We start from the raw sequence: 55,612 nt of genomic DNA on the forward strand, positions 1-55,612 counted from the left end.
GTTCCAACGGTCCCAGCAGGAGTATCCGCACGCCACACCCGTGTTCTCAGTCCGTCCCCGGCCCCCCGGCGTGCACCCTAGCCGGGCCGGCTGCCGGCCGGACGACCGGGGCCGAGGGGCACGGGGCTGGCGGCGCCGAGGGTGGAAGCGCTGCACGCCTGGCGGGGCGTTCCCGATCTGGACGCCCGCCACCCGCACCGCACGCCGCGGCGCTGACCGTCAGGTGCGCGCGCTCAACTTCCACGACGCTCCGGCAGCGGCGCGCCAACTGCAGCTTGTAGTTGGTGTCGTGACATCGGGGCAGATCCGCCGAGGAGTGGCGGGCCTCGCCGATCTGATCGGGAGCCGGCTGCCCGCCACCGGCTGACTGGCCGTCACGGCGAATTTCGGACAAGGTGACCCCTCGTCCCGGTATTCATGGAATTTCCACCAAATTCTCACCTGGTCTCCGCGTAGGGTGACTCCCGCTCCCGTCGCCGGACACCCCGGCGGCGGGAGTCTTGTTGATCTCCAACTCGACTGGAGTAGGTGGAACATGATCGCTCGCCAACTGTGGAGGCGCGCAAAGCGCGCGACGGCCGTGGTCACCGGCCGGGGGATCGGGGCCGCCGCGGCGGCGTTCGCGCTGGTCGCGGCCGTCGTCCTGGGCGGTACGGTCTCCGGCATGTCCGTGGCGGAGGCCAAGCCCGCGTGGGGCTTCTCGGGCAAGTGGGCGTGCTCCGGGCAGCCGGTCGCGGCCGGGTACGTCATCACGGACCACGACAGCAAGGGTTGCGGCGGCTGGGGCTCCTGGTACCAGCAGCCGGCGAAGGACGGGATCTGGACCTGCTCGGGCTCCCCGGTGGTCGCCGGTTACGTGATCACCGACCACATGACCTCCGGCTGCGGGGGCATCGGCTCGTGGCGCCACAACCTCGTCCATGACGGCATATGGACCTGTTCCGGCTCGCCGGTCGTGCCCGGGTACGTCATCAGCAACCACTTCCGGGCCGGTTGCGGCGGCATCGGCAGCTGGCAGCACAGCCTCCCGCACGACGGGATCTGGACGTGCTCGGGCTCCCCGGTGGTGGCCGGCTACGTGATCACCGGCCACACCACCGTGGGCTGCGACGGCGCCGGTTCCTGGCGTCACAACACCGCCCGCGCGGGCGTGTGGACCTGCCCGGGCTCGCCGGTCCCGCCCGGCTTCCGCTCCACCAGCTACAACGCCGGCGCCTGCGACGGCCTCGGCGGCTGGCAGCTGGCCCGCGCCTGACGGCCCGCCGGTTCCGTCCCCGTCCCCGCGCCCGGGTCATGCCCGGCGTGCGGGGACGGTCGGCCGTTCGACCTCACATGCGTTCGACCTCAGATGCGTTCGGCGGACCAGTACGGGTCGCGGCCGGTGAGGGCCAGCAGCCGGTCCTGGGCGTCGGCGCCCGGGGCGGTCACGAGCGGGGGGTCGAACAGGCCAGTGTCGGCCAGGTTGCGGTAGCCCTCGAACTCGGAGAGTGCGTACCGGGCGGCGCCCGGCGGCATCCGGCTGCTTTCGCCGAGCGCCCGGGCGAGGTCCCAGCCGTGGACGACGGTCTCGGCGGTCAGCTCGCGGGCGTACCCGCCGACATCGCGCAGCCCGGACGGCAGGTGCACCAGGCGGTCGGGGGCGCCGGGCCGGTGGAGGGCACGCACCGCGGTGTCGGCGGCCATCGCCCACACACCGACGGGGTTGCGCCCCAGGACGTCACCCGCGAAGCGGCGGCCGATCGACTCGAAGGTGTAGCCGGCCACCGCCTGGCAGACCCAGAGGTGTTGCGCGGCCACGTGGTTCATCAGGGCGCGGACGTCCCAGTCGCGGCAGGGCGTGGGTGCCGTCCAGCGGTCCTCGGGGACGGCCCGCAGCAGGCGGGTCACCTCCGCCGCGGCGGCGATGTAGCGTTCACGGACCTCGGTGTGGAACCCGGGTGGGTGTGGACAATCCATCGGAGGGCCTCCCTCCTGCCCTGCTCACTCTCAGTAAACCGCTACTGGGAGTGACCTGCCAGGCTTGCGGTGGCCGGGCCCCTGCACGGGCCGGCCGGCCACCGGTCGATCGCCGTGGGTGACCGCGGGTGACCGTCTGGCGGTCCTGTCAGCGGGCCGGGTCCTCCAGGACGGCCCGCGCCGCGTTGTGCCCAGGGATGCCGCTGACCCCGCCGCCCCGGACGGCGCCCGCGCCGCACAGCAGGACGTTCGGGTGGGCCGTGGCCACGCCCCAGCGGGCGGCGGCGCTGCCGGCGTCCTCGGTGCGGAACGGGCCGGACTCGGCGGCGAACGGGAAGGACAGGTCGCGGTGGAAGATGTGGCCGCCCGGTAGGCCGATCTCCCGCTCCAGCTCCGGCGGTGTCCTGGCCTCGACGCAGGGCCGGCCGTCGGAGTCCGTGGCCAGGCAGTCGGCGATCGGCTCGGCCAGCACCGCGTCCAGCTGCGCCAGGCAGGCGGCCAGGGCGCGTTCCTTGGCCGCCGGGTCGCGGAACAACCGGGCGGGCATGTGCAGGCCGAACAGGGTCAGCGTCTGGAGCCCCTGTCGGACGGCCTCCGGGCCCAGGATCGACGGGTCGGTCAGGGTGTGGCAGTAGATCTCGGACGGCGGCGCCGAGGGCATCCGGTCGGCCAGTGCCTCGGTGTACGCGGTCTCCAACTGGCGGTAGCCCTCGGCGATGTGGAAGGTGCCCGCGAAGGCCTCGCGCGGGTCGGCGGCGGTGTCCCGCAGACGCGGCAGGCGGCGCAGCACCATGTTGACCTTCAGCTGGGCGCCCTCCGGCGCGGGCCCCGGGTCCTCGCCCAGCAGCCGGGCCAGGGCGGCCGGCGCGGCGTTCACCAGGACCCGGCGTGCAGCTGCCGTGGCCTCGCCGTCGCGGTGCCGGTACGACACTTCGGCGTCGCCGCGGCCGTCAGCGGCGACGGCGGTGACCTCGCAGCCGGTCCGGATCTCCGCGCCGGCCGCCAGCGCCGCCTCGGCCAGCGCGTTCGTCACCGCGCCCATCCCACCGACCGGGACGTCCCAGTCACCCGTCCCGTTGCCGATCACGTGGTAGAGGAAGCAGCGGTTCTGCCGCAGCGAGGGGTCGTGGGCGTGGGTGAAGGTGCCGATCAGCGCATCCGTCAGGACCACGCCGCGTACCAGGTCATCGGTGAAGTCGCGTTCGATCGTCTCGCCGAGCGGCCGCTCGAACAGGTTCGTCCAGGCGGCCTCGTCCCCGACCCGGCGGCGCAGCTCGGCGCGGGTGGGCAGCGGTTCGGTGAGCGTCGGGAACACCCGCTCGGCGACCTGCGCGGTCATCCGGTAGAAGTGCTGCCAGGCCTGCCACTCACGGTCGGCGCCGGTCAGTGCCCGGAACGACTCCCGGGTGCGGCCGGGGTCGGCGGCGTCCACCAGCAGGCCGGTGGGCTTCCCGTCCCGGACGGTAGGGGTGTACGAGGCGATCCGGCGCCGCCGCAGCTCCAGCCGCAGCCCGAGGTCCCGCACCACCTGTCGCGGCAGCAGGCTGACCAGGTAGGAGTAGCGCGACAGACGGGCGTTCACGCCGGGGAAGGCCTGGGTGGAGACCGCGGCTCCGCCGACGCGGGGCAGCCGTTCGAGGACCAGCACCCGCTGCCCGGCCCGGGCCAGGTAGGCGGCGGCGACCAGGCCGTTGTGCCCGCCGCCGACGATCACGGCGTCGTACCGGGAGTCCGCGTGCGTGTTCATGCGGCCACGCTACGGTGTTTCGCCGGGGTGGGGAACAGCCCCGCACGGGGCGGCCAGCCGCCGGACCCGTCCCGCCGGACCGGCTGTCGGTGCCGCTGGCTAGGGTCTGCTCCATGGCGACAGTGACCTTCGTCGATGAGACGACATCGGGGCTGCGGCGGGACGCCTGGCGGCTGCCCGTCGACGAGGAGCGGTTGACGCTGCGCGAGCTGATCCGCCGCCGAGTGCTCCAGGAGGTGGCCGAGCACAACGCCGGCCGCTCCGAGGTGTTCCACGGTCTGGTGCAGCCGACCGAGGCCGAGCGGACCCTGAACGGGTTCCGGCTGCGGGCGCCGGACCACGCGATCGACCCCGAGCGCCAGTTCCTGAGCGCGGTCGAGGCGTTCGGCCGCAACGGGTTCCTGGTACTCGTCGGCGACCGTCAGGTCGAGGAGCTGGAAGCCGAGTTGGACCTGCGCACCGACACCGAGGTGTGCTTCCTGAAACTTGTTCCGCTGGTAGGTGGCTGAGTGACAACGACTGATCTTCTCGACCCCGCCGTCGGGCGGCTGCTCGACGCGCTCGACACCGGGCACGTGGACGCGATCGGCAGGGCGCTGACGGAGGTCGACACCGCCGTCGGGGGCGACTGGTCCGCCGAGCGCGTGGCGTCCGCCCGCGAGCGGCTGCTGGAGCTGCACCGCAACACCCGGGCCGCCCTGGTGGCGGACCTGGTGCAGGCGATGCTGATGGCCTGGCGGCCCGCGGAGACCGACCAGGTGCGGGAGAAGCGCAGCGCGCTGATCAGGCTGGCCGCGACGGTCTCCCGGGGCTTTCCGCAGGGGCCGGCCCGCGAGCTCCGCGAGGACTGGCTGCACCTGCTGGGCCGCCAGTGGCACCTCGCCGAACTGCACGAGGCCGAGCGACTGATCAGTGACGAGCTCGCCGCGGGCCGACCGGTCGACGGCGCGGTGGTCGCCGCCGTCCGCCGGACGGCCCTGTCGATCCGGCCCCATCACAGCGTGGTCACCGACCTCGCGGCCGCGCTGACCGAGCCGCTGCTCAGCCCCGGCGAGGCCTGGGCCGACCGGGTCGTGGCCGACGTCGACGAGCTCGATCCGGCGGGGGAGACCGGCGGGCCGTGGGCGGCCCTGGTCGAGCACGCCCTCCGGATCAAGTCCCCGAAGCCGACCCCTCGTTGGGAACGGACCGGGCGGGCGCTGATCGACGCGATCGGCCCCGAGCGGGCCCGCGAGCGGATCACCGCATGGCTCTCGCTGGTCGGCCGCCCGCGCAACCTCGACCTGGTCGCGGACGCGAGCGGCGAGGGAGCCAATCAGCTCGACCCGCACAACCTGGACGCGCTGCGCGGGATCGCCCTGCTGCTGCCCCTGACCCCGGCCCATCCCGACAGCGCCCGGGTGCTGGGCCGGCTGGTCGAGTGCGCGCTGCGTAAGGTACCCGGCATCGGCCCCCAGGCGCCCAAGATCGCCAACGCCGCCGTGCACTGCCTCGCCCGTCTGGACGGCGAGGACGGTCTCGCCCAACTGGCCGTCCTCACCACCCGGGTGACGTACAAGGGCACCGTCAAGGAGCTGGACAAGGCGCTCCGGGACCGGGCCGCCGCACTCGGTCTCAGCCGCATCGAGATCGAGGAACTCGCCGTCCCCTCCTACGGGTTGACCGAGGTCGGCGGGCGCGTCGAGCGGTTCGGCGAGGCCCGGGTGGAGCTGGTGGTGGAGGGCTCCCGGGCCCGCCAGACCTGGTGCAACGAGGCCGGCCGGGCGGTGAAGACCCCGCCCGCCGCGGTGCGCCGTGAACACGCCGATCAGCTCAAGGAGTTCAAGGCCTCGGTCAAGGACCTGGAGAAGATGCTGAACGCCCAGTCCGAGCGGCTGGACCGGCAGTTCCTGGCGCGGCGCAGCTGGCGGTACGGTCCCTGGCGGCAGCGTCTGCTGGACCACCCGCTGGTCGGCACGCTGGCCCGCCGGCTGATCTGGACCGTGGACGGCACGGCCTGCGCCTGGCTGGACGGCGCCCTGCGCACCGCGACCGGCGACGAACTCGCGCCCGCCGTGGACGCCTCGGTCGAGCTGTGGCACCCGGTCGCCTGCCCGCCCGAGAGCGTGCTCGCCTGGCGCGCCGTGCTGGAACGCCATGGAGTCGTCCAGCCGTTCAAGCAGGCGCATCGGGAGGTGTACCTGCTCACCGCCGCCGAGGAGCACACCCGGGTGTACTCCAACCGCTTCGCCGCGCACGTCCTGCGCCAGCACCGGTTCCACGCCCTGGCCACCGCCCGGGGCTGGCACAGTCACCTGCAGCTCGCCGTGGACAACTCCTTCGCCGCCCCGAAGCGGCTGCTGCCCGAGTGGGGGCTGCGCGCCGAGTTCCGGGTGCACGGAATGGATGCGGACTGGGGGGCGAACTTCGCCCATCTGGGCACCGACCAGGTGCGCTTCTACCCGATCGACGCGCCGGAGAGCCTCACCCACGCGGGCAGCGGCCAGTACGGTCCGGTCAGGCGGCCCGGGCTCCAACTCGTCGAGCCGATGCCGCTCACCGAGGTGCCGCCGCTGGTGCTGAGCGAGGTGCTGCGCGACGTCGACCTGTTCGTGGGCGTGACCAGCGTCGGCAACGACCCGACCTGGTCGGACGGCGGGCCGGAGGGCCGGTACCGCGACTACTGGCAGTCGTACAGCTTCGGCGAGCTGTCGCAGAGCGCCCGTGAGCGCGGCGAGTTGCTGGCCCGGCTGCTGCCCCGGCTCGCGGTGGGGGACCGCTGCACGGTGGACGGCCGCTTCCTGGAGGTCCGCGGCGAGCTGCGAACGTACCGGATCCACCTGGGCTCGGGCAACATCCTGATGTCGCCGAACGACACCTATCTGTGCGTCGTGCCCGGCTCCGACGGTCCGGCCGACGGACAGCCGAAACTGCCCTTCGAGGGCGACCACATGCTGGCGGTCATCCTCAGCAAGGCGCTGCTGCTGGCCCGCGACAGCGCCATCACCGACCCGACCATCACCAGTCAGATCGCCCCGCGCTGACGGCCCGAGACGTCGGATGGAGCCCCTCCGTCCGGACGGTGAGGCGGACGGCAGGTCTTGGGGCGGGGGCTTCGGAAGCGGCAGTTGTGGGAATCCCGTCCGGGGGCCGGAGGCAACGGCGGTGCTGACGGCCCCGCCACCCTCAACCCGCTTCCATCCGGAGGAGATCAGCCGTGCACGCACGTCCACGTCGCGCCACGCTCAGATCCCTGATAGCCGGCCTCTGCGCCGGGGTCACCGCCCTCGCCCTCGCGGTGGGACCGGCGCAGGCAGCGCCGGTCGACACCCGCAGCTCCGCCCAGCCCGTCCAGCCGGCGGAGCACCAGAACCACGCCGCCGGGCCGACCGCGTCCTACGCGATCAGCACCCCGGTGAACATCTCGGCCTCGTGCACGGGGCAGAACGCCGAGACCATCCAGGCCGTCGACCCGGCCGTGAACGCCGTCTACGACACCTGGATCGGCTGCAAGGGCATCGGATTCGCGGGCTCGCTGGACGGCGGGTCTACCTTCGGCACGGCGGTCATGCTGCCGGGCAGCGTCGGACAGAAGGGCGGCCGCAGCTGGGACCCGGCGATCACCGTCGCGCCGGACGGCACGGTCTACGTGGCCTTCATGGTCTCCCGCTCCGGCCTGACCTACCCCGTCGTCGACGTCAGCACCGACCACGGCGCCAGCTTCAAGACCGTCAGCGAGGTCGTCCCCCCCGGACGCCAACAACTGGGGCGACCGGGACTTCATCACCGCGGGTCCGGACGGGACGCTGTACCTGACCTGGGACTACGGGCCGAGCGCGGCGGCGGTGACGTTCATCTGCGCCCCGAGCGGCAGTTGCGCCTTCGCCACCGGTGACGTCAACGCGGTGATGCAGAAGTCCACCGACGGCGGCCGGACCTGGAGCCCGATGTCGCACATCAGCCCCGGGTACCCGAACAGCGGCGCCGACAGCGCGCCCGTCGTGGTCGAGCCGAACGGTTCGATCGACGTGCTCTACCAGGGCTACGTCGTGACCAACGTCCCCACCGACAACCTGACCGTCGCCTACACGTACGCGACCCGCTCCACCGACGGCGGCGCGACCTGGTCGCAGCCGGTGCGGATCGGCGCCGACGCCGGGACGATGAACAACGGTGAGTGGTGGATCGACGGTGCCGAGGCGCTCGGCCCGGACGGGACGCTGTACGCGACCTGGGACACCCAGGGCGCCACCATCGACACCGGATGGCTGTCGTACTCGCAGGACCACGGGGCGACCTGGTCCACCCCGGTACAGGTGCCCGCGGACACCCTGAACGCCCCGCACGTCATGCAGGTCGTCGCCGGACCGCCCGGGATCGCGTACGTCGGCTGGCTGTCGAGCAGCGACCCGCGCGGCTACGCCCAGTACCTGCGGACCTTCTCGACGACGAAGGGGTGGCTGTCCGCCCCGGTCCAGGTCTCGCAGAACTTCGGGACCAGCACGGTGTGGCCCGGTGACACCTTCGGGTTCTCCGCGATGACGCCCACCCGGCTGGTGCTGGCCTGGGGCAGCGCCGTCGCGCCCACGGCCTCGAACGACAACATCTGGGCTGCGACGGTCGGGGTGACCCTGCCGTAAGGCCCGTCAGCCCCCTTGAACGCCCTGCGGCGTGGTTGCCCGCGTGCATCACTCGACGCGGGCAACCACGCCGTACCTCACGGGAGTTACCGGATCAGGGGGGCATGGCGAAGGCCCGGTCGGCGTCGGCGGACCGGGTTTGACGGCGGCTCGGAGTTGCACCACCCTTCCACTAATCGAATAGTGAAAGGGTACTTTGCTGATGTCTCTGGCCCTCTCCCCACTCCGTCCGTCCCGCCCGCTGCCGCGCGCGGTGCCCCTCCGGCGCCGGCCCGCCGTGCTGGCCTGGGGCCTGGCGGCGGGGTTCGCCGCGCTGTACGCCTGCGTCGCCGTCAACCGGCACCGGCGCGGCCTCACCAAGGCCTATGACCTGGGCATCTTCGAGCAGGCGGTGCGGGCGTACGCGCACGGGCAGGCGCCGATCGTGCCGCTCAAGGGGCCCGGCTACCACCTGCTGGGGGACCACTTCCACCCGCTGATCGCCGTGCTCGCCCCGGTCTACCGGGTCTTCCCGAGCGCGCTCACCCTCGTGGTCGCCCAGGCGCTGCTGATGGCGCTGGCCGTCGTCCCGCTCACCCGCTGGGCGCACGAGGTGGCCGGGCCGCGGGTGGCGCTGGTGATCGGCTGCGCCACCGGGGTCTCCTGGGGGATCGTCCGGGCGGCGGCCGACGACTTCCACGAGATCGCGTTCGCCGTCCCGTTGCTCGCCTTCGCCGCCACCGCGTTGGGACGGCGCCGACCGCTGGCCGCCGCGCTCTGGTCGCTGCCGCTGGTGCTGGTCAAGGAGGACCTGGGGCTGACGGTGGCCGCCGTCGGCCTGCTGATCGCCTGGCAGGCCCGGCGGCGCCGGGGCGGTGCGCTGTTCGGGCTCGCCCTCGCCGTCGTCGGCGTCCTCGCGGCCGCGCTCACCCTGCTGCTGGTGCTGCCGTCGTTCAACCCGGGCGGGACCTTCGACTACTGGCAGCAGCTGGACGGCGGCGGGAAGCCCTCGCTCTGGACGGTGTCCCTGCGGCTCGGGTGGCCGCCGCTCAAGTGGCTGCTGCTGTTCCTGCTCGCCGCCACCGGCGGCTTCCTCTGCCTGCGCTCGCCGCTGATCCTGCTCTGCGTGCCCACCCTGGCCTGGCGGCTGTTCTCGACCAACCCGCACCACTGGGGCGTGAGTTACCACTACAGCGCGGTGCTGATGCCGATGGTGTTCGCCGCCCTGGTCGACGCGCTGCGCCGCTGCGACGCCCGCCGCGTCCGGCGCGGGCTCGGTGTCACGGTGCTGGTGGCGGCGGTGACGCTGCCGCTCTATCCGCTGCACGAGGTGGTGATGCCCGAGGCCTGGAGCACCTCGCCCCGGCTCACCGAGACCCGGGCGGTGCTGCGCCTGATACCCGACGGCGCCACCGTGGCCGCCTCCAACCGACTGGCGGCCCAGCTCACCGGCCGGGCTGAGGTCACCCTGGTGTGCCAGGTGCCGGCCGTGCCGACGCCCGAGTGGGTGGTGGCCGACCTGGAGGACCCGAGCGTCCAGTCGCCGTGCGCCGCCGCCGACACCGCCCGGATGCTGGTGGCCTACCAGGACCTCGGCTACCGGCGGCTGGTCGACCAGGACGGCCTGCTCCTGCTGAAACGCCCCTGACCGCTCCCGGGTCCGGCTTGACCCGTGCGCCGCAGTGGGCCACCATTCCACTATTGAACTAGTGAAAGGCTGCAACGGGTGTGATCGAGTACCGCATCGAGCGGCGCAGCGGCGTCTCCACCTACCAGCAGATCGTGCAGCAGACCAAGCAGGCCCTGCGGCTCGGACTGCTCCAGCCCGGGGACAAGCTGCCGACCGCCCGGGAGGTGGTCGAGCTGACCGCGATCAACCCCAACACCGTGCTGAAGGCCTACCGCGAACTCGAACGCGAGGGGCTGGTCGAGCCCCGCCCGGGGCTCGGCACCTTCGTCCGGCGCTCGCTCGCCCGGCCGGAGGCGGCGGCCGACGGGCCGCTGCGGGCGGACCTGGTCGGGTGGGTGGACCGGGCCCGGGATGCCGGGCTGGAGCGCGAGGACATCGCCGCGCTGATGGCCTCCGTACTGGAGCAGCGCTTTGACACCGGGGTCTCCCCGGCAACACCGAACTGAGAAACTCTGGGGGAACCGGGTGGACGACGACCCGACGACCATGACGCCTGCGCTTGAGGCCGTCGGCCTCGGCAGGCGGTACCGGGGCGGCTGGGCCCTGCGCGGCTGCGACTTCACCGTCCCGGCGGGCCGGATCTGCGGCGTGGTGGGTTCCAACGGCGCGGGCAAGAGCACCCTGCTCTCCCTCGCTGCCAGCCAACTCGACTCCACCGAGGGCGAGGTGCGGGTTCTCGGGGAGCCCGCCGCGGCGCCCGGGCTGCGTGCCCGGGTCGCCTACGTGGCGCAGGACAAGCCGCTCTACCCGGGCCTGACCGTCGCCGACACCCTGCGGATGGGCCGTGAGCTCAACCCGGTCTGGGACGAGGAGACGGCCCAACGCATCGTCGATCAGGGCGAGTTGAAACCCGGCGCGCGGATCCGCTCGCTCTCCGGCGGCCAGCGCACCCGGGTCTCCCTGGCACTCGCAATCGGCAAGCTGCCCGACCTGCTGCTGCTCGACGAGCCGATGGCCGACCTCGACCCGCTCGCCCGGCACCAGCTGATGGGCACCCTGATGTCGGTCGCCGCCGAGCGCGGCACCACCATCGTGGTGTCCTCGCACATCCTCCCCGAGCTGGACGGCGTCATCGACCACCTGCTGTTCGTCGAGCGCGGGCGGATCCGACTGGCCGGCGACCTGGACGACATCCTGGACGGGCACCAGCTGCTCACCGGCCCCGCCGAGGCGGCCGGCCTCCCGGCCGAGCTGGTGGTCGAGCAGCGGGTCGGCGGGCGCCGGGCCACCGCACTGGTGCGCACCGGGGAACCGCTGGACGGCCCGTGGGAGAGCGAACGCCCCAGCCTGGAGGACTTGTTGCTCGGCTACCTCCGCGCGCCGGCCGACCTGGGTCGGGACGCCACCCGCGACGACGAGCGCCGCGACAAGGGCTGCGACAACAAGGGCCGCGGCAACAAGGACCGCAACGACGAGCACCGCAACGAGGGGGTCGCCGCATGAGCACGGACGTCCTGACCGACGACCGATCCGCCGCCCCCGCAGCCGGGAGCCGCCGCCCCACCGCCCCTGCGCTGCGCGGCCTGATCTGGCTGTCGTTTCGTCAGAACCGCTTGCTGCTCTGGACCTTGGCTGCACTGCTGGTCCTGACGGCGGCCAACCTGCTCTGGATCCACATCAGCAGCCAGCACACCGTCGGCGTGCTGCGGCGGACCGGCTGCTACAGCCCCGAGACCTGGTCCAGTGCCCAGTGCTGGGCCCTCCTCGCGCCGATCGACCGGCCGACCTTCTGGTACGTCCAGGTCCTCCAGCCCGTCGTCACCGCCGTCCCGCTGCTGATCGGCGTCTTCATCGGCGCGCCGCTGCTGGCCCAGGAGTACGAGCGCGGCACCATCCGGCTGATCCGCGCGCAGTCCGTCAGCCCGGTGCGCTGGTTGGCAGCCCGCCTCGCGGTGCCCGGTGCCGCCGTGCTGGCCCTCTCCGGTGTGCTGGCCGCGCTGATGAGCTGGGTGTGGTGGGTGGACATCGTGCACGGGCGGATCGCCTTCGACCCGCCGTTCCAGTTCTTCACCTACCCGGCCCTCGGGATCGCGCCGGTCGCCTGGTCGCTGTTCGCGCTGGCCCTGGGTGTGCTCATCGGCCAGTTGGTGCGCCGCACGCTGCCCGCGATGTTCCTCACCGCCGCGCTGGTCGCGGGCGTCCACGGCCTGATCCGCTGGGGCCGGCCCTCCTTCTACCCCGTGGTGGACGAGGTGACCGGGCTGAGGGACGCGGCGACCGGACTGGGCGCCGCGCAGCCCACCAACGCCTGGCTGATCGACCGCGGCGTCGTCATGGCCGACGGCAGCCGCGTCGACGGCGACGCGTGCGTCTTCACGCACCGGTGCGACGAGGCCACCGCCTCCTGGCTCAAGTACCACCCCGCCGATCACCTGGTGCCGATCCAACTCGTCGAGGCCGGCATCCTGTTGGGGCTCACCGCCCTGATCCTGGTGGCGGTGTTCCGGCGGATCCGGCGCTGACCGGTCAGGAGGACGTGCCGCCACCAGCGGCACCGGTGGGTCGCCGGCTGCACCATGGCTCCCTCGATCCGTGTCGAACTCGCACGTCAGCAGGCTCTCCTCGATGATGCCCCGCCGCACCCGCGCCAACCGGGCGCTGGAGGAGGAGTTGGGCCTGCTGCCGGAGGACGTCGGGCCGCCGGTGATCGGCTGGCTGGGCTGGAGCGAGCCGGCCTCCTGCTACACGCTGGTCGCCACCGTCCGGGCGCGGCTCGACGCCGTCGAGGTCGACCGGCGCCGCGAGGCCTGCCACAGCACTTTCGAGCACGATACGGCGGTGTGGGTGCCGTTCACCCGCCGGGCGCTGTCGGAGCTGGTCGAGGGCGGGGTCTGTCCGGACGGTTCGCGGCGCTGGTCCTACCTGGCGCCGCTGGTGGCGCGGGAGGCCTGGCGGGCGGCGCAGCAGGAGCGAGTGTGAAGGGCCTCAACGGTCGTTGAACGGCGATGTCAACGTGCCGCGAGCTGCCAGTCCGCCGGACCGGACGGCGGGAGGTGCCCGGGCAGGCCGGGCGTCCAGCGCTTCGTCCCGTCCGGCAGCACGGCCAGCGCCTCGACGCCCGGCCGCCGGGCGGCCCACGCCAGCGCGCGCTCGGGGCCCATGGCGAAGGCCGCGGTGGCCCAGGCGTCGGTACGGGCGATGCCGGTGCCCGGGGCGCCGACCAGGGTGAGCGAGGCGAGGCCGTCCGCCGGGCGGCCGGTGTGCGGGTCGAGGATGTGGGCGCCGCGTTCGGCATTGCCGGAGGTGGCCACCGCGAGGTCGCTGCCGCTCAGCACGGCGGCGAGCCGGCCCGGCTGCCGGGGGGCGGCGACGCCGATCCGCCACGGTCCGCCGGAGGTCTGCACGTCCCCGCCGCCGCTGACGCAGTACTGCCGGGCGCCGGAGGTGCGCAGCAGCGCGGCCGCCTCCTCGACCGCCCACCCCTTGACCCAGCCGCTGGGGTCGAGCCGCCCGCCGGGCCGTTCGGTGAAGTAGCCGTCCGTCTGGGCCGCCACCTCACGGCAGGCCGCGAGCACCGGACGGACCTCCGGATCGCAGTCGTCCAGGTCCAGTTCACCGCGCCCGAGCCGGCTGATGTCGCTCTGCGGCCGGTACGTCGAGAACACCGCGTCGATCCGGTGCAGCCGCTCGACGATCCGCCGCAGCACCTCGGGTGTGTCCGGGCCGGGGTCGCGGACGACGATCGAGAAGACGGTGCCCATCACGGGCTCGGCGTGGCGCAGCAACGGGCCTCAGCTCTTCGCCCGGTCGAGCGCGCTCTGCAGCGAGCGGACGTAGCCGTCGCTGGTGTAGGTCGCGCCGCTGACCACGTCGATCTGGGCGCTCTGTGCGGAGATCGTCTCCTGGTTGAGCACGGGCAGGGCGCTGCTGTTGATCTCCCGGTCCCGGCGTTCCTCGTTGGGGTACTTGACCACGTCGACGGCGGTGATCCTGCTGCCGGCGAGCGTGACCTGAACCTGCACCGGGCCGTACCGGGTGTTCACGGTGTCACCGCTGACCTTCCGGGTGGCACCACCGGAGGGGGCCGGCGCGGGGGCGGCCGAAGACGTACCGGTGGAACCGGAACCGGAACCGGAACCGGATGCGGAACCGGATGCGGAGGCGGACCCGGAGTCGGATCCGGACGAACCCGCCCCCGAGCTGATCACCGGTGCGGGCCCGGTCGCCTGGTGCGGTTTGAGGGAGAGCAGCAGCACCACCCCGGCGGCGGTGGCGGCACTGGTGACGATGGCTCGACGCATGAGCGGAACAACTCCTCAGGAACGAACGTGAGCGGATTCAGAAGGCGAAGGACTCGTGGTGGATGCGTCCCGACCGGACGCCCGCGGCCCGCAGGGCGCGTACGGCCTCCTCGGCGAGGGCCTCGGGCCCGCACAGGTAGACCTCGTGCTCGGCCAGGTCCGGCACGAGCCGGCCGAGCGCCGCCCCGAGGTCCCCGACCTGCTCCCGGGAGCCGAGCAGCTCGTGCACCGCCCCGCCGCGCCGCCGGGCGACGTCGGCGAGCTCGGCGCGGAACAGCACGTCCTGCGCGTGCCGCGCCCGCTGGACCAGTGTGACCTGGCCCGGCAGCGTCTCGAACAGCGCCCGCAGCGGGGTGATCCCGACACCCGCCCCGAGCAGCAGCACCTTGCGCTGCCGCTGCTGCCGCCCGGTGAACGCCCCGTACGGCCCCTCGGCCCGTACCCGGGTGCCCGGCCGCAGCCCGGCGACCGCCGCGCTGTGCCCGCCGAGGTCCTTGACCGTGAACCGCAGGAACTCCGGGTGCGGCGGCGCGGACAGCGAGTACGGGTTGGCGGCCCAGCGCAGTCCGGGCGCCTGGAACTGGAGGCGGAAGAACTGGCCCGGCTCGGCCCGGAGCTCGTCCAGCCGTCGGCCGGACAGGAACAGGGACACCACCCCGGGGCCCTCCGGTCGCACCTCGGCCACCCGCAGCCCGTGTCGCCGGTCGAGCAGCCACGGCCGCAGCAGGCGGTACCAGCCGACCAGCGCCGCCGTCCCGAAGTAGAGCGCGTACCAGGCGGCCTGGCCGGGCCCGCCGCCGAGGTCGGCGCCGGTGGTCAGCTGGTGCGCGAAGGCCAGCGCCACCGCGAGGTAGGTCGCCAGGTGCAGGTAGTACCAGGTCTCGTAGGAGAGGCGGCGGCGGGCGGCCCGGGCGGAGACGGCGCCGGTGCCGAACATCAGCAGGGTGCCGAAGGTCGCCTTGAGCATGTCGGGGTAGTGGAAGACGATCTCCACGCCCTCGCCGACCGGCCCGCGCCCGTCGGTGAGCGCGTAGCCCCAGATGACGGTCAGCAGGTGCACCGAGACCAGGGCCACCAGCCACCGTCCGCCGAAGGCGTGCCAGCGGGCCAGCCGGTCGGCGCCGACCCCGCGCTCCACCGGCGGCAGCCGGGCCATCAGCAGGAGCAGCACCGGCGCCGCGTACCCGGCGAGCAGTCCGGTGATCCGCCCGGCGCCGGTCAGCCAGCCGGCCGCGCCGACCACCTCCGGTGTGTTGATCCACCACAGCCCGAGCACGCCGAGCGCCCCGGCGGCGATCAGGCCGAGCGCCGCGCGCGGCGGCAGCGCGAGCGGCGGGTGCGGGGCCGCCCGGTGGCGCGGGCCGGCGGCACCCGGCCGGGACTTCGGTACGGTGGCAGTGGTCATCGGGGATCCTCCTCAACTCCCGGCGGCGGCGCGGCCCCGCCGGGGCGGTCCACGATCGCACCGCAAGCTCTGAACCACCTCTGAAAGACGCGGCCCCGAGGTCCACCGGCACGCCATCCCTGCAGGTCAAAGCGGATGTGAAGGTATTCGAACCACTCTCCGCGATCTCACGGGTTTCTCATGGCGACGGGCCAGAATGAACGTCTTCCCATAGCCGAGCCGAGGAGCCCCATGGACGACACCGCCACCGACCGCCCGGACTGGCGCGTCCTGGTAGTCGACGACGAACCGGACCTGGTGGAGGTGGTCTGCGGCGCCGTCCGCTACGAGGGCTGGCAGGCGTGCGGCGCGACCACCGGCCTGGAGGCCGTCGAGGTGGCGACCCGGTGGCGACCCCACGCCGTGGTGCTGGACATGATGCTGCCCGATCTCGACGGCCTGGAGGTGCTGCGCCGTGTGCACGCCGAGCAACCCGAGGTGCGGGTGCTCTTCCTCACGGCCCGGGACGCCGTCGAGGAGCGGATCGCGGGCATCGCGGCAGGCGGCGACGACTACGTGACCAAGCCGTTCAGCCTGGCCGAGGTGGTGGTCCGGCTGCGCGGGCTGCTGCGCCGCGCCGCCCCGCCCGCCGGGCCGCGCGAACTGCCCGCGCACGCGCTGGTGCTCGGCGACCTGGTGCTGGACGACCGGGCCCGCGAGGTGACCCGGGGCGGTGAGACCGTCGAGCTGAGCCCGACCGAGTACGCGCTGCTCGCCCACCTGATGCGCCATCCCCGGCAGGTGCTCAGCAAGGCGCAGATCCTGGACGCGGTCTGGTCGTACGACTTCGGCGGGCAGGCGCACATCGTGGAGCTGTACATCAGCTATCTGCGCAAGAAGCTGGACGCGGGCCGTAGCCCGATGATCCACACCGTGCGCGGCGCGGGCTATCTGATCAAGGCCGCGCAGTGAAGCTCGCCCGGAAGCTGCTGCCCCGCACCCTGCGCGCCCGCTTGATCGCCGGCCTGCTGGTGCTGCTGGTGGTCACGTGCGCCGCCGTCGGCCTCGCCACCGCGGCCGCCCTGCGCCACTTCCTGGTCGACCGCCTGGACCAGCAGCTCGCCGAGACCGGCGGCCGCTACGCCGCGAGCCTGGAGCACACCGGTACCGGCGCCCGCCCCGACACCCGGGCCCAGACCCCTGGCACCCTGGGAGTGCGGCTGCTGGACGGCCGTGTCACCGCCGCCGGTGTGGTCGACGGGGACGCCGACGACGCCGACAACCCCGACGACGAGGATGACCGGGTCGCCTTCTCGCCCGCCCAGCAGCACGCGCTGGCCGCTCTCCCGGTCGGCGGTCCGGCCGGCACCCTGGACCTCGGCCGGCCGCTGGGCCGCTACCGGGTCCGCGCGGTGGCCGGGCGGGACGGCGATGTGCTGGTCAGCGGGCTGCCGCTGCGCCCGGCCGAGGACACCGTGGAACGGCTGGAGACCCTGGAGCTGACCGTCTTCGCGATCGCGGTCGCCGCGGCCGGCGCCGCCGGGGCGGTCTGGGTCGGCTGGTCGCTGCGTCCGCTGCGGCGGGTGGTGGGCATGGCGGAGCGGGTGAGCGCCCTGCCGCTCGCCAGCGGCGCCGTGATGCTGGCCGAGCGGGTGCCGGACGCGGACCCGCGCACCGAGGTCGGCCGGGTCGGCGCGGCGCTCAACCGGATGCTCGGGCACGTCGGTGACGCCCTGGCCCGCCGCCACGCGGTGGAGGAGCGGCTGCGCGCCTTCGCCGCCGATGCCAGCCATGAGCTGCGCACCCCGGTGGCGACCGTGCGCGGCCACGCCGAGCTGGCGCTGCGCCATCCCGGGGAGGTGCCCGCGCCGGTACGGCACTCGTTGGAGCGGATCGACGCCGAGGCGCTGCGGATGGGTGCGATCGTCGAGGACCTGCTGCTGCTCGCCCGCCTGGACGCCGGGCGTCCGCTGGCCGAGGCGGAGGTGGACCTCACCCGGATCGCGCTCAACGCCGTCGCCGACGCCCGCGCGGCCGGTCCCGGGCACCGCTGGCGCCTCGCCCTGCCCGAGGAACCGGTGCTGGTGGCCGGGGACGAGCACCGGCTGAGCCAGGTGGTGGCCAATCTGCTGGCCAATGCCCGCACCCACACCCCGCCCGGTACCGGGGTCGAGCTGAGCCTCGAACTGGCGGCGGATCAGGTCGAGTTGTGCGTCACGGACGAGGGCCCGGGGATCGCCCCGGAGCTGCTGGACCGGGTCTTCGAGCGCTTCGTCCGGGGGGACCGCGCCCGCTCGCGCGCCACCGGCTCGACCGGGCTCGGCCTGGCCATCGTCCACGCCGTCGTCCAGGCGCACGGTGGCACGGTGACGGCGGCGAGCCGGCCCGGCCGTACGTCGTTCACCGTCCGGCTGCCGGGGGTGTGACCGTGCGGAAGCGCTGCCGGTAGTCCGTCGGCGTGGTGTCCAGCCGGCGGCGGAAGGCGCGCACCAGGGTGTCCGTGGTGCCGAACCCGCCGGCGGTGGCGACGGCGCGCCCGGGGCACACCCCCGCGCCCCGGGCCCGTCCCCGGCGGGCGTCCGGTCCGTCACCCGGACGTCCCCTCCGAGCCTGGCCGGGCCCCGAGCCACCCGCAAACGATTCGGTGCTCGCCGAACGGTCTTGCGGCCGGGGCGGTTCCGGGGTGACGATCGCGTTCGTGCTGCGAATCTTCTTCGGTAAGGACGACCTGGAGCGGCTGCGGGTGGCCGCGCGTCCGGACATGTCGATGGAGCTGTCCCTGAGCGTGCACGCCCTGGTCAGCGGGCACCGCGATCCGCGCTTCAAGCCCTGGCGGGACCGCCTGCGGGCGTCCTGGAACCCGCGCACCGCGCTGCTCTTCGACCTCTACACCCGCTCGGCCATCCCCGAGTTCCTCACCGTCCGCCGCGACCCGGGCGCCACCGAGAGCGCCACCGCCGAGGCGCCCGAGGAGCCGCTTCGCGAGCACCTGCGATCGGTGGGCGGGGAACGGCAGTTGAGCGCCTTCGCGTGCGGAGTGGCGGCGGGGGACCGGCGGGCCAGGAAGCTGCTCGGCAACGTCACCGCCGAGTACCAGACCCGGGCGATCGACCCCTACCGGCGACAGATCGAGACCATCGTCACCACCGAGCACGGCCGCCGCGGCGGGCTCATCGAACCGGACCAGGTGCTGCGTTCCCTGCACCCGGCGCTCTCCTGGCACCGCCCGGTGCTCACCCTCCCACTGGTCGGCGGCTGCCGGCACGACCTGCGGCTGGACGGGCGCGGACTGCTGCTCCAGCCCTGTGTGTTCGGCGTCCGCCGCCCCGTCATCGCCCGCTTCGAGGACCCGGGGCTGCAGCCCGTCCTCCTCTACCCCGCCAGGATCAACGGCCCCTTGCTCGCTGAACCCGAACCCACCCCCAGCCGCACCCTCACAGCCCTGCTCGGCCAGACCCGGGCCGCCGCCCTGGAGGTGATCGCCGACCACGGGCCCTGCTCCACCAAGGACTTGGCCGCGCTGCTCGGCATCTCCACGGCCTCCGCCAGCGAACACGCCACCGTCCTCGCCGACTCCGGCCTCACCGCCAAGGACCGCGCCGGCCGCACCGTCACCCACCGCCCCACCCCGCTCGGCCACGCCCTGCTGGCCGGCCACCTGCCCGCACCGCCCACGGGGGACGTCTCCCAGTGAGCTGTTCGGGGCCGCCCACCCTGCGCAAGCGCCCACCGCACCGACGCCTACGGCCGGGCTACCCCACCGAACTGACCGCCGTCCCGTCTCAGACGTTCGCCGGCGGCTCCGGCGCCACCCGCGGCTGCCGGGGCAGCGCCAGGGTGAGCGCCTCCCGCGAGGTGGGCGGCAGCGCCAGCGCCGAGGCCGTCTCCGCCGGCAGGGGGTGGAGGCCCAGCAGGGCGGTGGCGAGCCGGGTGGTGGCCCGGTGCCAGTCGGGGATGCGCTGGAGCATGGCGTGGCCGCTGCCGGTGACGGTGTAGCCGCAGACGCGGGCACCGGCGGCGCGGCTGCGGGCGGCGAAGGCGTGGGTGTCGGCGGGCGGGGTGACGGTGTCGCGGTCGCCGTGCAGCAGCAGGACGTCGCGGCCGGCGAGGTGGTCGCAGGGGTCCTCGGCGGGGCACCAGGGGGCGAGGGCGACCAGCCCGGTGACGGAGGGGTGGCCGCCGGCCCGCAGGGCGGCGCGGCCGCCCATGGAGTGGCCGATCAGGACGGTCGGCACCGGCCCGAGCAGCGCGGCCGCCTCGTCGAGGGCGGACAGGGCGTCCCGGGCGGCGTCGGCGCGCTCGCCGTTCCAGCCGCGGTGGCGGTAGCGAACGGTGCCGACGGCGATCCCGGCGCCCGCGGTCTCCCGGCTCAGCGAGCGCAGGAAGCCGTGCATCCGCAGCAACGGCAGGTTGAGGCGGCGGGGTCGGGCGAGGTTGTGCTCCTCACCGCCGTGCAGGACGAGGACGGCGGCCCGGACCTCCGCGGGGCGCGCCCGCCAGTGCAGCACCCGGTGCGCGGCGGTACCGCCGACCGTGCCGCTGTCCGTACCGCTTCCGATCACCGTCACACCGCCCCGCTCCGTGGCCCGTTCCTCCGGACCGCCACTGTACGCGTGCGGACTGCCGGAGCGTTCACCCGACGGAACCATCCCGGACAACCGGGCGCGGCACCGATTACCAGGCCGGCCGCAAGGACGCGCTGGCCAACCCGGTCCGGCCGACCACCCAGACCGGCCCGGCCCCCAGACTGGTCCGGGCCGTCCGCCGGCCCCGGGCACCGACCCCGGTCAGGGCGGGTGGCTCAGACCTCCAGCAGGCCCTGCTCGCGCACCAGCCAGCAGATCGCGGTCAGCCGGGTGACGGCGTAGTCGTAGCCCACCGGTTCCCGCCAGCCGATCTCGGCGAGCGCGTCCAGGAAGCCCAGCGCGTAGTCCGCCAGTTCCTCTCGGTCCAGGCGCAGGGGCGCCAGCTCCGGTCCCTGCGCGTACAGCAGCTCCCGCAGCATCGCCACGTGCTGGTCCACCGCCGCGACGAAGCCGGGCTCGAAGGCGAACTCGGCCAGCCGGCGCGTGAAGGCGGCCACGATGCCGGGCAGCGGGCAGCCGGTCGGCCCGTCGGGGGAGGGCCGGAACGATTCGTCGGGGGTCGCGAACATCCGTCCAAGGTAGGCGAACCCCCGATCGGGGAAGCGGGCCCGTGACGGTTCCGTGTTGAGACCTTGGCCACCTCCGGAACGTTCCGTGGCATGGCCGGTTCCCTGCGCTCACAACCGGGTGGTCTGTACCAGAATGGGCCGCATGGATCTCCGCATCTTCACCGAGCCCCAGCAGGGCGCGAGCTACGACACCCTCCTGAAGGTCGCCCGCACCGCCGAGGACCTCGGAGTCTTCAGCGCCTTCTTCCGCTCCGACCACTACCTGAAGATGGGCGACGTCGACGGCCTGCCCGGCCCCACCGACGCCTGGATCACCCTGGCCGGCCTCGCCCGCGACACCCGCAGCATCCGCCTCGGCACCCTGATGACCGCAGCCACCTTCCGGCTGCCGGGCGTCACCGCGATCCAGGTCGCCCAGGTGGACGCGATGAGCGGCGGCCGGGTCGAGTTCGGCCTCGGCGCCGGCTGGTACGAGGCCGAGCACGCCGCCTACGGCATCCCCTTTCCCAAGGAGAAGTTCGGGCGGTTGGAGGAGCAGCTGGAGATCATCACCGGGCTCTGGAAGACCAAGCTCGGCGACACCTTCGACTTCGCCGGCGAGTACTACACCCTCACCGACTCGCCCGCGCTGCCCAAGCCCGCCCAGGAGCGCATCCCGGTGCTGGTCGGCGGCCACGGCCCGAAGCGCACCCCGGCGCTGGCCGCCCGCTTCGCCGACGAGTTCAACCTGCCGTTCGCCTCGCCCGAGGACACCGCCGCCCAGTTCGGCCGGGTCCGGGACGCCGTCGAGCGGGCCGGGCGCTCGGCCGACGAGCTGGTCTACTCCAACGCCCTGGTCGCCTGCGTCGGCCGGGACGGCGCCGAGGTGGCCCGCCGGGCCGCCGCGATCGGCCGCGAGGTGGACGAGCTGAAGCACAACGGCCTGGCCGGCACTCCGGACGAGGTCGTGGAGAAGATCGGCCGGTACGCTGCGGTCGGCGGCCAGCGGGTCTACCTCCAGATGCTCGACCTGGACGACCTGGACCACCTGGAGCTGATCGCCTCCCGGGTCGCCCCGCAGCTGGGTTAGGGCTTGCCCTGACCCGCACCGGCCCTCCGTACCCGCCCTGACCACGGGCCTTTACTCGTTCTTGGGAATGCGCCATGCTCCTGGGGGAGGAACCAGGAAACGGTGGGGGGAGGGCCGGTGGCCGGAACACGAACGGCGCGGGCGGCGGTGCCGCGGGTACCGCCGCCCCGAACCGCCGACGGCCGGGTCATCCGCGCCGGCCTGCACGAACTACGCGGCCCCGGCCCGGCCGCCCTGCACTACCCCGCCGGTGACCTGCTGGTGGTCACCGGACTGCCCGGCAGCGGCAAGAGCACCCTGATGCGCCGCAGCGTCCGCGCCCCGCTGGTCGACTCCCAGCAGGTCCGCGAGGAGTACGCGGCCCGGCTGCCCGGCCGCCTCCCGTACGCCCTCTACCGCCCGCTCGCCCGGCTCGCCCACTACCGGCGGCTGCGCCGCGCCGTCCTCGGCGGCGGACCGCTCGCCGTGCACGACTGCGGCACGCTCCCCTTCGTCCGTGCCTGGCTCACCCGCGCCGCAGCCCGGCAGGGCCGCCGGGTACACCTGCTGCTGCTCGACGTCGACCCGGCCGAGGCCCGGGCGGGCCAGCGGCGACGCGGGCGCGGCGTCTCGCACTACGCCTTCGCCCGGCACCGCGGCGCCGCCGCCCGACTGCGCCGACTGCTGCTCGGGGCGGGGCGGCCGCCGGCCGGCTGTGCGTCGGCCGTGGTAGTCGACCGGGCCGCCGCGCGTGCCCTGCGGGAGATCGACTTCACGGCGTCGTAGTCTCGGCGAATCCGCGCCGGGTACCGCCGGTGGCTCTTCGTCGGTCACTGCGCCCGGTCGCCGACGGGCAGGCCCGTGGCGCGGGCGACACCCCGTCACCTCCTTCCCCGTCAGGAGCGCTGATGCGCCGTACTGCCCGGGTGCGCTCGCGTGCCCCCCGCCTGTTCCCCTGCGCCGCCGCGCTGGTCGCTGCCGCCGGACTCAGCCAGCTCGCGGCCCCGGCCCCGCACCACGCCGCGGCCGCCGCGGTCTGCGACGGCACCGACGCCGCCGCCCGCAAGCCGGTCGGCAGCCGGGCCGGGAAGGACCCGAATGCCGTCAGCGCCGCCCAGGCCCGGGTGATGCAGGCGGACCTGGACGACCGGCTCGCCAAGCTCGGCACCACCCACGTCCCGCTCACCGCCGTCCCGACCACCGTCCCGGTGTACGTCCACGTGATCCACGCCGGGGACGCCGGACGGCTCGACGGAGGCGTCGTCGCCGCACAGATCGCCCACCTCAACGCCACCTACGGCGGCCAGGGCGCGGGCAACACCGCCACCCAGTTCCACTTCGAGCTGGCCGGCACCGACTGGACCGACAATGCCGGCTGGTACACCGGCATGACCCCCGGCTCCGCCGCCGAGCAGGCGATGAAGGCCACCCTGCGCAAGGGCGACCAGGGCACCCTCAACCTCTACATCGCCCACCTCGGGCAGTCCCTGCTCGGCTGGTCGACCTTCCCCAACGCCTACCGCTCGAACCCCATCGACGACGGCGTGGTGATCCTGGACGACTCGCTGCCCGGCGGCCCCGCCCCCCACTACAACGAGGGCAACACCGCCACCCACGAGATCGGCCACTGGCTCGGCCTCTTCCACACCTTCCAGGGCGGCTGCCTGCCCCCGGGCGACTACGTGGACGACACCCCGCCCGAGCGCAGCCCCGGTTACGGCTGCCCCGAGGGTCGCCACACCTGCCCGGGCCCCGGACTCGACCCGATCCACAACTTCATGGACTACAGCTACGACTCCTGCATGAGCCAGTTCACGGCGGGGCAGGTCCAGCGGATGGCTAACTCGTGGGCTATGTACCGCAGTTGAGTTGGTAGCGGATGTCGGGGTAGAGCAGCGTCCGGCCGCGCACGGCGTGGCAAACGCCGACCATTTGTCCGATTTGATCTATGTTTGGCGGACTGGGGCCGAGCAGGAGCAACCGAAGGAGACACGGCATGAGTGCCAACCCCCGGATCGTCGTCGGTGTGGACGGCTCGCCCGCCTCGGAGCAGGCGCTGCGCTGGGCGATCGACTACGCCAAGGCCGTCGGCGGGAGCATCAACGCGGTCGCCGCCTGGGAGTACCCCGCCTTCTACGGCTGGGGCGGGACGAGCGTACCGGCCGAGGTCTACAACCCCGAGGAGCTCGCCGGCAAGACGCTCTCCGAGAGCGTCACCAGGGTGGTCGGCGACGACCCCGGCGTGCGGATCAGCAAGAGCGTGATGCCCGGCAACGCGGCCGGCGCCCTGTTGCAGGCCGCCAAGGGCGCCGCACTGCTGGTCGTCGGCAGCCGCGGCCTCGGCGGCTTCTCCGGCGTGCTGCTCGGCTCGGTCAGCCGCCACCTCACCGAGCACGCGCCCTGCCCGGTCGTCGTGGTCCGCGCGGGCCAGGCCGAGTCCTAACTAGACCGAGTCGGAGTAGCGCCCGGGGCCTGAGGCCCCGCCGGGCCGTCACGCGGACCACAATGGAGTCATGCCAGAAGGTGACTCCATCTACCGCGTGGCGGCCCGGCTGCACGACGCCCTCGCCGGGCAGCTGCTGACCGGCGCCGAGCTGCGGGTGCCCGCGCACGCCACCGCCGCGCTCGCCGGCCGCCGGGTGCTGGAGGTCCGCCCGCGCGGCAAGCACCTGCTCACCCGCCTCGAAGGCGGCCTCACCCTGCACACCCACCTGCGGATGGACGGCCGCTGGGAGGTCTACCGCCCCGGCGAGCGCTGGACCGGCGGCCCCGCCTGGCAGATCCGCGCCGTCCTCGACACCGAGCGGGGCACCGCCGTCGGCTACCGGCTCCCCGTCGTCGAGCTGCTGCGCACCACCGACGAGCATCGGGCCGTGGGCCACCTCGGCCCGGACCTGCTCGGCCCCGACTGGGATCCGGTGGAGGCCGTCCGCCGACTGCTCGCCCACCCGGGACGCCCGCTCGCCGAGGCGCTGCTCGACCAGCGCAACCTGGCCGGGATCGGCAACGTCTACGCCAACGAGCTGTGCTTCGTGGCCGGTGTGACGCCGTGGACCGCGGTCGGCGAACTCCCGCACCCCGACAGGCTGGTGGAGCGCGCCCGGCAGATGCTGGACGCCAACAAGCTGCGCCCCGGCCACATCACCACCGGAGACATCCGGCCCGGTTACCAGCACTGGGTCTACGGCCGGGCCGGACGGCCCTGCCCGCGCTGCGTCACCCCGGTCATGTCGGGGCGTCAGGGTGATCCCCCGCGGGACCGGATGGTGTTCTGGTGCCCCTACTGCCAGCGCGGCCCGGCCCCGGCGGGCAGGGCCTGACCGGCGGATCCTTGCCGGGTCCGGGACGAAATCCGCCGGTCAGGCCCTACGGCCGCTCGACCAGCGCGGGGTGGCGCGGGTCGTCCACCCGGATGGTGACGTCGGCGGACTCGGCGGGCCCGGTCTCCGCCTCGTAGCGGGCGAAGGCGGGTAGCGTCCACTGCTGGTCGGCGGGGGTGCGGCGGGCCAGCGCGGCCGGGGTGAGCGCGAGGTGGACGGTCAGCTCCAGCGGCAGCCAGCGGCCCAGCAGCAGCGCGCCGTCCAGCACCAGCACACCGCCGGGCGGGAGCCGGGCGTACGGGGCGCGGGTGGAGCGGTCGGTGACCGGGTCGCGCAGCGAGGGCAGCACCCGGCCGCTGCCGCCCGGCTCCAGCGGGTCCAGAACCTCGCGCAGCAGGGCGCCGTCGTCCAGCCAGAGGTCGTGGAAGGCGTCCGCGTCGTGGTGGCCGTACTCCAGCCGGATCGAGGCCGGGCGTAGGAAGTCCGCCGCCGACACCCGTAGCGCGGGGCGCCCGCGCAGCCGCAGCGGCTCCACCAGGGCGTCGGCGAGCAGCTCGGGGTGGGCGGGCCCGGCGCCGTCCACGGCGACCCGCAGCCACCGCTCGCCGGCGCCGGGCAGTGCGGCGATCCGGTCGGCGAGCAGTTCGGCCAGCTTGTCGGGGGAGATCGGGCGTACCAGCATCGGGCCATCCTTCCGCTTCGCCGGTTGTTCGGCGAGGGAGTTGTTCGGCGCGGGCGTTGCTCAGCTCAGCGGGAGGGCGTGCAGGATGTCGTCGTGGCCCGCGTAGAGGTGGCTCCGGGTCCAGCGCGGCTCGCCGCCGGGGCCCAGCACGCGCACGCCGCCCTTGCCGTCCGGGACGAGGAAGCTCTCCTGGTTGGCGGCGCACCAGCGCAGGTCCTCGTCGCCGGGGACGGTCCACAGCTCGGGGCCGCAGGGGCTCGCCTTGACACGGTTCGGGGGCGGACGTAGCAAGGGAGCATGCGCCATCCGCATGCGACCGGCGGGGCCGCCGAGCCGGCCCGCGAGGCGGTCCCGGAAACGCTGCCGGAACCGGTTCCGGACGCGGCCTCGGGCGCGGGTCCGGAAGTGGCCCCCGCGGTGATGCACGAGCGGGACGAGCTGCTGGCGGCGGCCGTCCGGCGGGTGCTCGGGTCGACCGGGGCATACGGGGCGATGGTGTACCTGCGCTCGCGCGACCGCCGGTCGCTGGTGCTGCTGACCCTGGCGGGGGTGCCGCTGTCGATCATGAGCCCGTTCCGGCGGGTCGCCGTCGCCGGGCCGCTGCCGGTGGCGGTCTGCTTCCGGACCGGCCGGACCATCGCGCTGGCCGACACCGAGGACACCATGCGGCGCTTCCCGCAGCTGGCGGTCGGCCTGCCGTACGACTTCGTGTCTGCCTGCGTGCCGGTGGGGCACGGCGGGGAGCGGTTCGGGGTGCTCAGCGTGCTGTGGCCGGCCTCGGACGAGGGGGTGCCGGACCAGGCGGCCGGCGAGCTGGCCACGATCGCCTCCCAACTTGCCTCCGGTCTAGCCGAGTTGGCGGCTTTCGGGCAGCCGGTCGAGCCGGCGGAGGACGCCGCCGCGGTGGAGCTGCCGCCGCCGTCGGCGCCCACCACCCGGGTCGGGCTGTTTGACTGGAACCCGGCCACCGGCGCGCTCGCCGCCGACGCGCTGTTCCGGGAGATCTTCGGCTTCGCACCGGGCGAGTTCGACGGCACGGTGAGCTGCCTGGCCCGCCGGATCGCCCCCGGGGACGTGCCCGAGTTCCGGGCCGCCGCGCGCACCGCCCTGGAGCGCGGCGAGGTGCGGGCCGCCCGGGTACGGGTGCTCGGGCCGGACGGCCACCCGCACCCGGTGGAGCTGTGGGCCTGGGTGCCCGGCGCGATCGTTGACGGCCGGACGCACCTGGTCGGCGCCGTCCTGGACGTGCGGACGCTCACCGCCGCCGCGGCCGCCGTCGAGCGGCTGCGCGAGGGTGTCTTCTCGCTCGATCCGGACGGCCTGATCACCTACGCCAACCGCGCCATTGAACCGCTGCTGCGGGCGAGCCGGGAGCAGTTGGTCGGCCACCACCTCTGGGAGGTGCTGCCCTGGCTCACCGACCCCTTCTACGAGAACCGCTACCGCGCGGCCCTGCTCTCCCAGCAGCCCACCGCCTTCCTGGCCGGCCGCCCGCCGGACGGCTGGCTGGCCTTCTCGCTCTACCCCGACAGCCAAGGCGTCACCGGCCGGGTGGTGGCCGCCGAGGCCCCGCCGGGTGCGGCCGAGCCGGCCGCCGCCCCGCCGCCGTCCGCGGCCACCACCGGCGTGGGCGGCACCCATCACCTGCTCCAGCTCGCCGGCGCGCTCACCGAGGCGGTCACCGTGCGCGACGTGTGCCGGGCGGTGGCCGAGGAGATCCTCCCGGCCTTCGGCGGCCAGGAGCTCGCCATCTACGGCGTGCGCGAGCAGCGGCTGCACCTGGTCTCCCAGTCCGGCTACCCCGACGGCTTCCTGGACGGCTTCGAGGGCACTCCGCTGGACGCCCTCGTGCCCGGCGCCGAGACGCTGAGCACCAGCACCCCGATCTTCTTCGAGTCGGTGCACGAGCTCGCCGCCGCCTACCCCGGCCTGGCCCTGGACGAGATGGGTGCCTGGGCCTTCCTGCCGCTGATAGCCTCCGGTCGCCCGGTCGGCAGCTGCATCCTCGGCTTCGACCGCCCGCGCCCCTTCACCGTCGAGGAGCGCGGCCTGCTCACCGGCCTCGGCGGCTTCATCGCCCAGGCCCTGGAGCGCGCCCGGCTCTACGACGCCGAGTTCGCGCTGGCCCGCGGCCTGCAGCAGGCCCTGCTGCCGCACCGGCTCCCGCAAGTGCCCGGCATCGGGATCACCGCCCGCTACCTTCCCGGCACCCAGGGCATGGAGATCGGCGGTGACTGGTACGACGCCGTCGTCACCGGCACGGACCTCACGCTGGTGATCGGCGACGTCGAGGGCCACAGCGTCGGCGCCGCCGCCGCGATGGGCCAGCTGCGCAGCGCCGTCCGGGCCTTCGCCAGCGGCGGCGAGCCGCCCGACCAGGTGCTCGCCCGTACCAACCGGCTGCTGCTGGACCTCGGCCCGGGGCTGCTCGCCAGCTGCTGCCTGGTCCGCATCACCCCCGCCGACGGCACCGTCCGGATCGCCCGCGCCGGGCACCTGCCGCCCGTGCTGCGCCATCCGGACGGGCGGGCCGAGGCGCTGTACGTGCCGGGCGGGGCGCTGCTGGGCGTGGACGAGGGGGCCTCGTACCCGGTCAGCGAGCTGCGGCTGCGGCCCGGCTCGGTGCTCGCCCTCTACACCGACGGGCTGGTGGAGGACCCGGCGCTGGCCATCGACGAGGGGGTGGAACGGCTGCGCGCCGCGCTGGACCACGGCCGGGCCGGGGAGGAACTGGAGGAGCTGGCCGAGCGGCTGCTGCGCGAGGTCGGCTCGACCGGGCGGGTGGACGACGTGGCACTGCTGCTGACCGCGTACGGATCGGAGACTTTCGTCGGTGCGGAGGGCGACGAAGGGTGACCGCGGCCGCGGTGGCCGCCCGGTTAGCCTCGACGGGTGGAAACGATCGCACGGGCCTGGTCGAAGGCGGCACGGACGGCGCTGCCGGGGCCCTGGCCCCGGCGGCGGGTGGTGGGCGAGGCCGTGCTGGCCCTGTTCATGGGCGTGCTCGCCGGCCTGCTGGAGGTGATCAGCCGCACCGGCCTGGAGCTGCCCCTCGGGCTCGCCGTCGCGGGGCTGTGGGTGCTGCGGCGGGGGTTCCCGGCCACCGTGCTGGTGCTGACCGGGGTCATCACCGGCTGGTCGGTCGGGCCGTTGCCGATGCTGGTCTGCGCGGGCTGGGCCGCCGGGGCGCGGATCCGCCGGGTCTGGCGGCTGCTGGGCTCCTTCGTCCTGAGCTATCTGCTGTTCATCGTGACCGGGAGGCTGAAGGACGGGGCCTCGGGCGCGTCCAAGCTGATCATCGGACTGTCGCTCGGCATATTCCTGGTCTTCGCCGTCCTGCCCGCGCTGTACGGCCGCTACCGGGCGCAGCGCCGGGCACTGCTGGACGCGCTGCGCGAGCGCAACGACCAGCTGGTCCGCGAGCGGGTCATGGTGGTGCACCAGGCACGGCTGCGGGAGCGGCACCGGATCGCCCAGGACATGCACGACAGCCTGGGGCACCAGCTCGCGCTGATCTCCGTGCACTCGGGCGCGCTGGAGGTGGACCGCACGCTCAGCGACCGGCAGCGGGAGGCGGTCGGTGTGCTGCGGCAGGCGGCGGTCGCGGCGATGCGCGAGCTGCGCGAGGTGGTCGGCGTGCTGCACGACGAGTCGACGGCGCTGCCGCCGGTGGCGGGGGCGCCGGGCGCGGCGCCGGTCCGCGGCGGGGTGGACGGGATTGCGGGGCTGGTGGAGTCCTCCCGGGCGGCCGGGACGCGGGTGGCGTACTCGACGGAGGGCGAGCGGCGTCCACTGGCGGCCGCGGTCGACAACGCGGCGTACCGGATCGTGCAGGAGGCGCTCACCAACGCGCACAAGCACGCCCCCGGCGCGCCGATCACGGTCGCACTCCGGTACGAGCCGGACGCGCTGGTGGTCGAGGTCATCAACCCCCGCGCGCCGGAGCCCGTCGGCGCACACACCGGCGCGGGGTCGGTGGTCAGCGGCGGACAGGGGCTGACCGGGCTGCGGGAGCGCGCCCGGCTGGTCGGCGGCATGGTGCACGCCGGGCCGAGGCCCGAGGAGGGCTTCCGGCTGGCGGCCGTCCTCCCGTACGAGGGAGCGGAGTCCGACGGCGCCACCGCCCTGGTCGGGGAGGAGGACTGGGTGTTCCAGGGCCTGCCCCCAGAGGAGGGGACGGGAGGCGGGCGACGCAGCCCGGCGATCGGCTGCGCGGCCGGGGTGGGCGCGGTCACGCTGGTCGTCGTGGGCCTGGCGATCTGGGGCGTGATGGCCTTCGTCCGGGGCACCAGTGACTCGACGGTGCGGCAGTCGCTCTACGACCAGGTCCGGGTTGGTGAGTCCAGGGCCGAGGTGATGCGCCAGCTGCCGCCCGGCAACGACTTCTTCACCTCCGACTTCCAGCACGACGGGCCGGCCCGTCCGGAGGGCTCGCACTGCCGCTGGTACTCCCTGGCGAAGAGCGATCCGGACGACTCCTGGTCGGACAGCCACGTGGCGCGCTTCTGCTTCAAGGACGGGCTGCTGGTGGACAAGGTGGAGTACATCAGCAAGAACTGACCGCCCCGGTCGGCCGCTGCCCGGCTCCGGTGGCCCGGGCGGGGTGCGGGACGGCCGGGATGTGAGGATGGTGCCGCAGTCGCATCATCGTTCGAGGGGAATGACCAGCAGTGATCCGAGTCCTCGTCGCCGACGACGAGCCGCTCATCCGGGCCGGGATCAGGATGATCCTGGGTTCGGCCGACGACATCGAGGTGGTTGCGGAGGCCGCCGACGGTCGGGAGGCGCTGGAGCTGGCCCGTGCGCACCGGGTGGACGTGATGCTGCTGGACATCCAGATGCCGGTGATGGACGGGCTGACGGCGCTCGGGGAGCTGGGGAGGGTCGCACCCGGCGCACAGGCGATCATCCTCACCACCTTCGGGGAGCGCGAGAACGTCCTGCGCGCCGTGACCGAGGGCGGCGCCGGATTCCTGCTCAAGGACACCGCGCCGAACGAGCTGATCCAGGCCGTCCGGGCGGCCGCCAGCGGCAACGCCTTCCTCTCCCCGGCCGCCACCCGGCACATCGTCGACTCGCTGGCCTCCGGCCGCAGTGCTTCGACCGCGGCCCGCAGCGCGCGGGCCAAACGCCGGCTGGAGGTGCTCACCGAGCGCGAACTGGAGGTGTTGGCGCTGCTCGGCGAGGGTCTGTCGAACGCGGTCGCGGGGGCGCGGATCCACATGAGCGAGGCGACGGTGAAGACGTACGTCAGCCGGATCCTGGCCAAGCTGGGCTGCGAGAACCGGGTGCAGGCGGCGCTGCTGGCGCGGGACGCGGAGCTCGACGGACGTAGCTGAGTGCGTTCGCGCGGGCGCGTCGAGTGATGGGTGTGGCGGATCCCACCTGACCGGCCTCCCGAATCGGGAACTCCGGATTGATTGGTGACGGTGCGTCGGTTCATGGTCGCGGTGGGTGGATGGTGTGCCGGAGTTCACGGCTGGACAGATGTGAGTGAGGGCACGGGAATTGATCGTTTGGTCGCGAGAATGCGGTCAAACCCGGTCAACCTGGGCGCAGTTTCTTGATCGATACCGCCGGTAACAGTCAACTGACCTGCGACGACCAAGAATTGCTTGCTGCGCCCCGGACATGCCCCTAGCTTTCTTGGCGGCGCAACGAGCGCCACCCGGGTTCACCCCGACGCACTGCCCGCCGACTGACCCGCGGCGCTAGGGCGGTGCCCGCCGAGCAGGCCGGCTCGAACAGGCCGTCGGCGAGCGGAGGTGACCGGGGCGGCACGGCACGTCCGACACGTGCGCGGCCGCCCGTCGAGTGAGGCAAGCGCGACCGACCGGCCCATGTCCCGGGCCTGGTTTCCGCTGCCCGCCCGGGGCTTGTCGAGAGGACTTTCATGACTTCCCGTCACGAGACCGCCGCTGCCACCGACACCACCGTCAGCACCAAGCGCAACCGCGTTCGGATGGCGGTCGTCGCGGGTGCCGCCGCCGCGGCCCTGCCGGTGGCCGGCCTCGTCACGGCCACCTCGGCCTCCGCCGCGCCTTCCTCCGCCTGGGACGCCGTCGCCCAGTGCGAGAGCGGCGGCAACTGGAGCATCAGCACCGGCAACGGCTTCCACGGCGGGCTGCAGTTCACCCCGTCCACCTGGGCCGCGTACGGCGGAACCGCGTACGCCCCCCAGGCCAACCAGGCGACCAAGGCGCAGCAGATCTCCGTCGCCGAGAAGGTGCTCGCCTCGCAGGGGCCGGGCGCCTGGCCCGTCTGCTCCAAGCAGGCGGGCCTGAGCAAGGGCGGCGCCCCGGCCGCCGTCGACATCTCGGCGGAGACGAGCGCCCCCGCCGCGAAGCCCGCCAAGCGCGCCGCGAAGCCCGTCGCGGCCCCGAGGGCCGCCCAGCCGGCCGCGCCCAAGGCGAAGCAGCAGGCGCCGAAGGCCGCGCAGGGCCGGCCGTCGGCCAAGCCGGTCCACTCGGCTCCGGCCGCGGAGAGGAACACCTCCGGTAGCAGCTACACCGTCCGGAGCGGTGACACGCTGAGCGACATCGCCGCCAAGTTCGGCGTCGACACCGACAGCCTGTACAGCAAGAACGCCCGCACCATCGGCGGCAACCCGGACCTGATCTTCCCGGGTCAGACCCTGACCGTCTGACGCCTCGTCGCATCCGCGTCGAGTGGCCACCCCTGCGCGGGGCGGCCGCTCGACGCGTTCGCGGTTCCCGCGCACGGTTCCGGTTCCGCGCACGGTTCCGGGCCGGATTTCCGCGCCGGTAGGGTCGAATGATGGTTCGACTGATCAGCGGCAGTGAGCTCACCGCCGGCTCCGTGGTGGCCAACAGCGCGGGCTCAGCGGCGTGAACAGCTACGCCCGCGAGCTCGGCTTCGACCCGGCGGCCTGGCTGCGGGAGCGCGGCGGTGCGGCGCCCGCCTGGTTGGACCTGTGCAGCGGGGAGGGCCGGGCGCTCGCGGAGGCGGCCCGGCTGCTGCCTGCGGAGGTCGAGCTGACCGGTGTCGACCTGGTCGGGCCGCTGGCCCCGCTGCCGTCCCCGTCGCCGGACGCGGCGGCCGGGCCCCGGCTGCGGCCGCTGACGGCGGCGCTCGCGGGCTGGGCACCCGAACGGTCGTGCGGGCAGCCGGCGGTCGGGTCGCACGACCGGGGGCGCGCGGAGTCGTAGTTGAAAGTTGAACGCGACGTCTGAATACCGCTGGAGTCGAGGAGTGGTCCGGTCGAGGATGGAGTCATGTCCCGGACCGGAACAAGGAGTTCTGCAGATATGACGATGAACGGTGCGGCGGCGCTCGACGGCAGGGTGGCTCTGGTGACCGGTGGCAGCCGGGGGATCGGGGCGGCGGTCGCGCTGCGGCTGGCCGAGGACGGCGCCGATGTGGCGCTGACCTACCAGGGCGGGGCCGAGCGCGCGGAGGAGGTGGTCGCGAAGATCACCGCGATGGGGCGGACCGGCTGGGCCGTCCGGGCGGACAGCGCCGACCCGGAGGCGGTGCGCGCCGCGGTGGCGGCGGTCGCCGAGCGGTTCGGCCGTCTGGACATCCTGGTGAACAACGCGGGCGTCGGCGCCGGAGGTCCGATCGAGGAGATGGCGCTGGACGAGATCGACCGGGTGCTGGAGGTGAACGTCCGGGCGCCCTACCTGTACGCGCAGGCGGCAGCCGCCCACCTGGCGGACGGCGGACGGATCGTCAGCATCGGCAGCTGCATCGCGCAGCGCGTCGTCTTCTCCGGCGGCACGCTCTACGCGACCAGCAAGGCCGCGCTGATCGGTCTGACCAAGGCGTTGGCCAGGGAACTCGGCCCGCGCGGAATCACCGCCAACCTGGTCCACCCGGGCCCCATCGACACCGACATGAACCCGGCCGACGGCGAGTCGGCCTCCTTCCAGCGCGGCTTCACCGCGCTCGGCCGCTACGGCACGGCGGCGGAGGTGGCGGCTGCCGTCGCCTACCTGGTCGGCGAGGACGGCCGGTACGTCACCGGCGCCGAACTGGCGGTGGACGGCGGGTTCGCGGCCTGACCGTTCGTCGGGGCGGTGTCGCGCCGGGCGGTTGTCGGCGCTCGCGCTTACGATCGCCCGGCACGACCCGTGCGCCCCGACCGAGAGGTGTGCCATGACCGCAGCGGACGACCCGATCGAACTGCTCGCCCGGGCCCTCGCGCAGACCGCCGGGCTGATCGACGGCACCGGCGTCGAGCTGGCCGGCCACTCGACGCCCTGCCGCTCCTGGGACGTCGGCGACCTGATCAGCCATCTCCTGTTCGACCTGCGGCAGTTCACGATCCGGGCCGAGGGCGGTCACCCGGACTGGTCGCAGTCCTTCGAGCGGGTGGAGGAGGACTGGCTGCACGCCTTCGAGGCTGGCGCGGAGCAGCTGGTCGAGGCCTGGCGGTCGGCCGGCGACCTCACCGGGGCCGTGGAGCTGCCCGGCGGAGGGTCCGTGCCGGCACGCTTCCCGGTGGATCAGCAGATCGCCGAATTCGCGGTCCACGCATGGGACTTGGCGCATGCCACTGGTCAGTCCGCCGACGGCCTGGACCACCAGGTCGCGTCCTCGGCCCTCGCCTGGGCCCGCGGCGTGCTCAAGCCCGAGTACCGCGGCGAGGAATCGGACCACCACGCCTTCGGGCCGGAGGTGGCCGTTTCCGCGGACGCCCCGCTGTACGACCGGCTCGCCGCCTTCTTCGGTCGCGACCCCGGAGCGGGTGGGACTCCCGGGTGACCGTGGCGGACGACCTGACGCGTCGGCGGGAGGGCTGGGCGGGAGGCCGGTGGTGACCGTCCGGATCCACCCGGCCGCTGAGTCGCAGTGGGTGCACATCTTTACGGACTCCGTCCGGGGGCCGCGGTTCAGCGCAGGACGGCCATGACGACGCCCCACTGGGAGGTGGTCCGGCCGGTGGCGATGCAGTGGTCCGCGTCGGCCGCGATCCGGTGGGCGGTGGTGAGGCGGTAGGACGAGAGCTGGAGGACGGGCGGGGTGGTCCAGCCGCTGTCGAACTCGGGGGCGGTGCCGGTGTTGCTGCCGACCGTGCTCACCAGGAGGTCGCCCGGATCGCACGTGACGGCGTTGGCGGTGGTGGTGAAGGTGGTGCCACCGGCGTCGCCGGAGGCACGGGTGACGGCCCGGACGGTGGTGACGCCCCGGAACTCGTCCACGGTGACGTGGTACTGGCCCGCGCGCGGGTAGTCGGCGCGGATCGAGTCGGCGGTGGTCAGCGCGGAGGCGTCGAAGGCGGCGAGGACGAGTACCCGGTGGCGCAGCGAGTCGGTCACGTCCCCGAGGAGCTGGAAGCGGTCGCCGTGACTGTCGGTGACCTTGACCGGCCCGGGGCAGGTGCCGGTGAGCATCATCGAGACGACCAGGGTGTCTCCGGAGACGACCTGGACGCGGACGGGGAGCGCGACTTCGGTACTGGAGGCGCTCTGTTGGTCGTGGGCGGCACGGGCGATCCAGGACGGTGCCGCGGTGCTCGGGGTGCCGCCCTCCGCCGTCTGTTGCGGCTCGGGAACGGGTGCGGGGGCCGGGGTGTCCGGGTCGGCCGTCGGACAGCTGTGGGCGTCGGACCGGGCGGCGGGCGCGCGGACGGCGAGCAGGCCGAGCGTGCCGAAGACACCGAGCACCAGGCCGAGGAGCAGGCTGAGCGCGTGGGTCCAGAGCTGACGGCGATTCGGGTGCGGCCCGGCCGCCGATGTCGACGGCGGCGACGGTTCGGGCAGGGGAACGGACGGCCGGGGTCGCGGGGCCTGTGCGACCGGCGCGACCGGCGCGACCGGCGGCGTGGGGAGCACGGGAGTGGCGGCTGGTTCACCGTTGACCGCCGCGCTCCAACGGCGCTGCCACTCCTCCTCGTTGCCGCCGCAGGCCTGGACGAAGGCCCTGGTGGTGGCCCAGGACGGAAGTCGCGAGCCGCAGGCGGCCTCGTAGAGCGTGGTGTGCGAGATCGAGCCGGCCGTCTTGGCCATGGTGCGGAACGAGGGCTGGCCCGCGTCCAGCCGGAGGGTGCGCAGCTCGCCTGCGAAGCTCTCGGCGGCGGTGGGCGACGGTGCCCTTCGCCCGGGTCGCGGCTCCTGTTCGTGCTCCGCCATGACGCCCCCCTGTTGTCAGGTGTCAGATCCCTTGGTGGCGCTGCTCGCTTGTCGCGTACGGATCATAGCGGCGCGTGACGACGGCGCTCACTGATCCGTCAACTCCGATTGGGGAGAAGACGTGTTCGGCCGCCCGTCGACCGGTGTCAGCTGTTGTCAGATCCCGGCGGCCCGTATCGAACACCACGGCCGGTCGGGTCAGCTGGCACCGCCGTCGAGGTCAAGGGGGCGGCGCAACGGTTCGACAGGAAGGGAGAACTGACATGGTCAAGAGCCTGCTCGGCAGGATCGGGCGGCGCGGGGCGACCGCCGTGGCCGCGGTGGCGCTGGCGGCCGGCGGGGTCGGCCTCTCGGCGGGGGACGCGTCCGCCGCCGGGTGGGACACCCTCGGCTCGCACCCGACCGGCCACGTGGTGAGCGTCTACGCGCAGCCGACCACCAAGTCGGTGAAGGTCACGGGAGACCTGTACTCGTACCCGGGGTCCCAGGACGCCGTCGACGCGGTCTGCTGGATCCTGGGCGAGAACATCAACAACCAGGGACCGGTCTGGTACCGCGTGGCCGGCGTGTACTCCGGCACCTACGGCTACTGGTTCGGGACCGGCTACGTCTACGGCCCCTACGTGGACGGCCTCTTCGCGTTCCATCAGGGTGCGTTCCCGCAGTGCTGACGTCCCGCTGATCCGGAAGTGCCCCGCCCCGCCGGACGGGGCACTTCGCGTTGTCGGCTGTCAGAAGGCCTGTTCGGCCGCCCGGCCGACGGTGTCAGCTGTTGTCAGTTCCTGTCAGGCGGTACCGAACACCAGGGGTGATCGGGTCAGCTGGCTCCGCCGTCGAGGTCAACGGGGCGGCACCGAAGCGGTTCGACCGGACAGGAGAATCGGCATGAAGAACGTCCTCAAGAAGATCGGGCGGCGCGGGGCGACCGCCGTGGCCGCGGTGGCGCTGGCGGCGACCGGGGTCGGTCTGTCGGCAGGCGACGCGAACGCCGTCGGCTGGTACTACCTCAACAACCACCCGACCAACCACGGCGTGGGCGTCTACTCGGCGCCCTACTCCTGGTCAGGCAAGGTGGCCGGCGACCTGTGGTCGTACTCGTGGTCCGGGGACGCGGTCGACATGGCGTGCTGGGTCACGGGTGAGGACATCAACAACCAGGGCGACGTCTGGTACCAGGTGACCACCGTGTACTCCACCAGCTACGGCTACCACGGCCAGACGGCCTACGTGTACGGGGCGTACACGGACGGCAACTGGAACTTCCACCAGTCGACCATTCCGCACTGCTGATCCTCGCTGACCCGGTGTGCCCCGTCCGTCCGGGCGGGGCACACCCGCGTCAGTGCGGCGGCCGGGCCGCTGCCACACGCTTGATCGCCTCGCGGATGCGTGGGTAGCTGCCGCAGCGGCAGATGTTCTGGATCTGGTCGATGTCCGCGTCCGTCGGGTCGGGCGTGCGGCGCAGCAGGGCGACCGCGGTCATGATCTGGCCCGGCTGGCAGAAGCCGCACTGGGCGACGTCGCAGTCGATCCAGGCCTCCTGCACCGGGTGCAGGGTGTCGCCGTCGGCCAGGCCCTCGATGGTGGTGACGGTGCGGCCCTCGCAGTCCTTGACGGCGTGGGTGCAGGGCTGGAACTCCTGGCCGTCGAGGTGGCTGGTGCAGGCCCGGCAGACGCCCACCCCGCAGCCGTACTTGGGGCCGGTGACGCCGAGCTTGTCGCGCAGCACCCAGAGCAGCGGCATGTCGTCCGGGGCCTCGACGGTGACGGTCCGCCCGTTGAGGACGAAGGTGTGGGTGGGCATGGGGAGTTGAGATCCTCGGGTCGGTCGGTCGGCGGCGGTCAGAAGTTGACCGGGAAGGAGCGCGGGCTGGTGCCGGTCGCGCGCGCGTAGGCGTTGGCGACGGCGGCCGAGGCCGCCGGGACGCCCAACTCGCCCGCGCCGCCCGGGGCTCCGCTCGGCGGCATCAGGTGGATCTCGACCACCGGCGGGGTGTTCCGCTGCCGGGCGTAGTGGAAGTCGGCGTAACTTCCTTCCCGTACCGCGCCGTTGTCGATGTGGTTGCCGGCCTGCAGGATGACCGAGATGCCGTCGATCAGCGCGCCGGTCAACTGGGCTTCCAGGCCGCAGGGGTTGATGACCTGGCCGACGTCGGCGGCGATCACCGCCTTGGTGACCCGGGGGTCGGCCCGGTCGGAGGCGTCCAGTTCGACCAGGTAGGCGGCCCGGCCGCCGTTCTCGTCGTGGTAGCCGAGGCCCTGGGCCTGGCCGGGTGGCATCGCGCGGCCCCAGTCGCCGGCCGTGGCGACGGTGTCCAGGAGCGCCTTCCCGGCGGCGTCGCGCAGTCGGGCACGGCGGAAGGCGAGCTCGTCCTGTCCCATCCGGCGGGCGAGTTCGTCCATCGTGATCTCGTCGGCGACCCGGACCATGCCGGAGTAGACCGAGCGCCAGCTGCCGGTGTGCATGGCCAGTGGCAGTTCGGCGAGCAGCTGGGTGGGGATGCCGACGTCGTACGGGTTCTTCTCGGTGAGCAGGAAGAAGGCCTGGGCGAGGCTGAGCCCGGCCAGTGACAGGTTGAAACCGGCCCCGGTGAGCGCCTCGCCGAGGCCGTGGCTGAGGTCGGTCCTGACGGTGGCGGCGCGGTGCTCCCAGGTGAGGACCTGGCCGAGGCCGTAGGTGGCGCGGATCCGGTGGTGGCTGGCGGGGCGCATCCGGCCATGGCGCATGTCGTCGTTGCGGGTCCACATCAGCTTGACCGGGCGGCCGGCGGCCTTGGAGATCTGGGCGGCCTCCAGGGCGGCGTCGAAGAACAGCCGGCGCCCGAAGGAGCCGCCGCCGCGCACGACGTGGACGGTGACGGTGTGCTGCGGCAGGCCGAGTTCGGCGGCGATGGTCTGCTGGGCGGTGATCGGGCTCTGCGCGGCGAACCACAGTTCGGCGCGGCCCGGCCGCACGTCGGCGACGGCGGTCAGCACCTCCATCGGCGCGTGGTTGACGAAGGCGAAGTCGAACTCGGCGTCCAGGTACTGGGTGAGCAGCGGCGGGAGCAGGAACGGCGCGTGGGCGGCGCGCAGTCGGGCCTGGATGTCGGCGGTAGAGAGGTCCGCGACCGGGCCCGGGTTCCAGGTGGTGCGCAGGGCGTCGCGGGCCTTGAGCGCCTGGTCGAAGGTCTCGGCGAGGACGGCGACGCCGCTGGGGATCTGCACCACGGCGAGCACCCCGGGCATGGTGCGGGCGGCCGAGGCGTCCAGGGACTTGAGGGTGCCGTTGATGGTGGTCGGGCGGGCGACCACGGTCGGCACGGCGCCCGGGACCTGCAGGTCCCCGGCGTACTTGGCGCGCCCGGTGACGATGTCGCGGGCGTCGATCCGGCCGGTCGGCTTGCCGACCAGGTGCCGCTGGTCGGCGGGCTTGGGCGTGCCGGGCACGGCGGGCAGTGCCACCGCGGCGGCGTCGGCGGCGAGTTCGCCGTAGCCGAGGCGGCGGCCGTCGGGGGCGAGGACGGCGGAGTCGGCGGTGCGCAGGGTGTTCGCCGGAACGTTCCAGCGGTTGGCCGCGGCGGTCACCAGCCGGGCGCGGGCGGCGGCGGCCGCGGCGCGCACCGGGTCGTACAGCGAGCGCACCGAGTTGGAGCCGCCGGTCATCTGGTTGAAGAGCAGTTCGGGGCGGCCGTCGGAGAGCGGGACGTCCACGTCGGCGAGCTTGGCGTCGAGCTCCTCGGCGACCAGCATGGCGATCGAGGTGGTCAGGCCCTGGCCGACCTCCAGCCGGGGGAGGTGGAGCGCGGCACGCCCGGCGGGGGTGATTTCGAGCACCAGCAGGTGCGAGGTCGGCAGCCCGGCGAGGATCATCGCGTGGCCGAGGTCGAGGACGTCCGGAATGCCCGGAAGGCCGAGCAACTGCGGCGGCGCGGAGGCGTCCTGGGTAGCGGCGGCGGCTCGTACGGCGGCCTGCGCGGTGGCGGGAGCGGCGGTGTCCAGGCCGAGCCGGGCGGCGACGGTGAGGGTCGGCGCGGCCAGCAGGTAGGTGAGGAAGCGGCGCCGGCCGGTGGCCTCGGCGGCGGCCGGTCCGGCTGCCGCGTCCGCGTGGCCGGTGGAGTCCGAGGGCGCGATGGAGGTGCTGATGGGAGGAACCCTTCGAGCCGATACGGCGCCGGATCGGGCGGGCACGGACGGCCCTGGCCCCGGTGCCGGATCGCGAACGCCGTTGAGCATAAGAGGGCACTACTGACGGGTCAACACGGCCAATCTTGGCCCTCCGGCCGGGTGGTGGAGGTGCTTCGTCCGATTCGGGCGGGGGAGTCGGAGCGGGTACGGACGGCGCTTCGGCCGCGCGGGCGGGACCGGTCGCGCTGGGGGTCGAAGCGCCTGCAGGGATCAACCGGGTGCCGTCGGACGGGAGTTCACCGCTCGCCCGGTGGTGCGGCGGGGGACGAAAGTGGCCCAGGAAAGTTAAAGATCACTGGACCTGTTGGGCGGTCCATTCGCTCACTAGGCTGGGTTCCAGGGCGCAGAGGCCCGCTGGCAACGGTTGCGAACACCGGGCCCGCGCGCCGCCCGTCGGCCCGTCGGCCCGTCCGTCAGTTCGTGAGTCCACAGTCCGTCCGTCGGATGGTCGGTCAGTCAGCCAGGAGAGAAGTGCCGAACAGGAGAGACGTGTCGAACCACAGCGCCGCCCGGTTTGCCCTGCTGCCGCCCGACGGACCTCAGCGGACGCTCGCCGCAGCCCAGTTGGCGAGCGCCGTGGGCGACGGTGCGTACTACACCTGCTCCGCGCTCTACTTCACCCGGGTCGTCGGCATGTCGGCCACCGCCCTCGGCGCCGGCCTCGCCGTCGCCTGGGCGCTCGGCTCGCTGGCCGGCGTCCCGCTCGGCCACCTCGCCGACCGCCGGGGCCCGCGCCGTACGGCGGTGACGCTCGCGCTCGGCACGGTGGTCGTGGTCGCCGGCTTCCTGGTGATCCGTTCCTACGGGCTGTTCCTGCTCGCCGTCTGCCTCTACGCCACCGCGCAGTCCGGGCTCACCGCCGCCCGGCAGGCCTTGGTCGCCGGCCTGGTGCCGCGCGACGAGCGGACCGGACTGCTCGCCCACCTGCAGTCAACCCTCAACGGCGGCTTGGCCGTTGGAGCCGCCATCGGCGGCATCGCGCTCACCCTCGGCACCCGGACCGCCTACCTGGGCGCTTTCACCGTCACCGCCATCGGCTTCCTGGTCGGCGCGCTGGTCCTCCGTCGGCTACCTGAAGTCCCGCCCGCGGCACCGGAGTCGGGCACCGGCCCGCGGCTGGCCGTGCTGCGGGACCGGCGCTACGCCGCCGTCACCCTGGTCAACACCGTGCTGCTGCTGCGGATGCCGCTGCTCAGCCTGGTGCTGCCGCTGTGGATCGCCGAGCGCGCCGCCGGGATCGGCTGGCTCGGCTCGGCGCTGTTCGTGCTGAACACCGTGGCGGTGCTGGCCTTCCAGGTCCGGGCGGCGCGCGGCGTCACCGGGCTGGACTCGGCGGTGAAGGCGGTCCGCTCGGCCGGGGTACTGCTGCTCGCCTCCTGCGCGGTCTGCGGGCTGTCCGCGCTGGACGTCCCGGTCTGGGCGGTCGGAGCGCTGCTGACGACCGCGGCCGTCCTGCAGGTCGCCGGGGAGATGCGGCAGTCGGCCGGCTCCTGGCAGCTCGGCTTCGACCTCGCGCCACCGGAGCGGATCGGCCAGTACCAGGGCTTCTTCGGCACCGGCGTGGCCGTCGCCCGCACCCTCGGGCCGCTGCTGCTCACCACGCTGCTGCTGGACGGCGGCCTCGCGGGCTGGCTGGTGCTCGGCGGGGTCTTCCTCGCCGCCGGGTACGCGATGGGGCCGGTCGCCCGCTGGGCGGCGAGCGACCGCCGCACCGTACCGGCCCCGGCGGTCGCGGCGTCGCGGGGGTAGCCGGAGAAGCGGGGCACCCGGAGAAGCGGGCCACCCGGAGAGTGGGGCACCCGGAGAGTGGGGCACCTGGAAACCAGGCCGCTCGGAAAACGGTGGCCCCCGCCCGCCGCGCGCTGGCATGCTGGCCGCGTGGACAGACCCCAGATCTGGTTCGACTTCGCCCCTGAGCTGCACCTCTTCGTCTCCGCGCCCCGGCGGGCCGGTCGCACCTCGCTGCGCACCGACGGCACCTCCACCCTCGGCCACGTGGTCGAGTCGCTGGGCGTCCCGCTCACCGAGGTCGGCGCCCTGCTGGTGGACGGACGGCCCGTCGCCGACTCGTACGTCCCGGCCGACGCCGAGCACGTCTCCGTCGAGTCCGTGACCAGGCCGCAGCCCTCGCCCGCCCCGCCGCGCTTCCTGCTGGACGTCCACCTCGGCACCCTCGCCCGCCGACTGCGCCTGCTCGGCGTCGACGCCGCCTACGAGAACCCGGACATCGGCGACGCCGCCCTGGCCGCCCGCTCCGCCGCCGAGCAACGCGTCATGCTCTCCCGCGACCGCGGCCTGCTGCGCCGCCGCGAACTGTGGGCCGGCGCCTACGTCTACAGCCACCGCCCCGCCGAGCAACTGCGCGACGTGCTCTCCCGCTTCGCCCCGCCGCTCGCCCCGTGGAGTCGCTGCACCGCCTGCAACGGCACGCTGCGCACCGTCACCAAGACCTCGGTGCGCGAACAGCTCCGGGACGGCACCGAGCGCTCCTACGACGCCTTCGCCCAGTGCGCCGACTGCGGACAGGCCTACTGGCGCGGCGCCCACCACGCCCGGCTGGAGGCCATCGTCACCGACGCGGTACGCGAGTTCGGGGGCATCTCGGGGTAGCGGCTCGGGGTTGGTTCAGGGGCGGGTACGCGTCGGAGCGTATGGCGGGCTCTCGGGCGGCCGTGGTCTCATCGGCGGTGGGGGACGAGCCCAGGAACTCCGTGAGACGAGAGAGGCCGGGGCGTCGATGAGCAACCAGACAGTGCACCACTCCTACGAGACCGCCGAGGTCGGTGACGCCCCCGTGGTGTCCGCCCCGGACGGCGCCGAGGTCCGCATGCCGCCCTGGCCGTGGACGGGCACCGAGGCGCGGCCCGAGGCAGGCCCCTGGAAGGCGACCGCCCGGTGAGGCGGGGGACGCTTCGCCGTTCGCTGGCGACAGGCCTCTCGGTGCTCACGCTGCTGGGCCTCGCGGCGGCCCCGTCCGTGGCCGCACCCACTGTCGAACCGCACCTCCAGTCGCGCTACGTCACCATGCCCGACGGCGTCCGCCTCGCCGTCGACGTCTACCTCCCGCCCGGCACCCTGCCCGGCGCCAACCTGCCCACCGTCCTGGTCACCCAGCGCTACTGGCGCGCCAGGGTCCAACCCGGCCAGCCCGGCGGCACCAGCGGCGCCGCCGAACTGTGGAACGCCCGCGGCTACGCGTACGTCGCCGCCGACCTGCGCGGCACCGGCGCCTCCTTCGGCACCCTGACCTCCGAACTCGGCTCCGACGCCGTCGCCGACAGCGGCCCGCTCAGTGACTGGATCGCCGCCCAGCCCTGGTCCAACGGCCGGGTCGGCACCACCGGCACCTCCTACGGCGGCGACACCGCCATGCTGGCCACCGCCCTGGGCAACCACCACATCGCCGCCGCCACACCCATCTCCTACGACTTCGACCCGTACGAGGACCTGGCGCGCCCCGGCGGCCTGCTGATCGAGCCCCGGCTCGCCCCGTACGCGCTGATGCTGCGCATCCTCGACCAGGCCGGTGGCACCACCTGCGAGACCAGCGAGGAGACCCGGCAGCTCTGCGAACACACCGGCCTCACGGGCCTCATCCCCCGGCCGGTCGACGGCCCGGACGGGCCGGCGCTGCTGACCGCCGCCCGCGCCGAGCACGCGAACAACGCCAACCTGGTTGCGATGGCCCACACCGGCGCCTACCGCGACTACCGGGACGGCCCGCAGAGCTGGACCGTCGGCAGCGTCGGTGAGAAGGCCGACGAGGTCGAGGACGGCGGGGTACCGGTGCTGACCCGGGCCGGCTGGCTCGACGCGGGCACGGCCAACGGGGTGCTCTCCCAGCTCACCGGCCTGTCCAACACCCAGGACGACTGGATCGGCCCGTGGAACCACGGCTCCGGCTGGTTCGCCGACCCGTTCCAGCCCGCCCGGCCGCTCACCGAACCGGAACACGACCAAATCGACCAGCGCACCTACGCGTTCTTCGACCGCTACGTACGGGACGGCGCCCACCCCGACGGGCAGCGGCAGGTGCACTACTACACCTTCAACGAGGGTGTCTGGCGCACCACCACCCGCTGGCCGCTGCCCGGCACCCGCACCCGGCGGCTCCTCCTCGGCGAGGGCAACAGCCTGAGCCGGGGGAGGAACGACGACGGCGACCGGCGCCCCGGCTCCGACCTGCTGCGCCTCGACCCGACCGCCGGCACCGGCCCGTTCGACCGCTGGAACACCAACCTCAGCGGGGACAAGGTCAGTTACCCCGACCGGGCCGCCGTGGACGCCAAGCTGCTCAGCTACACGACCGCGCCGCTGACCGAGGACACCCGGGTCACCGGCAACGGCAAGGTCACCCTCGACGTCACCGGCCTGGCCGGCTCGGCGCAGGGAGCGCTGCACGTGTACCTGGAGGACGTCGCACCGGACGGGCGGGTCACCTATCTGACGGAGGGGCAACTCGCCCTGACCGACCGTGCGGTGGCCGACCGGGACGACAATCCCGACTGGCGCAGGCTGCGCACGCCCCGGACCTACGCGGCCGGTGACGCCGAGCCCTTCCCGCAGGGCAGGGCACAGCGGGTGGTGATCGACCTCCAGCCGGTCTCGGTGCTCTTCCGCGCGGGCGAGCGGATCCGGCTCACCGTCGCTGCCGCCAACCCTGACTCCTTCCAGCTGCTCCCGGCCGACGGGCAGGCCGGCTACCGGATCGGGTACGGCGGGGAGCGGGGGTCGGTGCTGGAACTGCCGGTGGTGCGGTGAGCCGCTGAGGCGTGTCTGAAGCGGGGTCGCTCGTCCGGGGCCAGTGGGTGCAGCTCGCCCAGCACGGCGTCGTCCAACTCCTGCCCGACCGCACGCAGCACCCCCGCGTCCAGCACCATCAGGGTGCCGTCCGGCAGTACCCGGCCGGTGGCGTCGACGCAGCTGAGCTCGCCCCGGCCGTGTACCTCCCACCCGTCGCGTCGCGCCGGCGGCCCCTCCGGACGCCCCTGCGGCCGACCGCCGCGCTCGCGTCGGTGGTCCGTGACCGTGACCCGCCAGCTCCCCATGGCGCGGATGCCATCGGTTGACCCCGAACGGCGGGTGTCGTTTCGATGGCCGCCTACGGGGCCCTGACGGCGGACAATCTCCCCAGGACAATCTTCCCAGGATCCGAGGAGGAGGCGACGGTGGAGTTCGCGGAGTTCGAGGTCGTGATCGAGATCCCCCAGGGGTCCCGGAACAAGTACGTGATGGACTTCGACGCGGGCCGCATCCGCCTCGACCGCACCCTCTTCACGGCCACCCGCTACCCCACCGACTACGGCTACGTCGAAGGCACCCTCGGCGGCGACGGCGAACCCCTCGACGCGCTCGTCCTCGGCGGCGAGCCGGCCGTCCCCGGCTGTGTGCTCACCTGCCGGGCGGTCGGCATGTGGGTGATGCGGGACGAGCGCGGCCCGGACCAGAAGGTGCTCTGCGTTCCGGCCCACGACCCGCGCTACGCCGACCTGCGGGACGTCGGCGACCTGCCGGAGTTCGACCTGCTGGAGGTCACCCACTTCTTCGAGGTGTACAAGGACCTCGAACGCGGCAAGTCGGTCGAGGGCTCGCACTGGGCGGGGCAGGAGGCGGCGTACGCGGAGATCGCGTGCTCGCGCACCCGGGCGGCGGGGACGCGCTTCGCCCTCCCGGCATAGGCGCACCTGATCGACGTCCGCTCCTCAGAGCCTCGCGCCGCGCAGGATCGCCCCCACCTGGTCCGAGATCGCCGCCTCGTTCCGCTCGAACTCCGGCGACGTGACCCGCGCCTGGTCCGCCGGGAGCCCGGTGAGGACCGGGGTGTGCAGGTGCCCGCCGGGGAGGTCGGGGGCGAGGTCGAGGCGGAGGCGGTTGGAGCGGTAGGCGACCTCGTTGGAGAGGTAGCCTCCGCCGCCGCCGGCAACGGCGCGGGAGCAGGGGGTGGGGCCGTCGGGGCGGACGACGGGGGTGGTGGAGCCCTCGGGGATCTCGGTGACGGGGGTGTTGAGGAGGACCGGGTAGGGCTGCTGGACGGCCGTCATGGCGTCCGTGGGCAGGGTGGTGTGGATGAACTCGGGGCCGTCGGCCAGGCCCGGGGCGTCGACCGGGTGGTTGCGGGTGCCGCCGGAGAGCGCGCCCACGTTGTCGGTGGCCGGGTCGGCGGAGCGGGCTCGGCCGGCCCAGGCCTCCAGGGTGAACTTTCCGGGGTAGCCCTGGCTGATGCTGGTGATCAGGTCGGCGGACTGCGGGCCGGGCAGCAGGCGCGGGCCGAAGGCGCGCTCCACGATGCCGTCGTTGAAGTCGCCGTAGCGCACCGGCAGGACGACGGCCCGGACTTCGGCGGTGCTGCCGTCGACGAGGGTGATCCGCTGTCCGTGCAGTTGCAGGACGGCCGCGCCGGAGGGGTTGGCGCGGCGTGGTTCGGTGTCCAGACCGTACGGGTCGAAGCCGCTGACGAAGATCCGCCGGATGCCGGGGTCGCCGGTGAAGCGGTCGTCCAGACCGCGTGAGGCGTCCTCGAGGCGGGCCCGAAGGCCGGCCTGGTCGACATCGAACTTCGGCTGCCAGCGGGCGAGTTGGGCGGTCATGGCGAGCCTGGTCCAGTACAGCGGGCGGTCGTCGCGGGCGGACAGGTCGCCGCCCGGCCGGCGGCCCTGGGCGCGGTCGACGCCGGCCTGCCAGAGCGCCCGGCCCCAGGCGTCCACCACCCGCTCGGCGCGGTGGGCGTTGCGGGCGGCGCAGAGCGCGGCCGGGAAGCCCGCGAGCAGGTCGTCGAGGCCGGAGCGCTCGGTGAAGGTGGCGGTCCGGGCGTCCTGGAGGCGGGCCTGTTCGGCGTCCAGGGGCGCGGTGGTGGCGGACCGGCAGCCGGCCCGGTCGGCGTGGGCGGCGGCGGGGACCAGCAGGGCGGCGAGCGTCCCGGCGAGGACGGCGGCCAGGGTGGCGGCGCGGCCGACGGTACGTCTGGTGGCACGGCGAAGCTGTGTCATGTCCACCGACAATAGGTGTCGGGCTGACGCCCCGCCAGAGCGCCCGTCCCGTACCCGTAGGCTGACCGGGTGACACCTCTCGACCCGACCGTGAAGTCCCTGATCGCCGACCCGTACGGCACCTACGCCAAGCTGCGCGCCGAGGCGCCCGTGCAACGGATCGTCGGCCCGGACGGGCTGCCCGTCTGGCTGGTGACCCGCTACCCGGACGTCCGCCAGGCGCTCGCCGACCCCAGCCTCGCCCTCGACAAGGCGCACGCCGCACCCGGCAACTACAAGGGCCTCTCGCTGCCGCCCGCGCTGGACGCCAACCTGCTCAACATGGACCCGCCGGACCACACCCGGATCCGCCGCCTCGTCTCCCAGGCCTTCACCCCGCGCCGGGTCAGCGCCCTGCGCGCGCCGATCGAGCGGGTAGCCGAGCAACTCCTCGACACCATCGAGCCGTTGGGTCGCACTGACCTGGTGGCGAACTATGCCGCGCCGCTGCCGATCACGGTCATCTGCGACCTGCTCGGCGTCCCCGAGGACGACCGGTTGGACTTCCGCTCCTGGACCGACACCCTGATCACCCCGGACCCGGCCCGACCCGAGCAGGCCCGCGCCGCCGTCACGTCGATGCTCGGCTTCTTCACCGGCCTGATCGAGCGCAAGCGCACCGAACCGGCCGACGACCTGCTCTCCGACCTGATCGCGGTCCGGGACGAACAGGACAGCCTGAGCGAGGACGAGCTGACCTCGCTCGCCTTCGTGATCCTCTTCGGCGGCTACGAGAACACCGTCCACCTGATCGCCAACGCCGTCCTCGCCCTGCTCACCCACCCCGAGCAGCTCGCCGCCCTGCGCGCCGAGCCGGAGCTGATCGCGGGCGCCGTCGAGGAGTTCGCCCGCTTCGACGGTCCCGCCCCGCTGGCCATCCGCCGCTTCCCGCGCGAGGACGTCATCATCGGCGGGGTCACCGTCCCGGCGGGCGAGACCGTGCTGCTCTCGCTGGCCTCCGCCAACCGCGACCCCGAGCAGTTCACCGACCCCGACCGGCTCGACCTGCGCCGTCGCGAGAACGGTCACCTCGCCCTCGGCCACGGCATCCACTACTGCCTGGGCGCCCCGCTGGCCCGGATGGAGACCTCCCTCGCGCTGTCCGCGCTGCTGCGCCGGTTCCCCGACCTCGCCCTGGACGTCCCGGTCGGGGAGCTGCGCCACCGGCCCGCCATCCGGGCCCGTGGCCTGCTGGAACTCCCGGTGCGGTACTGACGAGGCCCTGGTGCTGGAACCGGGAACCGGCGTGACATCTACAGCGTTGTCGTGGTCGAACAGCGTGTTTCGGACGGTAGTGGAGGAAACCCCATGAGTGTGGCCCTGGCGAAGGGCGGCAACGTCTCCCTGGGCAAGCAGGCCCCCGGGCTGCGGGTGGTCCGGGTGGGCCTGGGCTGGACGGCCGGTGGCGGGTACGACCTGGACGCCAGCGCGCTGCTCTGCGGGGCGTCCGGGAAGGTCCTCACGGACCAGCACTTCGTCTTTTTCAACAACCTGCAAAGTCCGGACGGCTCGGTCCGCCACCAGGGCGGCAGCGGCACGGGTGACGACCGCGAGCGGATCGAGGTCCGGCTCGCGGAGGTCGCCGCTGACGTCGAGAAGATCGTCTTCGCGGTGGCGATCTACGACGCGGCCCAGCGGCGGCAGACCTTCGGGCAGGTCCGTGGCGCCTACATCCGGATCGCCGACGCGGACGGCGGCGCCGAGGTGGCCCGCTACGACGTGCGGCCGGAGGCCGGCAGCGAGACGGCGATGGTGTTCGGCGAGCTCTACCGGCACGGCACGGACTGGAAGTTCCGGGCCGTCGGGCAGGGGTACGCCTCGGGGCTCGGGGGCATCGCCACGGACTTCGGCGTCGACGTCCTGCAGCCCGTGCCCGCCGTGCCGACGCCCGCCCCGGCTCCCGTGCCCGCCGCCCCTGCGGTGGCGCCCGCTGTTCCGAAGACCCAGCCAGCAACAGGGAGTTCACCCGTGACGTGTTTCTTCGACCCCTCGCACGGCTACGGTTCGACCGCCGTGCTGTGGCAGCCGCAGTGGGGCGTGCCGCGCCAGGTCGAGGCCTGTGCCACCTGCGCCCAGCGGGTGCAGACCACCGTCCCGCCGTTCTACACCCCGCCGCAGGCCGGCTACCCGCAGCCGGTCCAGCAGGTCCAGCAAGGCCACCCGCAGGTGCCCGGCCAGCAGGACCAGGGCCGGCGCTTCGGCACCGGCGCGATGATCGGTGCCGGCGCGGCCGGCCTGGTCGGCGGCATGCTGCTGAACGAGGCGCTGAGCGACGACGAGCCCCACGTGGTCGTCAACAACTACTACGAGGACGATGACGACTCCTTCTTCTAGGCGATCGCCCTGAGGCCGGCCGGAACCGCGCTGCCGGTTCCGGCCGGTCAGCCGATGACGACCGCCATCTGGCCGCAGGTGGCGTAGCCGCCAGGTGCCGCCACAGGTAGTCCACCCGGGCGATCGCCGGGTGGCCGGCCGCCAGATGGTCCTTCAGCACCGAGGTGGAGAGCCCCGGAGGAGCTGACCCGGTGACACCTGCTGTCGGTGCGGTGCGCTTGAATGGGGCCCCTGCACCGCTCTGACCGGGGGAGATGGACCGATGACCGCGACCGACACGACCGCCGCCACCGATGCCGCGGAGGTAGCCGACGGGCCGCACGCCGAGCTGCTGGCCGCCGCCAGGAACCCCACCGCGGCCTGGCTGGAGTCCTGCTTCGGCGAGGGCACGCTGTGGCGGCCCGAGACGCTGCCCGAGGGGCTGGAGTCGGGCACGGCCCGGGCGTTCCTGACCGAGGTCGGCATTCCGGCCGTCGAGCTGGACTTCGTCGGCTACGACTCGGCGGACCTGCCCGAGCGCGGCATGTGGGAGGCGGACACCGAGGAGCTGTACGCCCGTGACCCCGAGGACGACTCCCCGGCGGGCCTGGCCTACTGCGTCGGCAAGTTCGACGACTGGCACCTGATGGTGGACGCCGAGTGCGGCGTCGTCGAGATCTACAACTCGGACGGCTGGACCACCGGACGCGGCCACGGCGGCTGGGCGGCCGATTCGCTGCCCGAGGTGATCGGCGCGCTGGGGCTGCTGGCCGGCTTCGAGGAGCGGATCGTCAACGGCGACGCTCAGACCGCGCTGGACGAATTCGAGGCGCTGGTGGCGCAGTTGGGCCAGGGACCGGACAAGTCCGACCTCTGGGTGGGGCTGCTGGAGAACCTGCGCGAGGAGTACGAGGAGTTCGACGAGGACTGACCGGCGTCCATGAGCCGACGGCCGCACAACGCACTTGCGACTCTGAGGTGCTTGGCGGTGGTGAGGAGCTTGGCGATGTAGTCGCCGAGGGGGCGGTAGCACAGGGCCAGCGCGCCGACGAGGGCGAGGGCCTGCATCCAGCCCGCGAGAGTGGAGCTCATGATCAGAACTTCTCCGGGAAGATCAGCGCGACGACGAGGTAGCCGACGAGAGCGACGGCGACGATGAGACCTGCGAGATTCTCGGCGCTCACAGCTTCTCCACCCCCTTCGCGACCAGAGCGATGACGGCGAACACGGCAACCGTGAGGCCGACGAACACGAGATCGAGCATGAGTTCCACCAGGTGGGGGATATGGGGGACGCCGCAGGCACTGGCCGGAGGCGTGCGCGGCACCGGCGGAGGAACCGGCAGAGGGCAGCAAACCAGCCATATGGAGCGCGTCATAGTTTCCTGACGCCTTCCATACGGGTGATTCGGAACCTTGACGCGGCTTTGACGGCGGCGTCATGCGGGCGAGACCAACGGGTGTCCGAAACGTTTCCCGTGGACGACCCGGCCAGGCCGGAAAGGTCGTGGTCAATCCTCTTCGCGAGGCCGGTGACGGTGCAGGAACCGGCCATGGGCGGCTTCGGAGTGGGTGACGACGTAGACGTCGATGTCGTCACCGGAGCCCTCGATGATGGCCTCCCCGGTGCCGCGGCTGAACAGGCCCTTGAAGCGGCTGCGGCGGGTGGCGCCGATCACGATCTGGGAGGCGTTGACCTGCCGGGCGAACGCCAGGACCGTCTGCGCCGGGTCGCCGCCGGTCACCGTGTGCCAGCTCCCGCCGAGGCTCTCCACCAGGCCACGCTGGTGGGTCAGCAGCTGCGGGGACGCGCTGGCCAGCCCGTCGTCGCGGGTGACGTGGACGGCGAGGAACTCGCCACCGGCCCCGCGGGAGGCGGTGCGCTTGGCCCGCCGGATCAGGGTGTCGCCCTCGGGCCCGCCGGACAGTGCGACCAGGACGCGTTCCCGAGTGCCCCATGGCTGCTGGATGCCGTGGTCGTGGCGGTAGCGCAGCAGGGCTTCCTCGACCCGGTCGGCCGCCCAGAGCAGGGCGAGCTCCCGCAGGGCGGTCAGGTTGCCGGGGCGGAAGAAGTTCGTGAGCGCTGCGTCGATCCTCTCCGGCGGGTAGATGTTGCCGTGCGCCATCCGCCTGCGCAGGGCCTCGGCGGACATGTCGACCAGTTCGATCTGGTCGGCTCGGCGGACCACGTCGTCGGGGATCGTCTCGCGCTGGCGGATGCCGGTGATCCGTTCCACGACGTCGTTGAGTGACTCCAGGTGCTGGATGTTGACCGTGGAGATGACGTCGATTCCGGCCTCCAGGAGTTCCTCCACGTCCTGCCAGCGCTTCTCGTGCCGGCAACCGGGGACGTTGCTGTGTGCCAGCTCGTCGACCAGTGCGACCTGCGGGCGACGGGTGAGCACCGCGTCCAGGTCCATCTCGGTGAAAGCACACCCCCGGTACGGCATGGTCCGGCGGGGTACGGTCTCCAGGCCTTCGGCCATCCGGCGGGTCAGCGGCCGGCCGTAGTCCTCGACGTACGCGATCACGACGTCGGTCCCGCGTGAGGCACGCCGCTGCCCCTCGGCGAGCATGTCGTACGTCTTGCCGACCCCGGGAGCGGCCCCGAGGTAGACCCGCAACCGGCCGCGAGGCATCACCGCCGTCCTTCCCGGCCGCCCGGTGGAACCCGGTACGGGCTCGGACGCCTCCGCCGCAGGTGAGCCCTGCGGCTGACCACCTCCGTCTCCATGGTCGTCCTCACACGTACGGAGCCGCACCGGGAGACCGGCTGCGGCGCTCGCGCCCCGTGTGCGCGGACCGTGTTCCGGGCGACGTGGGAATATGCCCTGCCACTCCCCGCTAATGTCCCGATAAGATGGCCGCAGGTGTGCCGGGAAGCCTGGTCGGCTCGGGGGACGACTGCGGCGATCGGCGGCGGTGACCCCGTTCGTCGTGATGAGGTCTTTTCCGCCGATGCGCGTTGTAGGGATCGTTCTCGTCCTGGTGGTTTTGGCCACGACCGTGGCCACCTTCGCCCGGCGGCTGCGCATGCCCGCGCCCTCGCTGCTGGTCCTGGCCGGCGTCGGGGCGGCGCTGATACCCGGTGTCCCCGCCCTGCACGTCCCACCGCAGATCATCGGCATGGTGGTGCTGCCGCCACTGCTGTACGCCTCCGCGGAGGAACTGTCGCTGCGGGACCTGCGGACGGTGTGGCGGCCGGTGACGATCCTCTCCTTCGGCCTGGTCTTCGCCTCCGCCGCCGCTGTCGGCTTCACGGCCGTCGCCGTGGCTGGACTGCCGCCCGCGATGGCCTTCGTCCTCGGTGCTGTGCTGGCCAGTACCGACCCGGTGGCGGTCACCGCGCTCGGCCGCCGACTCGCCCTGCCCGGGCGGGTCCAGGTCCTGGTGCAGGCCGAGAGCCTGTTCAACGACGCCACCTCGCTCGTCCTGTTCAAGGTCGCCGTCGGTATCGCGGTGGCCGTGGGCGCCTCGGTGAGTCTGCCCGAGGCGGGCGGGGAGTTCCTGCTGCTCGGCGGGGGCGGCAGCCTGGTCGGTGCCGCCCTCGCGGGCCTGGTCTGGCTGGTGCGCCGCCGCACCACCGACCCGGTGCTGGAGACCGTGATCGCCCTGGTCACCCCGTACGCCGCCTACGTGCTCGCCGAATCCGTGCACACCTCCGGCGTCACCTCGGTCGTGGTCGCCGGGGTCCTGCTCGGCCGCTCCGGCCACCGCCTCACCGACGCCCACATCCGCCTCCAGCTGCACGCCGTGTACGCGGTGGTGGTGTTCCTGCTGGAGAGCGTCGTCTTCTCCATCGTCGGCCTGGAACTGCCGACGCTGGTCCGGGACCTTCCGGCTGGCACTGGCCTCTGGCCGCTGCAGGCACTCGCGCTAGCCGCCGTGTTGATCGCGGTGCGGGTGCTGTCCACGCTGCCGCTGACCCGCGCGATCAAGCCCACCCAGGGCCGCGGCCGACTGTCCTGGCGGGTTGCCGGCGTGGTCACCTGGGCCGGTACCCGCGGCGTCATGCCGCTGGCCGCCGCCCTGTCCATCCCGCTGGTCACCGACGACGGCACCAAGCTCACCGGACGACCGCTGGTCCTGGTGCTCACCACCTCGGTCGTCGTGTTCACCCTCGTCGTCCAGGGCCTGACCCTCGCCGCCGTGGTCAACCGCTCCGGACTCGCCCTCGAACCCGAGCACACCGCCCGCGAGGAGGACGACGCCCGCGACGCCCTCAACCGCGCCGCCCTCGACCACGTCGACCACCTCGCCACCCTGGAGGCCATGCCCGACACCGCCCTCGACCGGGTACGGCGCGGCCTCACCGCACGCCTCGACCGCAATCCCGAAGCCCCCGACGGAAGCACCGCCGACGCCGCCTACCGGCAGCTGCGCCACGAGGTCATCGCCGTCCAGAGCACCGAGCTGCACCGTCTCTACGACGAACACCGCATCAGCGACACCACCCGCCGCCGCCTCCAGCACGACCTCGACCGCGAGGAGGCCGCCCTCGGCACCCCGTGACCCGTCGGCTTCCGCAGGGGAGGTCAGCGGCGTCGTCGAGGTGGCAACACCGAGGTGAGCGTCGCGCACACGGTCGCCCCGAAGAGGAGTCCACCCCATGGCGCCGCACCAGCAGGGCGGTGCATCACCATCCCGCAGGCGACGAGGCTGAGCCCACCGCACACGAGGAAGAGGACGAAGGCGCGAAGTGCCGACCGCCACCTGTGGCGGGCCATCCCTGAGGTCACGGAAGGGATTATCCACATGAGGCGGCAGGTGTCGGAGCCGGGTCCTGCCAGGGGGCGCCGTGCGTTCATCGCCGGACATCGGCAGTGCGTCAGCCGTCCGACCGGTAGCGGTGGATGAGGGCGACGGCCATGGCGCCCTCGCCGACGCCCGAGGCGACGCGCTTGATCGAGTGGGCGCGCACGTCTCCGGCCGCGAACACGCCCGGGACACTGGTCTCCAGCAGGAAGGGGACGCGTCCCGGCGGCCAGGAGGCCGGCGGTTCGCCGGAGCTCATGAGGTCGGGCCCGGTCAGGACGAAGCCGCGGTCGTCGCAGTCCACGACGCCGTGCAGCCAGTCGGTGCGGGGCCGCCCCCCGATGAAGGTGAAGACGAAGTTGGCGGGCTCCACGGTCCTGCGGCCGGCAGCGTCGTCCAGGAGAGTGATGTGTTCCAGCCGGTCCCTTCCGTCCAGCGCGAGGACCCGGGTGGTGAGGCGCACCTCGATGTTCGGCGCCCGGCGGATCTCGTCAACGAGGTACCGGGACATCCCGGCTTCCAGCGAGTCACCCCGTACCAGCACGGTCACCTTGGCCGCGTACCGGGAGAAGTGGATGGCGGCCTGTCCGGATGAGTTGGCGCCGCCGATGATGTGGACGTGGTGCGAGATGCATGAACTGCTCTCGGTGGTCGCGGCCCCGTAGTACAGGCCCGCGCCCTCGAACCGCTCCGCGCCTGGCACCTCCAGGCGGTTGTAGGAGACCCCGGTGGCCACCAGCACGGTCTCGGCGCTGATCTCGGAGCCGTCGGCCAGCGTCAGGATCCGGGCGGGGTCGGCCCGCCGGAGCCCGACGACGTCCACCGGGTGGAGCAGTTCCGCGCCGAAACGGGTGGCCTGGCTGACCGCGCGCCGGGCGAGGTCGCCGCCCGACAGCCCGGCGGGGAAGCCCAGGTAGTTCTCGATCAGGCTCGACGTCCCGGCCTGTCCGCCGGGCGAGTCGGCGTCCAGCAGCAGCGTGGACAGGCCCTCCGAGGCCGCGTACACACCGGCCGCGAGGCCGGCCGGGCCGGCGCCGACGATCACCGTCTCGTAGTGCGGTCGGGACGCGGTGGTGGCCAGGCCGAGGCGGTCGGCGAGTTCGGCGGTGCCGGGAGCGGAGAGCGGTGCTCCCTCGGGGAAGACCACCAGTGGCAGCCCGGCCTGCGGGTGTTCGGCCAGCAGCAGCCGGGCCTCCGGGTCGGTTTCCGCGTTCAGGAAGCGGAAGGGCGCGCCGTTGCGGGTGAGGAAGTCCCGTACGGAGTGCGTCCCGGCGGAGACGGGGTGCCCGACGACGCGGATTCCCCGGTAGGCGGGACGGTACGCGGCGGCCCAGTCGGAGAGCAGGTCGTCCAGCACGGGGAAGAGCCGCTCGGCGGGTGGGTCCCAGGGTTTCATGAGGTAGTAGTCGAGCCGCACCCTGTTGATGGCGGTGATCGC

At 73.5% G+C, this 55,612-nt stretch carries 53 protein-coding genes and 1 pseudogene (1 of these 54 cut by a window edge); 36 read left to right on the forward strand and 18 right to left on the reverse strand.

Translation table 11 applies throughout. The features are described from left to right. The first annotated feature begins 535 nt into the window (after window positions 1-535). Window positions 536-1,255 carry a hypothetical protein gene (locus tag ACWC9T_RS25365; protein WP_449823336.1) on the forward strand — a complete coding sequence of 240 codons (720 nt, stop codon included), beginning with the start codon at window positions 536-538 and terminating at the stop codon, window positions 1,253-1,255. 89 nt (window positions 1,256-1,344) lie between these two features. Here the strand turns inward: ACWC9T_RS25365 and ACWC9T_RS25370 are convergent, their stop codons facing one another. Beyond that, window positions 1,345-1,956, reverse strand: a complete 612-nt coding sequence (locus ACWC9T_RS25370) for a TIGR03086 family metal-binding protein (RefSeq protein WP_449823337.1) — start codon at window positions 1,954-1,956, stop codon at window positions 1,345-1,347. 148 nt (window positions 1,957-2,104) lie between these two features. Further along, window positions 2,105-3,703, reverse strand: a complete 1,599-nt coding sequence (locus tag ACWC9T_RS25375) for a phytoene desaturase family protein (protein WP_449823338.1) — start codon at window positions 3,701-3,703, stop codon at window positions 2,105-2,107. Between the two features lie 113 nt (window positions 3,704-3,816). Here ACWC9T_RS25375 and ACWC9T_RS25380 point away from each other — a divergent pair, with 113 nt between their 5' ends. The 9 genes from ACWC9T_RS25380 to ACWC9T_RS25420 all read left to right on the forward strand — a co-directional run bounded on the left by ACWC9T_RS25380 (window position 3,817) and on the right by ACWC9T_RS25420 (window position 12,910). Then, window positions 3,817-4,212: a hypothetical protein gene (locus ACWC9T_RS25380; protein ID WP_449823339.1), complete on the forward strand. Its 396-nt coding sequence runs from the start codon at window positions 3,817-3,819 to the stop codon at window positions 4,210-4,212. Next, the gene (locus ACWC9T_RS25385; RefSeq protein ID WP_449823340.1) at window positions 4,213-6,726 is read left to right on the forward strand and encodes a DUF4132 domain-containing protein; all 2,514 of its coding nucleotides are present in this window, start codon (window positions 4,213-4,215) and stop codon (window positions 6,724-6,726) included. Window positions 6,727-6,899: 173 nt separating this feature from the next. Next, complete coding sequence (locus ACWC9T_RS25390; RefSeq protein ID WP_449823341.1) at window positions 6,900-7,577, forward strand: hypothetical protein; 678 nt, start codon at window positions 6,900-6,902, stop codon at window positions 7,575-7,577. Further along, entirely contained in the window at window positions 7,528-8,322 is a 795-nt protein-coding gene (locus ACWC9T_RS25395) for a hypothetical protein (protein WP_449823342.1), read from the forward strand. Before ACWC9T_RS25390 ends, ACWC9T_RS25395 begins: the two co-directional genes overlap by 50 nt. 202 nt (window positions 8,323-8,524) lie before the next feature. Next, on the forward strand, window positions 8,525-9,949 hold the full coding sequence (locus ACWC9T_RS25400; protein WP_449823343.1) for a DUF2079 domain-containing protein: 1,425 nt from the start codon (window positions 8,525-8,527) through the stop codon (window positions 9,947-9,949). A gap of 80 nt (window positions 9,950-10,029) precedes the next feature. Beyond that, complete coding sequence (locus ACWC9T_RS25405; protein ID WP_449823344.1) at window positions 10,030-10,437, forward strand: GntR family transcriptional regulator; 408 nt, start codon at window positions 10,030-10,032, stop codon at window positions 10,435-10,437. A gap of 40 nt (window positions 10,438-10,477) precedes the next feature. After that, a complete protein-coding gene (locus tag ACWC9T_RS25410) occupies window positions 10,478-11,434 on the forward strand; it encodes an ATP-binding cassette domain-containing protein (protein ID WP_449823345.1) in 957 nt (318 codons plus the stop codon). Next, window positions 11,431-12,453 carry an ABC transporter permease gene (locus tag ACWC9T_RS25415; RefSeq protein WP_449823346.1) on the forward strand — a complete coding sequence of 341 codons (1,023 nt, stop codon included), beginning with the start codon at window positions 11,431-11,433 and terminating at the stop codon, window positions 12,451-12,453. The genes ACWC9T_RS25410 and ACWC9T_RS25415 overlap by 4 nt, the downstream gene beginning before the upstream one ends. Before the next feature lie 70 nt (window positions 12,454-12,523). After that, the gene (locus tag ACWC9T_RS25420; protein WP_449823347.1) at window positions 12,524-12,910 is read left to right on the forward strand and encodes a hypothetical protein; all 387 of its coding nucleotides are present in this window, start codon (window positions 12,524-12,526) and stop codon (window positions 12,908-12,910) included. Between the two features lie 29 nt (window positions 12,911-12,939). Here ACWC9T_RS25420 and ACWC9T_RS25425 read toward each other — a convergent pair whose 3' ends face one another. Genes ACWC9T_RS25425 through ACWC9T_RS25435 form a run of 3 tightly spaced genes read right to left on the reverse strand, consistent with a single transcriptional unit; the run spans window position 12,940 to window position 15,637 of the window. Continuing rightward, entirely contained in the window at window positions 12,940-13,716 is a 777-nt protein-coding gene (locus ACWC9T_RS25425) for an FAD:protein FMN transferase (RefSeq protein ID WP_449823348.1), read from the reverse strand. 6 nt (window positions 13,717-13,722) lie between these two features. Further along, window positions 13,723-14,232: an FMN-binding protein gene (locus ACWC9T_RS25430; protein ID WP_449823349.1), complete on the reverse strand. Its 510-nt coding sequence runs from the start codon at window positions 14,230-14,232 to the stop codon at window positions 13,723-13,725. 37 nt (window positions 14,233-14,269) lie between these two features. After that, entirely contained in the window at window positions 14,270-15,637 is a 1,368-nt protein-coding gene (locus tag ACWC9T_RS25435) for a ferredoxin reductase family protein (protein ID WP_449823350.1), read from the reverse strand. A gap of 231 nt (window positions 15,638-15,868) precedes the next feature. Between ACWC9T_RS25435 and ACWC9T_RS25440 the strand changes: the two genes are divergently transcribed. Both ACWC9T_RS25440 and ACWC9T_RS25445 read left to right on the forward strand, forming a co-directional pair. Continuing rightward, window positions 15,869-16,588, forward strand: a complete 720-nt coding sequence (locus ACWC9T_RS25440) for a response regulator transcription factor (protein ID WP_449823351.1) — start codon at window positions 15,869-15,871, stop codon at window positions 16,586-16,588. After that, window positions 16,585-18,042, forward strand: coding sequence for a sensor histidine kinase (locus tag ACWC9T_RS25445; RefSeq protein ID WP_449823352.1), 1,458 nt, complete (start codon window positions 16,585-16,587; stop codon window positions 18,040-18,042). The genes ACWC9T_RS25440 and ACWC9T_RS25445 overlap by 4 nt, the downstream gene beginning before the upstream one ends. Here the strand turns inward: ACWC9T_RS25445 and ACWC9T_RS25450 are convergent. Further along, a pseudogene (locus ACWC9T_RS25450) lies at window positions 18,017-18,145 on the reverse strand (AraC family transcriptional regulator); the annotation flags it as partial. The gene ACWC9T_RS25445 and the pseudogene ACWC9T_RS25450 sit on opposite strands and share 26 nt — an antisense overlap. Window positions 18,146-18,314: 169 nt before the next feature. On the opposite strand from ACWC9T_RS25450, the gene ACWC9T_RS25455 reads away from it, so the two are divergent. Then, the gene (locus ACWC9T_RS25455) at window positions 18,315-19,310 is read left to right on the forward strand and encodes an ArsR/SmtB family transcription factor (protein ID WP_449823353.1); all 996 of its coding nucleotides are present in this window, start codon (window positions 18,315-18,317) and stop codon (window positions 19,308-19,310) included. 88 nt (window positions 19,311-19,398) lie between these two features. On the opposite strand, the gene ACWC9T_RS25460 is transcribed toward ACWC9T_RS25455, so the two are convergent. Then, entirely contained in the window at window positions 19,399-20,184 is a 786-nt protein-coding gene (locus ACWC9T_RS25460; RefSeq protein ID WP_449823354.1) for an alpha/beta hydrolase, read from the reverse strand. Between the two features lie 233 nt (window positions 20,185-20,417). Continuing rightward, entirely contained in the window at window positions 20,418-20,771 is a 354-nt protein-coding gene (locus ACWC9T_RS25465; RefSeq protein ID WP_449823355.1) for a DUF6401 family natural product biosynthesis protein, read from the reverse strand. A gap of 142 nt (window positions 20,772-20,913) precedes the next feature. Here ACWC9T_RS25465 and ACWC9T_RS25470 point away from each other — a divergent pair, with 142 nt between their 5' ends. The 5 genes from ACWC9T_RS25470 to ACWC9T_RS25490 all read left to right on the forward strand — a co-directional run bounded on the left by ACWC9T_RS25470 (window position 20,914) and on the right by ACWC9T_RS25490 (window position 25,139). Beyond that, on the forward strand, window positions 20,914-21,840 hold the full coding sequence (locus ACWC9T_RS25470) for an LLM class F420-dependent oxidoreductase (protein WP_449823356.1): 927 nt from the start codon (window positions 20,914-20,916) through the stop codon (window positions 21,838-21,840). A gap of 117 nt (window positions 21,841-21,957) precedes the next feature. Continuing rightward, the gene (locus tag ACWC9T_RS25475; RefSeq protein WP_449823357.1) at window positions 21,958-22,605 is read left to right on the forward strand and encodes an AAA family ATPase; all 648 of its coding nucleotides are present in this window, start codon (window positions 21,958-21,960) and stop codon (window positions 22,603-22,605) included. Window positions 22,606-22,727: 122 nt separating this feature from the next. Continuing rightward, window positions 22,728-23,687: a zinc metalloprotease gene (locus ACWC9T_RS25480; protein WP_449823358.1), complete on the forward strand. Its 960-nt coding sequence runs from the start codon at window positions 22,728-22,730 to the stop codon at window positions 23,685-23,687. Window positions 23,688-23,815: 128 nt separating this feature from the next. Further along, window positions 23,816-24,262, forward strand: coding sequence for a universal stress protein (locus ACWC9T_RS25485; RefSeq protein ID WP_449823359.1), 447 nt, complete (start codon window positions 23,816-23,818; stop codon window positions 24,260-24,262). Window positions 24,263-24,332: 70 nt separating this feature from the next. Next, window positions 24,333-25,139, forward strand: a complete 807-nt coding sequence (locus ACWC9T_RS25490; RefSeq protein ID WP_449823360.1) for a DNA-formamidopyrimidine glycosylase family protein — start codon at window positions 24,333-24,335, stop codon at window positions 25,137-25,139. 46 nt (window positions 25,140-25,185) lie between these two features. Here ACWC9T_RS25490 and ACWC9T_RS25495 read toward each other — a convergent pair whose 3' ends face one another. Both ACWC9T_RS25495 and ACWC9T_RS25500 read right to left on the reverse strand, forming a co-directional pair. Beyond that, complete coding sequence (locus ACWC9T_RS25495; protein ID WP_449823361.1) at window positions 25,186-25,821, reverse strand: uridine kinase; 636 nt, start codon at window positions 25,819-25,821, stop codon at window positions 25,186-25,188. A gap of 60 nt (window positions 25,822-25,881) precedes the next feature. Next, a complete protein-coding gene (locus ACWC9T_RS25500) occupies window positions 25,882-26,112 on the reverse strand; it encodes a hypothetical protein (RefSeq protein WP_449823362.1) in 231 nt (76 codons plus the stop codon). Window positions 26,113-26,118: 6 nt separating this feature from the next. Between ACWC9T_RS25500 and ACWC9T_RS25505 the strand changes: the two genes are divergently transcribed. The 7 genes from ACWC9T_RS25505 to ACWC9T_RS25535 all read left to right on the forward strand — a co-directional run bounded on the left by ACWC9T_RS25505 (window position 26,119) and on the right by ACWC9T_RS25535 (window position 34,548). Beyond that, a complete protein-coding gene (locus ACWC9T_RS25505; RefSeq protein WP_449823363.1) occupies window positions 26,119-28,677 on the forward strand; it encodes a SpoIIE family protein phosphatase in 2,559 nt (852 codons plus the stop codon). Between the two features lie 36 nt (window positions 28,678-28,713). Next, the gene (locus tag ACWC9T_RS25510; protein WP_449823364.1) at window positions 28,714-30,381 is read left to right on the forward strand and encodes a sensor histidine kinase; all 1,668 of its coding nucleotides are present in this window, start codon (window positions 28,714-28,716) and stop codon (window positions 30,379-30,381) included. 110 nt (window positions 30,382-30,491) lie between these two features. Further along, window positions 30,492-31,160 (forward strand): response regulator transcription factor, encoded by a 669-nt coding sequence (locus ACWC9T_RS25515; RefSeq protein ID WP_449823365.1) that lies wholly within the window; start codon window positions 30,492-30,494, stop codon window positions 31,158-31,160. A gap of 554 nt (window positions 31,161-31,714) precedes the next feature. Continuing rightward, window positions 31,715-32,467, forward strand: a complete 753-nt coding sequence (locus ACWC9T_RS25520) for a transglycosylase family protein (protein WP_449823366.1) — start codon at window positions 31,715-31,717, stop codon at window positions 32,465-32,467. Window positions 32,468-32,669: 202 nt separating this feature from the next. Further along, complete coding sequence (locus ACWC9T_RS25525) at window positions 32,670-32,990, forward strand: hypothetical protein (protein ID WP_449823367.1); 321 nt, start codon at window positions 32,670-32,672, stop codon at window positions 32,988-32,990. A 99-nt stretch (window positions 32,991-33,089) separates the two neighbouring features. Then, window positions 33,090-33,845 carry an SDR family oxidoreductase gene (locus tag ACWC9T_RS25530; RefSeq protein WP_449823368.1) on the forward strand — a complete coding sequence of 252 codons (756 nt, stop codon included), beginning with the start codon at window positions 33,090-33,092 and terminating at the stop codon, window positions 33,843-33,845. Between the two features lie 94 nt (window positions 33,846-33,939). Further along, window positions 33,940-34,548, forward strand: coding sequence for a TIGR03086 family metal-binding protein (locus ACWC9T_RS25535; RefSeq protein WP_449823369.1), 609 nt, complete (start codon window positions 33,940-33,942; stop codon window positions 34,546-34,548). A gap of 128 nt (window positions 34,549-34,676) precedes the next feature. Here ACWC9T_RS25535 and ACWC9T_RS25540 read toward each other — a convergent pair whose 3' ends face one another. Next, complete coding sequence (locus tag ACWC9T_RS25540) at window positions 34,677-35,915, reverse strand: hypothetical protein (RefSeq protein WP_449823370.1); 1,239 nt, start codon at window positions 35,913-35,915, stop codon at window positions 34,677-34,679. Between the two features lie 263 nt (window positions 35,916-36,178). On the opposite strand from ACWC9T_RS25540, the gene ACWC9T_RS25545 reads away from it, so the two are divergent. Beyond that, window positions 36,179-36,586, forward strand: a complete 408-nt coding sequence (locus ACWC9T_RS25545) for a hypothetical protein (RefSeq protein ID WP_449823371.1) — start codon at window positions 36,179-36,181, stop codon at window positions 36,584-36,586. 214 nt (window positions 36,587-36,800) lie between these two features. Then, window positions 36,801-37,205 carry a hypothetical protein gene (locus ACWC9T_RS25550; protein ID WP_449823372.1) on the forward strand — a complete coding sequence of 135 codons (405 nt, stop codon included), beginning with the start codon at window positions 36,801-36,803 and terminating at the stop codon, window positions 37,203-37,205. 49 nt (window positions 37,206-37,254) lie between these two features. Here the strand turns inward: ACWC9T_RS25550 and ACWC9T_RS25555 are convergent, their stop codons facing one another. Then, window positions 37,255-37,719 carry a (2Fe-2S)-binding protein gene (locus ACWC9T_RS25555; protein WP_449823373.1) on the reverse strand — a complete coding sequence of 155 codons (465 nt, stop codon included), beginning with the start codon at window positions 37,717-37,719 and terminating at the stop codon, window positions 37,255-37,257. 38 nt (window positions 37,720-37,757) lie between these two features. After that, on the reverse strand, window positions 37,758-40,085 hold the full coding sequence (locus ACWC9T_RS25560; RefSeq protein ID WP_449823374.1) for a molybdopterin cofactor-binding domain-containing protein: 2,328 nt from the start codon (window positions 40,083-40,085) through the stop codon (window positions 37,758-37,760). 486 nt (window positions 40,086-40,571) lie between these two features. On the opposite strand from ACWC9T_RS25560, the gene ACWC9T_RS25565 reads away from it, so the two are divergent. The 4 genes from ACWC9T_RS25565 (at window position 40,572) to ACWC9T_RS25580 (ending at window position 44,843) form a co-directional block, all read left to right on the forward strand. Next, window positions 40,572-41,831, forward strand: coding sequence for an MFS transporter (locus ACWC9T_RS25565; RefSeq protein WP_449823375.1), 1,260 nt, complete (start codon window positions 40,572-40,574; stop codon window positions 41,829-41,831). A gap of 129 nt (window positions 41,832-41,960) precedes the next feature. Further along, window positions 41,961-42,692, forward strand: a complete 732-nt coding sequence (locus tag ACWC9T_RS25570; protein ID WP_449823376.1) for a Mut7-C RNAse domain-containing protein — start codon at window positions 41,961-41,963, stop codon at window positions 42,690-42,692. Window positions 42,693-42,819: 127 nt separating this feature from the next. Then, window positions 42,820-42,981 carry a hypothetical protein gene (locus tag ACWC9T_RS25575; protein ID WP_449823377.1) on the forward strand — a complete coding sequence of 54 codons (162 nt, stop codon included), beginning with the start codon at window positions 42,820-42,822 and terminating at the stop codon, window positions 42,979-42,981. A gap of 41 nt (window positions 42,982-43,022) precedes the next feature. Then, complete coding sequence (locus tag ACWC9T_RS25580; protein ID WP_449823378.1) at window positions 43,023-44,843, forward strand: CocE/NonD family hydrolase; 1,821 nt, start codon at window positions 43,023-43,025, stop codon at window positions 44,841-44,843. Here the strand turns inward: ACWC9T_RS25580 and ACWC9T_RS25585 are convergent. Continuing rightward, window positions 44,783-45,130, reverse strand: a complete 348-nt coding sequence (locus ACWC9T_RS25585; RefSeq protein ID WP_449823379.1) for a hypothetical protein — start codon at window positions 45,128-45,130, stop codon at window positions 44,783-44,785. The genes ACWC9T_RS25580 and ACWC9T_RS25585 overlap by 61 nt on opposite strands. A 120-nt stretch (window positions 45,131-45,250) precedes the next feature. Here ACWC9T_RS25585 and ACWC9T_RS25590 point away from each other — a divergent pair, with 120 nt between their 5' ends. Further along, window positions 45,251-45,760 (forward strand): inorganic diphosphatase, encoded by a 510-nt coding sequence (locus ACWC9T_RS25590; protein ID WP_449823380.1) that lies wholly within the window; start codon window positions 45,251-45,253, stop codon window positions 45,758-45,760. A gap of 24 nt (window positions 45,761-45,784) precedes the next feature. Here ACWC9T_RS25590 and ACWC9T_RS25595 read toward each other — a convergent pair whose 3' ends face one another. Further along, window positions 45,785-47,068 (reverse strand): pyroglutamyl peptidase, encoded by a 1,284-nt coding sequence (locus ACWC9T_RS25595; protein WP_449823381.1) that lies wholly within the window; start codon window positions 47,066-47,068, stop codon window positions 45,785-45,787. A gap of 69 nt (window positions 47,069-47,137) precedes the next feature. Here ACWC9T_RS25595 and ACWC9T_RS25600 point away from each other — a divergent pair, with 69 nt between their 5' ends. The 3 genes from ACWC9T_RS25600 (at window position 47,138) to ACWC9T_RS25610 (ending at window position 50,351) form a co-directional block, all read left to right on the forward strand. After that, complete coding sequence (locus tag ACWC9T_RS25600; RefSeq protein WP_449823382.1) at window positions 47,138-48,322, forward strand: cytochrome P450 family protein; 1,185 nt, start codon at window positions 47,138-47,140, stop codon at window positions 48,320-48,322. A 93-nt stretch (window positions 48,323-48,415) separates the two neighbouring features. Continuing rightward, window positions 48,416-49,441, forward strand: a complete 1,026-nt coding sequence (locus ACWC9T_RS25605; protein WP_449823383.1) for a TerD family protein — start codon at window positions 48,416-48,418, stop codon at window positions 49,439-49,441. Between the two features lie 262 nt (window positions 49,442-49,703). Then, complete coding sequence (locus ACWC9T_RS25610; protein WP_449823384.1) at window positions 49,704-50,351, forward strand: hypothetical protein; 648 nt, start codon at window positions 49,704-49,706, stop codon at window positions 50,349-50,351. Between the two features lie 163 nt (window positions 50,352-50,514). Here the strand turns inward: ACWC9T_RS25610 and kdpF are convergent, their stop codons facing one another. Together kdpF and ACWC9T_RS25620 are read right to left on the reverse strand one after the other, a co-directional pair. Then, a complete protein-coding gene (gene kdpF, locus ACWC9T_RS25615) occupies window positions 50,515-50,604 on the reverse strand; it encodes a K(+)-transporting ATPase subunit F (protein WP_037830997.1) in 90 nt (29 codons plus the stop codon). Window positions 50,605-50,930: 326 nt separating this feature from the next. Next, entirely contained in the window at window positions 50,931-52,058 is a 1,128-nt protein-coding gene (locus tag ACWC9T_RS25620; protein WP_449823385.1) for a universal stress protein, read from the reverse strand. 319 nt (window positions 52,059-52,377) lie between these two features. Between ACWC9T_RS25620 and ACWC9T_RS25625 the strand changes: the two genes are divergently transcribed. Beyond that, a complete protein-coding gene (locus ACWC9T_RS25625) occupies window positions 52,378-53,931 on the forward strand; it encodes a Na+/H+ antiporter (protein ID WP_449823386.1) in 1,554 nt (517 codons plus the stop codon). A 316-nt stretch (window positions 53,932-54,247) separates the two neighbouring features. Here ACWC9T_RS25625 and ACWC9T_RS25630 read toward each other — a convergent pair whose 3' ends face one another. Then, on the reverse strand, window positions 54,248-55,612 hold the 3' portion of the coding sequence (locus ACWC9T_RS25630) for an FAD-dependent oxidoreductase (RefSeq protein WP_449823387.1). 315 nt of this gene lie beyond the right edge of the window; 1,365 of the gene's 1,680 nt are visible here — the last part of the coding sequence; its start codon lies beyond the right edge, outside the window; its stop codon occupies window positions 54,248-54,250.

The organism is Kitasatospora sp. NPDC001159 (assembly GCF_053598235.1).

What these genes read in the sequence shown, in the direction of transcription:
- ACWC9T_RS25610 (WP_449823384.1), top strand. Translation starts at nt 49,704, where the DNA reads ATGACCGCGACCGACACGACCGCCGCCACCGATGCCGCGGAGGTAGCC.
- ACWC9T_RS25555 (WP_449823373.1), bottom strand. Translation starts at nt 37,719, where the DNA reads ATGCCCACCCACACCTTCGTCCTCAACGGGCGGACCGTCACCGTCGAG.
- ACWC9T_RS25530 (WP_449823368.1), top strand. Translation starts at nt 33,090, where the DNA reads ATGACGATGAACGGTGCGGCGGCGCTCGACGGCAGGGTGGCTCTGGTG.
- ACWC9T_RS25480 (WP_449823358.1), top strand. Translation starts at nt 22,728, where the DNA reads ATGCGCCGTACTGCCCGGGTGCGCTCGCGTGCCCCCCGCCTGTTCCCC.
- ACWC9T_RS25410 (WP_449823345.1), top strand. Translation starts at nt 10,478, where the DNA reads ATGACGCCTGCGCTTGAGGCCGTCGGCCTCGGCAGGCGGTACCGGGGC.
- ACWC9T_RS25535 (WP_449823369.1), top strand. Translation starts at nt 33,940, where the DNA reads ATGACCGCAGCGGACGACCCGATCGAACTGCTCGCCCGGGCCCTCGCG.
- ACWC9T_RS25505 (WP_449823363.1), top strand. Translation starts at nt 26,119, where the DNA reads ATGCGCCATCCGCATGCGACCGGCGGGGCCGCCGAGCCGGCCCGCGAG.
- ACWC9T_RS25545 (WP_449823371.1), top strand. Translation starts at nt 36,179, where the DNA reads ATGGTCAAGAGCCTGCTCGGCAGGATCGGGCGGCGCGGGGCGACCGCC.
- ACWC9T_RS25430 (WP_449823349.1), bottom strand. Translation starts at nt 14,232, where the DNA reads ATGCGTCGAGCCATCGTCACCAGTGCCGCCACCGCCGCCGGGGTGGTG.
- ACWC9T_RS25620 (WP_449823385.1), bottom strand. Translation starts at nt 52,058, where the DNA reads ATGCCTCGCGGCCGGTTGCGGGTCTACCTCGGGGCCGCTCCCGGGGTC.
- ACWC9T_RS25575 (WP_449823377.1), top strand. Translation starts at nt 42,820, where the DNA reads ATGAGCAACCAGACAGTGCACCACTCCTACGAGACCGCCGAGGTCGGT.
- ACWC9T_RS25585 (WP_449823379.1), bottom strand. Translation starts at nt 45,130, where the DNA reads ATGGGGAGCTGGCGGGTCACGGTCACGGACCACCGACGCGAGCGCGGC.
- ACWC9T_RS25605 (WP_449823383.1), top strand. Translation starts at nt 48,416, where the DNA reads ATGAGTGTGGCCCTGGCGAAGGGCGGCAACGTCTCCCTGGGCAAGCAG.
- ACWC9T_RS25370 (WP_449823337.1), bottom strand. Translation starts at nt 1,956, where the DNA reads ATGGATTGTCCACACCCACCCGGGTTCCACACCGAGGTCCGTGAACGC.
- ACWC9T_RS25415 (WP_449823346.1), top strand. Translation starts at nt 11,431, where the DNA reads ATGAGCACGGACGTCCTGACCGACGACCGATCCGCCGCCCCCGCAGCC.
- ACWC9T_RS25440 (WP_449823351.1), top strand. Translation starts at nt 15,869, where the DNA reads ATGGACGACACCGCCACCGACCGCCCGGACTGGCGCGTCCTGGTAGTC.
- ACWC9T_RS25485 (WP_449823359.1), top strand. Translation starts at nt 23,816, where the DNA reads ATGAGTGCCAACCCCCGGATCGTCGTCGGTGTGGACGGCTCGCCCGCC.
- ACWC9T_RS25365 (WP_449823336.1), top strand. Translation starts at nt 536, where the DNA reads ATGATCGCTCGCCAACTGTGGAGGCGCGCAAAGCGCGCGACGGCCGTG.
- ACWC9T_RS25490 (WP_449823360.1), top strand. Translation starts at nt 24,333, where the DNA reads ATGCCAGAAGGTGACTCCATCTACCGCGTGGCGGCCCGGCTGCACGAC.
- ACWC9T_RS25550 (WP_449823372.1), top strand. Translation starts at nt 36,801, where the DNA reads ATGAAGAACGTCCTCAAGAAGATCGGGCGGCGCGGGGCGACCGCCGTG.
- ACWC9T_RS25540 (WP_449823370.1), bottom strand. Translation starts at nt 35,915, where the DNA reads ATGGCGGAGCACGAACAGGAGCCGCGACCCGGGCGAAGGGCACCGTCG.
- ACWC9T_RS25520 (WP_449823366.1), top strand. Translation starts at nt 31,715, where the DNA reads ATGACTTCCCGTCACGAGACCGCCGCTGCCACCGACACCACCGTCAGC.
- ACWC9T_RS25380 (WP_449823339.1), top strand. Translation starts at nt 3,817, where the DNA reads ATGGCGACAGTGACCTTCGTCGATGAGACGACATCGGGGCTGCGGCGG.
- ACWC9T_RS25595 (WP_449823381.1), bottom strand. Translation starts at nt 47,068, where the DNA reads ATGACACAGCTTCGCCGTGCCACCAGACGTACCGTCGGCCGCGCCGCC.
- ACWC9T_RS25375 (WP_449823338.1), bottom strand. Translation starts at nt 3,703, where the DNA reads ATGAACACGCACGCGGACTCCCGGTACGACGCCGTGATCGTCGGCGGC.
- ACWC9T_RS25625 (WP_449823386.1), top strand. Translation starts at nt 52,378, where the DNA reads ATGCGCGTTGTAGGGATCGTTCTCGTCCTGGTGGTTTTGGCCACGACC.
- ACWC9T_RS25400 (WP_449823343.1), top strand. Translation starts at nt 8,525, where the DNA reads ATGTCTCTGGCCCTCTCCCCACTCCGTCCGTCCCGCCCGCTGCCGCGC.
- ACWC9T_RS25495 (WP_449823361.1), bottom strand. Translation starts at nt 25,821, where the DNA reads ATGCTGGTACGCCCGATCTCCCCCGACAAGCTGGCCGAACTGCTCGCC.
- ACWC9T_RS25470 (WP_449823356.1), top strand. Translation starts at nt 20,914, where the DNA reads ATGGATCTCCGCATCTTCACCGAGCCCCAGCAGGGCGCGAGCTACGAC.
- ACWC9T_RS25465 (WP_449823355.1), bottom strand. Translation starts at nt 20,771, where the DNA reads ATGTTCGCGACCCCCGACGAATCGTTCCGGCCCTCCCCCGACGGGCCG.
- ACWC9T_RS25435 (WP_449823350.1), bottom strand. Translation starts at nt 15,637, where the DNA reads ATGACCACTGCCACCGTACCGAAGTCCCGGCCGGGTGCCGCCGGCCCG.